Source organism: Bacillus sp. 05T21, assembly GCF_056396785.1.
In genome coordinates this window covers 634,387-692,057 of record NZ_JBFTMD010000002.1, presented here as the reverse complement: position 1 = coordinate 692,057, position 57,671 = coordinate 634,387, and the positions used below count along the sequence as shown (strand labels likewise).

The window sequence follows — 57,671 nt, the reverse complement described above, 5'->3', positions numbered from 1 at the left end:
GATTGGTACAAAGAGTAACAATCCATATAACTATGAAGCACTCACTTTTGGTGGCTATTATACACTCGAAGGAAATGGTGAAAGTGGTCCGGCTTTAATGGCGAAGGCACCCATTATTGTTCATAACGGAGACTACGATCAAGTCGTAGGCGTTGTGACAGTAGAGTTTTTAATAAAGGGTATTGAATCTAACATACTGAGCAGAACGAAAGAAATTATCCTCTTTTCCTTAGCGGTATTATTAGCCGGCATTGTTGGCGGCATTCTTTTAGCACGTAGCATTCGTAAAGATACACTCGGTTTAGAACCGAATGAAATTGCGGCGCTATACCGGGAACGAAGTGCGATACTACTATCCATAAAAGAAGGGATTATCGCTATTGATCAAAATGGTTTTATTACAATGATGAACACGTCGGCAGAAGAAATGTTGCATGTAAGTGATGACTATATGCAGCAGCACATTTCAAAAGTTTTGCCGGAATTTAATATGGAAAGAGTGCTAGAAAACGACCAAGAAATCGCGTTTCAAGATAAAGTGTTTATTTTAAATAGGACACCGATACTCGAAAATAACAGTACGGTAGGCGTTGTATGTAGTTTTAGAGATAAAACAGAACTGCAAAATCTAGTGAATACAATATCTGAAGTAAGAAAGTATTCAGAGGACTTACGCGCCCAAACACATGAATTTACAAATAAGCTTTTCGTCTTATCAGGATTACTTCAGTTAGGACATTACAAAGAAGCGATTGAATTTATCCAACAAGAATCGAACATTCATCAAAGCCAAAACCATATTTTATTCCATCAAATTCATGATGCGAAAGTACAAGCTATTTTATTAGGAAAAATCGGAACAGCATCTGAGAAGAAAATTGATTTTCATATTGAAGGAGATAGTGCGCTTCAACCGTTACCAGAACATATAAAAGTTTCGCACCTTATTACGATCCTTGGAAACATAATCGACAATGCGTTTGATGCGGTGAGTGGACAAGAGGAAAAGAGTGTTTCCTTCTTTGTTACGGATATTGGACACGATATTGTGTTTGAAGTGATAGATAGTGGAGCAGGGATACCGGCAGAAAAAATCACGACCATTTTTCAAAAAGGGTTTTCAACGAAAGGAAATGATCGTGGTTACGGGCTAGCAAACGTGAAAGAAATGGTAGATCTACTACAGGGAACAATTGAAATTCAAAACGAGAAAAATGGGGGAGCTATTTTTACAATTTACCTTCCGAAAACATTGAGAGAAAGTACATGACAAACAGGGGGATGGACATATGTTGAAGGTTGCAATTGCAGAAGATGATTTCCGCGTCGCGCAAATTCAAGAGGAGTTTTTATCAAAAATAAAGGACGTAAAAGTGATCGGAAAAGCATTGAACGCAAAAGAAACGATGGAACTACTACAAAAGGAAGAAATCGATTTACTTCTATTAGATAATTATTTACCAGATGGAATTGGTACAGACTTATTGCCGAAAATCCATGCTGACTTTCCAAACGTTGACGTCATTATGGTTACAGCGGCGAATGAAAACCATATGTTAGAAAAGGCAATTCGAAACGGTGTAAGCAACTACCTTATAAAACCGGTCACGTTAGATAAATTTGTTCGAATAATTGAAGACTATAAAAGAAAGAAGCAACTGTTACATAGTAACAATGAAGTAAATCAAGCACTAATCGATAATTTTTTCGGCACTTCGCAAATACAAGACATGAAAAACTTACCGACAGGTGTTGATCCACTAACACTGCAAAAAGTGAAAGGAATTATAAAAGGATTCGAAGAGGGAATTACAATAGAAGAAATGGGAGAACAAATGGGGGCCTCCAGAACAACCGCAAGAAGATATTTAGAATACTTAGTAGCGACAAACGAATGCACAGTAGAGTACACATACGGCATTATCGGACGACCAGAACGAAAATATCGCATAGGACGAGGGCTATGAAAAAACGATTATTACTATGTATATGGATCATGACAGGAGTAATAGCTGGTTGTTCCGTAGAAAAAACGCACAAGAATAAAGTGAGCATAGAAGAAGTTGAAATTGTTGCGCCAAACGTTCAAGGAGCAGGATGGGACTTAACAGCACGGGCGATGCAAAAAACACTAACAGAAGAAAAAATCTTCACAAAACCAATCACTGTCACAAACAAAGTAGGTGGCAGTGGTGACGTCGGATGGAAATATACGAAACAAAAAGGCGGTCACGTACTGGCGATTAACTCAAGCTTACTCATAACGAACAACCTACTAGGCCACAGTAAACTAACATATAAAGACTTCACACCGCTCGCAACATTAGCGTCGGACTGGGAAGTCGTTGTCGTATCAAAAGAATCAAACATAGAAACTGCAAAACAACTAATGGAACAACTAAAACAAGACAAGAAAAACTTCAAAATCGGCGTTGCCCCAGGCCTAGGAAACGACGATCACCTATCATTCGTACAAGTAAGCAAAGCATTCGGCATAAATCCTGCCGAACTACAATTCTTCGTCTACGAAAACAAAGAAAAAATCATAAACGCCCTAATGAACAAACAAATAGGCGCCGCAACAATGACCCTATCCGAAGCCGAAAAACAATACAAAGCCGGCAAAATAAAAATACTAGCCGTATCCGCACCAAAACGGCTAGACCGACTACCAGAAATCCCAACGTGGAAAGAACAAGGAATCGACGTTGTCTTCCAGCACTGGAAAGGAATTATGGGTCCGAAAGATATGACGGAGGAAGAGGTTGCTTATTGGGATAGTATTATTAAGCGGATGGTGGAGAGTGATAGTTGGAAGGGGATTTTGAGGGAGCGGGGTTGGAATTCTTTTTATAAGAATAGTGGAGAGAGTAGGATATTTCTTGAGGAGAGTAGTCAGGAGTATGGGAAGCTAGTGGCGAATAATAGAAATTATTAAATCATACGGTATGGCGTATGATTTTTCTTTTATACATAGTTTGGTAAAATAGTAGTAATTGTAATTTATTGTAACGGTGGGGATGAAAATGTTAGAGCAACTCATAATTAAATTGGCTAAATCAACGAAGCAGGTTGAAGATATAAAAGGTAATAAACCTTATTTGGTTATAAACAAGGATGATGAAGGATTATACGTTGAAACTAAACTTTCACTTGAGCAATATGAAAAGGGCGAGACAGCAATATCTTATTTTAAAGTGAGTTTTGAAATTCTTAAGAATGCTTGGGAAAAACTTATTGATGTTCGTAAGGTAAAGCATGAGGATTTTGGGCAAGCGGGAGAATGTAATGCTTTCTTGGTAGCTTTTTTTTCTCAGTTTCCATTTGTGAATGTGACTGGATCGCGAGCTATTACATTTAAAGAATTCCAAACCGATAACCTACCAAGCGAAAAATACGATAAAGTCATGCTCTTTTTAGAAGAGATAATGAATGGTACATATAATCCAAGTACGTTACGTGAACAAACGGATGAAAATTTATATAGAGTGAAATCTAATGCGCGCCAAGATTTAAGATTGTTGGGCTTTTTCAATGAATCGCATGAAATGAATAAGCTTCTATTAAATGAATATGTTCAATCGGAAGATAAAAAGGTCTACATTGTTAAGTTAGTTTTAAAGCAGGAATATTTCCGACATGCTTTATTTGTTCTTGGATTGTTTGAGATGTATTCAAAAGATGAAAAGAAAGAAGCTCTAGTTGATTTGGGAATGACGATTGTCCGAAATGCATTAGGGGATAATTTGATGGTTGAATCAGTGGCGAAGAGGCGAACAAATAACTTACTGGATTGGCTGGAACAAGTAGGGCTAATTAATGATGAATGGATTCCTGTTGAACGATATGTAAAAGATGATGTAGAAAAGGGCGGTAGTATGAACAGTAATTTACGTGAAAAGTTTTTAACGGTAATGAATGAGTATTTACAGGCAAGGACAGAAAGATTTGCGGGCCATAAAATGGGATCGGTTGTTAGGAATGAGATGACAACGGAAATAACGAGGTTACCATTTATTGATCATAATCAGTATGTTGTCACAGGATCAATTGGACAAGGAAACTGGGCTGCTGTTCCATGGCTTGCAATTATGAATAAAGATATTACGACATCTACGCAGCGAGGATATTATATCGTTTATTTATTTAGTGAAGATATGGAGCGATTATATTTAACGTTGGCACAAGGTGTGACGGAAACGTCTAAAGAAGAGATGCAAAAGATTAAAGAAGAGATTCGTGAACAAATACATATGTCCCCAAAGGTAAAAAAAGATGATGAGATTTTTCTAGGAACAAGTCCAAAAGCGAAAGGATATGCGAATTCAACAGCGGCTTATATTGCGTACGATGCTAATAAAATGCCAAGTGAAAAAGAGTTAGTAGAAGATCTAGAAGAAATGCTTCGTTATTATGAGGGATTTATTGCTTACAAAGAGGAAGGGACGAAATATGAAATGATTTATGAGAGGAAAGAAGTGTATTTAGATCAACAATCCATTATCGATCATGTGTCTTCTTATATTCAAAGTAAAGGTTTCTTTTATGAGAAAAAGGATCTTATTAATTTCTTCCTTTCATTAAAGACGAAGCCGTTTGTGATTTTATCAGGTATTTCAGGTACAGGGAAAACGAAAATTGTTCAGTGGTTTGCGGAGAGCTTAGGAGCAACGGAAGAGAATGGACAATTTACGCTTATTCCGGTTCGACCTGATTGGAGTGATAGTTCTGATTTGCTTGGGTATGTGAACCTTCAAGGGGAGTTTCAAGAAAGACCGTTAATTAAGGTTCTTGAAAATGCAGATGCAAATCCAAACAGACCTTATTTTGTAGTGTTGGATGAAATGAATTTAGCTCGAGTGGAATACTACTTTAGTGATTTTTTAAGTGTAATTGAAAGTCGTAAATGGAAAGATGGAAAAATTGTTACGTCACCAGTACTTCCAGAATCAATTACGAATAAGCATCTTACGATTCCATCAAATGTATATATTATTGGAACTGTAAATATGGATGAAACGACACATCCGTTAAGTAAAAAAGTATTAGATCGTGCGAATACAATTGAATTTAATACCGTTAACTTAGATTATTTTAATTTTTTAATGGATATAGAAGAGAAAGAGGCTGAAATTGTTTCTAATGGCTCTTTAGAAACGAAGTATCTTCATTTAAAAGAATGTTTTAAAGAAAACGAAGATCTTGTGAGAAACATATCAAATATTCTAATAGAAATAAATAAAACCCTTGAATCAGTTGGAGCCCAAGTTGGATATCGTATACGAGATGAAATTTGCTTCTATATGGCATACAACGAAAAAGGAAAGTTATTGTCATTCGATGAAGCACTTGATTATCAAATATATCAAAAGATTTTACCGCGTCTTGCAGGTAGTGATGGAAGAACAGAAGAGGTATTAAAGCAGTTGTATGTATTATGTGCAAATGAAGAATATGATAGCGGCAATAATGATGCTTCATATGCTAAGTATCATCGATCAGCTAACAAGCTCTCTCATATGTTAAGGAGGTTCGAGTATGATGGTTTCACCTCTTTCTGGATCTAATAATGAGATAGAGCTAGTTAAGATTGAAACAGAGGAGCTATCATTGACGATTAAAGGAAATCCTTATCATGAAAAATATGAGAGTTTAAAAGAATATCACACTATGAACGCAGATGAGATGATGTATTTTCATGTAGAGGGGAAGGCAGAATCTGTTTCTGTATTTGATGCGAGATTGCAGAGGCTAGACGAATGGAACGAACACCCGCCAATCTTTTTTGAGAATAGAAGTTATCAGCTTGTTGTTGTTCCGAAAAATAATAGGCAGTTTTCTTTTTATCATGAACATCCGGGTTTTCGAAAACAAGTTAGTTCTATTCAAATGGGGTCACTTCATGTGTTAATGGGGAATCTTTCATTTCCGAATGAAGTAGGAAATACAACGTTTGAAATTAAAGATGATAAAGATACTTTATTAACTGTTACATTTGAAGTTTTCCCGGCAAAGCTTGATTATAAGGATGATTACAGAGCTTTATTAGATGAGGTAAATGATGAAATTTATAATTTAGCGTTTCATTTACTAAAGAGAACTTACTTAGGAGCATCTGTAATTTACGCTACAAATCCATCGAAGAGTGAATTTTATCGTATTTTAAATGATTCCTTTGAGCGATTTATGAAGTCGATCTCTCACATTAAAAGACAACCGCATCATACGCTTATGACTAGGCATCAACTAGTACGAGGAGAAAAAATTCGTAAATTGGATTCTGTCGGAATGAACTATTTGCGAAAACGACCACACTTGTTGCAAGGTGAAAACGGTATACCAACTAAAGGTATTACAGCTTATAAGGAAGTGTCTTATGATACGCTGGAAAATCGATTTGTTAAATGGATGATTCAAAGAGTCGTACATAAAATAGATGATTTACTTAAGGCATTAGAGCAAAGATCTAGATTTGGGCGTGATGTAATTGATGAGGATTTGCTAGAACGTGTAAAGAATATGAAGTATCGAATGAAAAATGAATTGAACGATCCATTTTGGAGAGGAATTGGAAAATTAGATCGCTCAGTTTTTTCACTCGTTATTCAAATGGCGGCAGGCTATAGAGATGCGTATCAAATCTTCTTAATGCTATCGCGTGGTTTAACATTACGAGGACAAATTTTCAAAATGTCGGTAAAAGATGTTGCTAGGTTATATGAATACTGGACATATTTAAAACTCGGACAAATTCTATCGAAAAAGTATATACCGCTCCATCAAGATGTTATTCAAGTTAAGCAAGATGGTTTATATGTAACGCTAGATGAAAGTAAAACTGCGAAAAGAACGTTCAAACATCCGGACACAGATGAAGTAATCGAACTTTACTTCCAGAAAAGAAATGGCGGACTACCAACAGTTACACAAAAGCCAGATACGATGCTCGCTATTGAGAAAAAGGGAAAAAGCTATCAATATCAATACATTTTTGATGCGAAATATCGAATTGATTTTGCTGAAAAAACTCATTACAAAAGGAAGTATGGTACGCCTGGTCCGATGGAAGAAGACATTAACACAATGCACCGTTACAGAGATGCACTAGTAGTAGAACAAGAAGGACCATTTGAACGAACAGCTTACGGAGCGTACGTACTATTCCCGTGGAACCAAGAGGAAGCATATGAGAATCATCCATTTTATAAAAGTATTGAAAAAGTAAATATCGGCGGCTTCCCGTTCTTACCAAACGCAACAAGACTAGTCGAACAATTTTTAGATCACCTTATTGAAAAGAGCCCAGAAGAAATTATAAGAGAAGGTATTCTTCCAAGAGGAACAAAAGAAGAATGGCACTCCTCATTAGAAGAACAAGTATTAGTGGGCAGCGTGAAAACTGAAAGTGACTATGAAACATATAGAAAAAATGGCTTATATCAGCTACCGGTCACACAACTAAAACCAGGATGGCAAGAGGCGAAGTACATAGCATTATATGCACCGAAAAAATGGCACGGAGAAAAAGGTGGCATTCAATACGTAGCGAAAATCAAACACATTCAAATGCAACAAAACGATGACTATGTACATTTCGAACTAGAGCCATGGAAAAAACTAGACCACCTCATCTGCCCAGTAGGATACGGCATTCAAACATACACAATAACAACTATGTCGTTATTAAAAGAAGTACAAGAACTCCCGGAACTCTTCATGAAATCAAAGGAAGAACGAATTCTTTGGAAAACACTACGCCGTTTTACGAAGCAGGTTAAAGTTGAGTTGGATCATCGCAATTTAGATGAGGCTTCTGCTATTAAGAGTTATTATGTGCAGGATGTTCAGATTTGGGTTGATTATGAGAATGGGGTTGTTATGGTGGGGAGAGATGGGCGAGTTAAGGAAGTTCCTTTGGAGTTGGTTGTTGGTAGGAGTTCGGTGTTGTTTAGGGAGGTTTTAGAAGTGCTAAATGTTAAGGAATAGCACTTAGATACAAAGGTGATTAAGTCATGGATAAAGGCCAAATTTATTTTTGCATGGAACTAATGATTTTAGGTGAAGTGGAGAAACATTTAAATATTATAGATAAATATTAGTTGAATAAAGTGTATTGTTAGCTATGGGAAGAAGAGCATATGAGGTATATGCTCTTCTTTTTATTTGTAAATAAAGTGGATGTAAAATTAAAATGATGACCTCCACCCTGTCAAGGTAAAGGTCATATTTTATTTATATTGGTGTTACTAAATTTAATCTATATAATCCTCTTGCACCTCCCCCAACGTCACCCCCTAACCTAAAGAAGACAAATCAAAAAGGGGGGACCAAACCAATCATGAAAACCACCACAAAAGAAAAAAGAAATACCATCATCATGTTACTACTATCAGCCGCAATAGGAATTTTTTCACCACTATTCATGTACATCACACTGGCACGTAAAAATGAAGTGTACAAATACCATTGCCGAAAGGCGTTCAACTTTCATTTTTTAATCTTTCTTCTATTTAATATAAGTTCGCGTATTAGTGATGTTTTATTTTGGATTGTATTTGCCTTAGAGGTCGTTCAAGTGATCATTGTTGCGTGGAAAGTAATACGCGACGAGCCATATCGTTATTTCATTCGAGTTCCTTTATTTAAAGAAGATAAGTATATAGTGGAAGGAGAATAGGTGATGAAACAAGAAGTGGAGATAAGGGGAAAGCGAATTTTTATTATGGCCGCAGTGTTGTTTATTGCGATTTATATTATTTTACGAAAAAGAAAGTATGAGTACTTTTATGACGGTATTAGTGAGTATGAACATCGTTATAGAAGGAATGTTCCTTTTGTATTGCTTGTTGTAGGTTTGTTTCAATATTGTAGGCGGAATGAGATGAGCTTTTCTTATATGCTTCAGTATGTGAAAGAGAAGTTCGCGGAGTAGGTGATGATATGGCGTGGATGATTAGTGAGTTTGCAAGTGTTGGGGATGTTACGGTGCGGACGCTTCGTTATTATGACAAGATTAATTTATTAAAACCGAGCGATTATACTGAGGGTGGGCATCGGTTATATACGAAAGATGATTTGTATGTGCTGCAGCAAATTCAATCGTTTAAGCATCTCGGTTTTTCGCTTGGGGAAATTCAAAATATTATATTGCAGCGTGATATTGAGGCGGAAGATTTTTTAAGACAAATGCATTTTCAAAGAGGATTGCTTTTGGCAGAGCAAGAAAGAATTGCGAAGGTGCTTTCGCATATGGATGAGATGACGAAGAAATTTCAAAAGGAAGAGCGAGTGGATGTTGCTTTGTTTTCTTCTTTTCTGCAAACTTTTATATGGGAGAAAGAAAATAAAGAATGGTTAGAGGAACACTTTTCAAAGGATAGTGTTCAAGCGTTTTATAATGATAAGAAATTAAAAGAAAATTTTGATCGACGTTTTATGGATGTGATAGGGAAGTTGAAAAAGTATAAGGAAGAGGAGAAGAATCCGAGTCATCATGACGTTCAAGTTGCCTTGAAGGAATTTTTCAATGTAATAGAAGAGGTAACGAACTATCTTGATACACCTCAAAGTGATATAGAGGATATAATCCAAAAATCAAACCTTCCACTATCCGAATTCCCAACCCTCTTCACAATCGAAGAAGAAAACTATATAAAAGAAGCAACAAAGCAGTTTAACACCTAGTTAAACTGCTTTTCCATTATAATAGAAGAAAAACCTAACGGAGGAAAATCCCATGCCAACCTACAACAAACTAATCCGAAACAAAATCCCACAAATAATAAAATCCAACGGAAAAACACCCACAACAAGAATCCTACCTGAAGATGAATACATAAAAGAAATCTGCAAAAAAACAGAAGAAGAACTAACCGAATACTTAGAAGCAACAACAAAATCCCATAAACTCGAAGAACTATCCGACCTACTAGAACTAATAAACGCCCTAGCCGAACACGAAGGCACAACACTAGAAGAAATCAACAACATCCGAAAAAAGAAAGCAAAAGAACGAGGCGGCTTCTCAGATCGAGTGTTTCTAATCGAAGTAACCGATAACTAACCCCTCATAAGCCCCTTGCAAGCCCCTACCAAGTAATAAATCACTAAGAAAAAACACAACAAAACAAAAACACCAACAAACACCGTAGTAGGAGTCGAAAAAAATTTGAAATAACACGCCAAAAACCCGGCCCTCCTCCCATATATATTATGAAGAGGTTTTCACTTTTGAACGGAGACGGGAGGAATTAGGATGGCGGTGTATCGTAATGTGCAGGTGAATTTTTGGCAGGATGATTTTGTTTTAGATTTGACGCCGGAGGAGCGGTATTTTTATGTGTATTTGTTAACTTGTTCGAAGACGACGCAGTGTGGGATTTTTCCTTTTCCGAAGCGGTTAGCTGAGATGGAGACTGGTTATAATCGGGAGACTGTTGATAAGCTTGTGCAGCGCTTTATTGATTATGGAAAGATTCTTTATGATGCGGAGACGAGGGAGTTATTTATTCTAAATTGGCTTCGTTATAACCCGGTGACGAATACGAATGTGGAGAAGTGTGTGCTTCGTGAGCTGAAGGGTGTGAAGAATAAGGAGTATGTACATATGTTTCTTCAGAAGTGTGTAGAGGAGGAGCTGAATGTTCCTATGCTTTTAGCACATTTCGGTATGCCGAGTGATTTGACTGTGGATGATGTAGAGCCAGTTTGCGAGGAGACAGAGGAAGAAGAGGTTATAGAGGAAGAGACGGGAAGCCGTGTGTTTTCTTTTTATGAGCAACATTTCGGTAGTTTGTCTCCGCATACTGTGGAGGAACTGAGTGCGTGGATGGAAGATTTGTCAGAGGAGCTTGTGCTGAAGGCTCTTCAAATTGCGTTTGAGAATAATAAGCGGACGGTTGCTTATGTGAAGGGGATTTTGAGGGGCTGGCACGGGAAAGGGTTTACGAAAGTCTGTGAGGTTGAGGCGGATACGACTCAGTTTAGGAAGAAGGAGTCGTCTGTTAGTACTGGGGAGACGGAGGAGTTTTTGACGAGGTGCGAGGAGTGGGAGAAGAATGTACCGTCTGAGGAAGAGTTGCAGCGCTTTTTAGCGGAACGAGGGTGGCGTCCATGAGTATTCAAAATGTGGAGGCGGAGAAGACGGTGTTAGGTTCTCTATTACTTGATGGAGAGCTTATTAAGGAGTGCCGTTTGACGGAGCAGTATTTTTCGATGCCAGTGCACAAGTCTATATTTCAGCTGATGCGAAAAATGGAAGAAGAGGGGCAACCGATTGATCTTGTTACGTTCATTTCTAGGGTAGATCCGAACTTTTTGAAGGGGATCGGGGGAATGGAGTATTTTATAGCATTAATAGAGGGTGTGCCTACAACTGCCAACTTCTCTTATTATGAGGGGCTTGTTCGAGGTGCATGGAAAATGTATCAGGCTGGCGTTCTCGGGCACAAGATGGGAGAGCGTCTTATTGCGGAGAAGAATGAGAAAATTATCGGTGAGACGATTACGGAACTTTGTGAGTTAGAGGAAAAGGATTATGTATGTGAGTTTGATTTGAAGGATGCGTTAGTTGGTTTGTATGAGGAGCTTCATCAAGATACGAAAGAGAATACTGGTATTGAGACTGGTTATACATCGTTAAATAAGATGACGTGCGGATTGCAGGAAGGGGATTTTGTCGTTCTTGGAGCGCGTCCTTCTATGGGGAAGACGGCGTTTGCGTTAAATATCGCGCTGCATGCGGCGAAGTCTGGAGCGGCGGTTGGGTTATTTTCGTTAGAGATGAGTAGTAAGCAACTGTTAAAAAGGATGGCGTCTTGCGCGGGCGAAGTGTCAGGAGGTAGGCTGAAAAATCCGAAGCATCGTTTTACGATAGAAGACTGGGAAAAGGTGAGTAAGGCGTTCGCGGAGATTGGTGAGTTGCCACTTGAGATTTATGATAAAGCCGGTGTTACAATGCAGGATATTTGGATGCAGACTCGTAAGTTAAAGCGGAAGCATGGCGATAAAAAGTTGTTAGTTATTGTAGATTATTTGCAGCTTATTACGGGTGATCCAAAGCATAAGGGTAATCGATTTCAAGAGATTAGTGAGATTTCTCGTAAGCTTAAGTTGTTAGCGCGTGATTTAAATGTTTGTATAGTAGCATTGTCGCAATTGTCTCGTTCCGTAGAGTCACGTCAAGATAAGCGACGACTTTTATCTGATTTAAGAGAGACAGGGCAAATTGAGCAAGATGCGGATGTCATTATGCTTATGTATCGTGAAGATTATTATGATAAGGAAACGATGCAGAAAGAGATGACGGAGATCCATGTGGCGAAGCATCGGAATGGGCCTGTGGGTAGTTTTAAGCTGAGATTTTTGAAGGAGTTTGGGCGGTTTGTGGAGAGTGGATGATAAAATAGAAGAAGGCATATAAAAAGGTAAAGGAGTGGTTATGGTTGACAAAAGTAGGTCGTTTATATGAGCAAGAGAAGCAAGAAGAAATAGATAAAGCTCTTTCTTCAGCTGGAATGCTCTTTAAGGGAATGAGTATAGAGGAAGTGGCTAAGAAATTAGATGTAACAATTGAGACGGTGAAAGAGTGGGAGAAGCGTTTATCTCATTAATCGCTGGGTTAATGGGAATATTCCACAAAGGGAAAATGGCAGCGTCTGTATAAATTTATATAAAAATAGCCGACTATTTACTATATAATAGTCAGCTATTTTTGTACGGAGAAGTTGTTAGGTTTAATACGCAAATTTTTTGATTTGCTCTTGAATATGTTTCTTATTTTTCCATAAAGAAGGATTTTCTCTCTGTAGTAATCCATTGCTCCAAATCATCTTGGCTACGTTGTACAAGTCGATTCACTAAAACATCATGCCATACATAATCCTCTAATAGGTATATATGAACGGGATCATCTGTATAAAAAGCAATATTACGCTCCTCAAGTGATGGTCCATAAATCATCTCTTTAGAATCTATCGATAAAATAAACCAATGTTCTGTAGACAGGGTTTCTGTATAAGGTGTTATACGATGGGCTTCTAGATTTTTAATGGGATTTTCAACATGCAGGGTAATACCTTGTACTGTAACTTTATCAGCTACCTCAGATAGTTCCTCTTTTAACGCTTCATACATCTCATCCCACATTGAAATGACAATACGTTTTTGGGCTTTTTTTATTAATGCCTGACAGTAGCTAATTATTGTTTTATTGTCTTTTAAAGTAATCACTCGATTATCTGTTTTTTCCTCGAAAGTTTCTAGTTTTTTTAATGAATCACTGATTACTTCATAAGTAGACTGCCATTCTGATTGCGCCTTTTGTAAAAAGATTTCAACAGGTAGAGGTGAATAGCGAGTGGTGTCATTTATTTCTTCCTTCATGACAATTCCTTTTTCTACAAGGTTACCCAAAATCTCGTAAATTCGCGCTCTTGGGATACCCGAATCCTTACTCACTTGGTAGGCTGTGACAGGCCCCTGTTTAACAAGAGATACATAAGATTTAGCTTCATATTCATTAAAACCAATTTTTTTAAGCTGTTGCACTATGTAGTCCACTTTTTTCGTCCTCCGATGTTTGCTTTTATATTTCAACGTTACAATAACTGTTTACATTTAGCAAATTATTAGTTACTATTTTGATAGTGACTAAAGGGGAGGTTAATAGTATGGATTTTTATTTAGACCCATCAGTATTAATTATTTTGATTGCTTTTGGATTTTTAGCTGCATTTATTGATTCAGTTGTAGGTGGTGGAGGACTCATTGCCTTACCCGCTTTATTATTTACAGGACTGAATCCAGCAAGTGCAGTAGCTACGAATAAACTAGCGTCGACAATGGGGTGTGCAACTAGTAATATTGTGTTTTATCGTTCTGGTAATCTTGATTTGAAATCGGCGTTTAAATTAGTTCCACTCACTTTCGTAGGTTCCATAATAGGGGCATGGACCGTTCATTTAATGAACCCAGAAGTACTGAAGCCATTGATGCTGATTATGCTTGGTGCGGTTGCTATTTATACGATATTCAAAAAGGATTGGGGTAGTATTTCCACTCATAAGAAATTGTCTGGTCGACACGTCATTATTTTTACTTTTTTTGTTTTTACTATTGGTTTTTATGATGGATTTTTAGGTCCTGGCACAGGTTCGTTTTTAATGTTTTCTCTTTTATTTATTGGGTATGATTTTTTAAAAGCAGCAGGTAATGCGAAGCTTCTTAATTTAGGAAGTAATGTTGGTGCATTGTTGATGTTTATGTATGTAGGGCAAGTAAACTATGTGTATGGTTTTATAATGGGGATTGCTCAAATTGCTGGAGGGATTGTTGGCTCCAAATTTGCTATAAAAAAAGGAAGCGGGTATGTTCGTGCTCTTTTCATTACAGTAACTTGTTTATTGTTAGCGAAAAATCTGTATGACTATATTCAGTAAGTAATTTTGAACATCTTTACTTCAAAGAACGTAGAAAAGGTCAAATATGAAGGCTACATAAAATATAAGAAGATACTAGGGGCAAATTTATTTTAACATTTTTTAGATGCTACCTTATTCGAAGATAGCATCTAAAAAAGTCTCATTTAAAAGAAAATCTAAGTGAAGAGAATGAAAATAATATAAACTCATATTTTTTCTGGGGTATGTTTATTGATCATAGTGAAATGTTTACTCTATATTCTTCTTATAATTAGGCCTCAACAACCCCTTAAAATCCACCTCAGCAATCAACACACTTACTAATATAAGCGTCGCCCCTAAGTATCCTTTCCCTGTGAGCGTTTCGCCTGTGAAAACAAAGGCAAACCCTGCCGAAAAGACAGGTTCTAATGAAAAGATAAGTCCCGTATGTGTTGGCGTCGTGTATTGCTGGGCGATAACTTGCACGATGAATGCGACTGCGGTACAAAATATGCTTAAGGCTAATATGATTAGCCATGAGTTGATCGTGCTAGGAAGTTTTGGGGTTTCCATCACTAATGAAAAAATAAGACTAAATAGGCCGACGAAACCGAGTTGTATGACCCCGAGCGCAATCGAGTTCACATGTTTTGTTACGTTTCCAGTAATGATGACATGAATGGCATAAAATAAAGCAGACAATATGCAAAATATATCGCCGTTACCGATCTTGAATTCACTAGTTAATGTTAATAAGCCAATTCCTATTATCGTTAACACAATTCCTAATATAACTTTCTTTTCAGGAATGTGTTTTAAAAATATAGCTGATAATATCGGAATGAAAATGACTGTGAGACATAGTAAGAAACCAGCATTAGACACACTTGTATACTTTGTACCGAATGTCGCGAAAATGTAAACGATAAATAAAACGGAAGCTAGTATAAAAGCATATTTTACAGTTTTAAAATCGACTTTGAATAAGTGTTTGTAAAATATTAAACCTGATAAAAGAAAGGCAATAATAAATCGTAATGCGATTAAATTATATTCTTCTATGCCATCAAGTCCAAGCTTTGTAAGTAGGATGGATGCACCCCAAAAAAATGTAACTAGTAGTAGCATTAAATCAGCTTTTAATTGAATTTTCATTTCTATTCCCTCGTTATGTATAATTTATGATTCCATACCCCTATCCCTATCGTTTATTTTAATATCAATTCTGAATATTTGGAACAAAAATTTATCGACGCTTTTTTCTCTTCATAATAAAGAGGCTATTTTATAATCCGGTTCAATCGGTTTATAAAATAGCCTCTTTCCATTTAAAAATTTTGTTTCGTAAAGTACTTCTATCAACCTTGGAGCTAGTTCAAGATTGGATCTTATGACGTAAACTACCAATCTCTCAGAGAAGCTTGGCTAATAATTAGCATGAACTGAAAGGTTTAACGAGTCCACCAATCAATGGCACATTGGAATGGTAAAATCTAAAATGTGGCATCTTGATAGGGTAAAAGTATGGTCCATTACCAGCAAAAAAACTTTGAATTGTACTACATCGATGATAAGGAATCAAAGGTTACGTTCTAAGTTTGTGGTTAGGATCTCCAAACCCTTTCTTGTTAGATTAATTCCTGCCCTACCTCTTTTTATTTGCAAATACCCTCTAATTTTCAGGAAGTTCAACCGGTGTCTAACCTGTGCCTCAGATAATTTCATTTCGACTTTTTGGCTCTTTTCAGAAATAATCCTTCTTCCGATTGCCTTTCCTTTTTCTTCATAATTCATGATGAGGTTAAGGATGAAAAGTGATTCTTCATCAAGAGCGGTTGAACTTGAATAAAAGGGTGGTATGCTCTCGATCGGGTCGCTATCTGTTTTCTTATGTGGAGGCTTTTGAAAATAATGCTGATTAGGCAAATCATTTTTTGTTATTTGGTTTCCGGTACGGACAGCAAGCATATAATCTATGGTATTTTTAAGTTCTCTTACATTTCCATACCATGGATATCCTTGAAGTTCTTCAATTAATTCTTGTTCAATTTTGACTTTAGGGTCCGATAGCGCAACAAAATGTTTAGCTAATAATTCAATGTCATTTCGACGAGCCCTTAATTCGGGAAGGTGTATAAAGAGTACCTTAAGCCTATGGTATAAGTCCTCTCTAAACACATTTTCTCGAATCATTTTCAGTAGATCCTTATTGGTTGCTGCAATAATCCGAACGTCTATAGGGATGATTTGGCTTCCACCGACACGCATGATCTCTTTTTCCTGTAATACTCGAAGTAGTCGTGCTTGAAGTTTAAGACTAATATCTCCAATCTCATCTAAAAAAATAGTGCCACCATTTGCTTGTTCAAATAATCCCATTTTTCCGCCCTTTTTTGCCCCGGTAAACGCTCCGTCCTCATAACCGAATAATTCACTCTCGACTAAATCATCCGATAAAGCGCTAAAGTTAACGGCAAGAAAAGGACCGCTATTTCGAAGGGAAGCATTATGAGTGGCACTTGCAAACAACTCTTTTCCGGTACCACTTTCACCTTCAATTAAAACAGCTAAATCAGTTTTAGCTAACCTTTTGGCAATTTGTTTCGTTTCTTGGATAGGAGAGCTAATCCCAACGATGTCATGAAAGTTGTATTTTGCTACGTATCCTTTTTTGACAAATTCTTTTCTCAATTTACGTTCAAATCCAATGGTCTTAAGGGCATTTCTAAAAGTAACAATAATCGATTGATCATTTATATGCAGACGTTCCACTATCACATCCAAGCCATTTACAACAAATATACCGCTTTCTTGTTGCTTATTTGAAAGGATGAAATTTACCAAATCAATATTATTAATAGTGGTATCGATAGGATGACCAATAACATTTTTGCTTTTTATTTTAAGCATGTTTTCCAGGAATTCATTAAAGACAACAATCCTTCCTTTATAATCAATAGCTAGTATTCCATCACCAACACCATCAATAACTTGATGAAGTTGTCGATGAGCTTTAGCTAGATTCTTCGTTAAATCTACTATTTTTCGATAGTATCTCTCAGAAACATGGTTACCTGACTCCTCCATTAAATGAAATCGATCTAGAATGGACATGATTGTAGTAATATCTATTAATCTATGACCAATATTAATCACTTTTTCTACAAAGTCGGGGATGATTTCAAGTTCGCCAGGTGTGATTGCAAGCTTAATCATTTGTATATTCGTTTTTCCAGGATAGTATGGGATATATTCAATATGATTCAGTCCCAATTGACGCATAGTTTCAATCGATTCATATACTGTTTCAGGATTATCATTCACATATAGTGCTTGTGTTCCTTCCGGCAAAAATAAAAGTTGATCCACGCTTTCATAATTTAATGTTCGTTTTGCTATTATTACTTCGCAGTTTTCCCCAATAAAGTCTTTGACCGTTTCTATAGTAAATTTATTAGGTAACACGATTAATGTGGAATGAAATACTTTTGGAATACTTTCTTCTACAGAAAAACTTTCTATATCTATGAGATCACCTACCATCTCCGTTAGTTGTTGATGTAGGGCTTTTCGTGTTTCTTTTAAGACGGTAATCAATACAATGTGGTTGTTTTCAAATTCATTCATAGAACACCTCTTAGTTGAATTTAATTGGTCTAAAGTTGGTTATTAATTGGTCATTATATAACCAATTAATAACCAATTATAATACATATCAACATAGCAAGTGTCGATAAAACGACAAATTATTTAAAATTATGTAAATAATTATTCGAATTTAAATATTGGCACGATATTTGCTTGTATAAATGGTGTGTAAAGAAATAATGAAATTAGTAGAGTAGTAATTTACATATTCGATTCTTTACCATTTGCTAGAAAAGGGAGGTTCAGAATATAAAATTTCAACAGAGAAAGACAACGAAACCATTTAAATTATGAGGTGAGAGGAAATGAAACCACTAATTGGTGTTACTGGGTATTATATTGATCATAGTGAAATAGGAAAGGAGGGCTTACGAGGGTTACCAGGTCAAGATATGGCTATCTTTTCTTATGACTACATCCGTTCACTTCAACGAGCAGGTGCAACGGTTGTTCTACTTCCAATTGAGGAAGCTGATCAAATCGATTCCACACTTAACCAATTAGATGGATTGTTATTGGCTGGTGGAGCGGACATCAATCCATTTTATTACGGTGATATTCCAAAAGCGTATATAGGCACTGTAGAGGAAGAACGAGATAATTTTGAATTAAATCTGGCAAAGCAGGCTTTAGAAAAAGATATTCCTATTCTAGGAATTTGTCGAGGATTACAAGTGTTAAACGTTGCAGCTGGTGGATCTCTTTATCAAGACTTAGAGCATGAGATGGGACCAGAATATTTCCATGTTCGGGAACAGTTTCGTAAATGGCAAGGCTCTCATTCCATAGATCTTCTTGAAGAGGGGAAAATTTATGAGGCAATTGGCCAAAAATCCTTAATGGTTAATTCTTTTCATCATCAAGCAGTGAAAACGCTGGGGAAAGATTTTGAGGCGAGCGCATGGTCCTTTGATGGTGTGATAGAGGCTATTGAATCGAAAGCTCATCGTTATGTAGCAGCGGTTCAATGGCATCCAGAAATGATGTCGGAAAGGGATGCTCTACAGCAGCGTTTATTTAACCAATTTGTAAATGAAATTAGTAAAAAGGTAGTTAAATCCTAGAGTGTTATAAATAAAAGAATTGATGGATAGCTTGGTACGTCATGGTAGTGGGGAAACCAGACTGCCGGCTACTAATTGGTGTGGGCTAATAATCATTGGGGGATGAACAAAGCCTCCAATGATTAAAGTTTCATTTTATTGCAAAGGGGATTGGTATATGAGTCAAGTATCAGAAAAGGCAGTTTCATTCGAGCCGGAAGAAAAAAAGGAAAAAAGAGAACGGAAAATAAACGTATTTGCAATGTTACTTGTCCTCTTAGTCATTGCAACCGTGATTACACATATATTGCCAGCTGGAGAATATGCACATATTGAAAAAAATGGGTATACAACAGTAGATCCAAATTCATTCAAATGGATTGCATCAGCGCCACTTGGATTCTTTGATATGATAAAAACTATTCCTACAGGGCTGGTAGAAGCGGCTAATATTATCTTTTTTATTCTTATTATCGGAGGGTTTTTTGGTGTATTAAAGGCATCAGGTACGGTTGAGGCTCTTGTTTCAACGATGGCAAAAAAACTCGCAAATCGTGAAAAGTTAATGATTCCTCTTATAATGTTGTTCTTTGCACTTGGCGGATCATTAATGGGGATGGCTGAGGAAACTTTGGTTTATGTACCTCTGTTTATTCCACTGGCTCTTGCGATTGGATTTGATACTATAACAGGAACTGCGATGGTATTGGTAGGGGCGTCCGTCGGATTTACAACCGCAATTATGAATCCGTTTACAGTGGGGCTTGCGCAAGGGATAGCGGGTCTACCAATGTATTCGGGTATGGGGTTCCGCCTAGTTTTATTCGTAGTCATATATGTAATTGCTGTTACATTCGTCTATCGTCATGCTATGAAAGTAAAGAGAGATCCGTCAATGGGGATTTACGGAAAATTCGATACAAACGAGTCAGACAGCCTATTAACAGCGAAAGTAGAGTTAACAAAAAGACATAAATGGATATTAACGGCATTTTTAATCAATTATATTATTCTTGTATTCGGTGTTATTAAGTACAAATGGTATATAACAGAAATTGCATCCTTATTTATTATCTTAACTATAATAATTGCAATCATTGGCAAGATGTCTATTGATGATACTGTAGAATCTTTTACACAGGGATCGTCATCTTTAATCAGCGGAGCTTTAATCATTGGTGTATCGCGCGCCATTCTGGTCGTATTGAATCAAGGACATATTATAGACCCTCTACTTCACCAAGTATCGGAAGAAATGAAACATATTTCTCCTTTTTTAAGTGTTGTTGGAATGTACAACTTCCAAGTGGCTATTCATTTTATTTTAGCATCAGGTAGTGGCCATGCGATGTTGACAATGCCTATAATGGCACCACTTGCAGATTTATTGCACATTACACGCCAAACAGCAGTATTATCTTTTTCATTCGCGGATGGTATTGGAAATATTATTTTTCCGACAGGTGGTACGCTAATGGCTGGTTTGGCAATTGCAGGAATTTCCTGGACAAAGTGGGCAAGATGGATTCTCCCTTTAATTCTAATTGAATACTCAATCGGTTTAATAGCAGTTATAATTGCTCATCTTATCGGTTATGGTCCATCCTAATAAGATAAAGGATGTATATAAATATAAAATTGAAGAGATTCGGCAGTGTTATAACTTCTGAGCAATTGGGAAGAGCTATGGTGCGAGTTGGGAAAGATGGGTATACCCATTCAATTATTGAAAGTTCAAATCTGAAGAAGATTAGTATGTGAGTTTCTAAAGTGAATAGAAATAATGAAAAAGAACCCAATTTCTCTATTTGATATGGAGAAGTTGGGTTCTTTCGTTTTGGAATAATTATGAGAAAATTTTTAGATATTTCTCATATATTCATCATGTTTCTTTCATCCTCTTCTCACGTCCAAGTTTTACACTCATATGTATCAAAGGTAAAGGGAGGTAATACATTTTTTGCTTATCTCAAAACAAATGATAGATGGTGGTGAACAGATGAAAAAGAATAAACGTAAAAAATTACGTTGGTTAAAATGGATTTTGATCCTGCCGTTACTTCTGGCATTACTATTGTTTGGATTACATAGTATGAGGTTTGAAAGGTGGGATCATGAGAAGCATAAGCAAGCGGCATATACTGTTTCTCACGATAAAGAAAGGGAAGCTTTCGTTACACAAAAAGAAAAGTTTAATAACTTTGAGCGAAATCAGCATCATGAAAAACACCATGAAAAAGAGTTTGAAGGTTTATTCTTTATACCATTCCTGTTAGCGTTTGGATTTGTTCTTTTCGGCTGGTTAATCCTTCGTAAGTCTGAAGGGAATATGGTTAAAAAATGGACAGGCATATTGCTCCTAGTTATTGGTTTATTACCAGTTCTTCCGATGATTGCATTTGTTGCAGCGATTGTTTGGGCATATAAAAAATTAAAAGAGAAAAGAATGGCAACTGATATAGATGTATACAGCGATTTTCAAGTACAAAAACAAGTAGATATTTTAGATCAATGGGAACGTAACATTCGTAAGGAGGAGAAGTAATAATGGGTATTTTAAAACGTATTAAAAATATTGTAGTGGCGGATGTGCATCAAACGTTAGATAAGATAGAAAAACCTGTTAGCATGTTGAAGCAATATCTTCGCGAAACAGAACAGCAAATTACGAAGGCTGAAAAAGCACTTTCTCATCAATATTATTTAGAAAAAAAATATGAAGCATTAATTTCAGAAACGGTTGCTCTTATTGCAAAGAGAACTCGCCAAGCTGAGCTTGCCGTATCACGCGAAGAAGATCAAATGGCGCAGTTAGCCCTGCAAGAAAAAATTGTGAATGAGAAAAGAGCGGAACTATATCGTAAGCAGTACGAAATAACAAAAGAGCAAACAGCAACGATTTATGAACAAATTGACAAATTGCAAAAGAAGTATGGAGAGTTGCAATATAAAGAGCTAGTTCTTGTTTCACGGTTAAATGCGGCGCAAGCGATAAAAGAAAGCAACAGAGCGATCGACTCGTTCCATACAGAAAGTACAGCGAAAGGATTTGCACGCATTGAATCGTATGTGCAAAAGTTAGAAGCAGAAACAGCTGCTAGTAACTATTTTTCTAATTTAAAGTCTCCGAATCAACAAGAAGTGTTAGATCAAAATTTACAAGAAGAAGTACAGCGGGAGTTAGAGAAGTTAAAAGAGAATAAATAGTATGCAAAAAGCCCATTTTCATATGGGTTTTTTTCTATGTAAAATTTCATTTGTTTTGTTTACATAATATCTTTACAATCGTTTGGTAAAATATATTTAACTGCATATTGAGAGGGTGGATGGTTATCCCTTCTTTCTATTTGGAAGGAAAGGAGGTGATAATATGGAGTTTTTGTTCGATCTTGTAAAAGAATTTGTGAAAGCAACTTCTGGATAAGGACAACAAAAAACCCACTCCGCGCCGTAGCAAGCAAAAGGGTGGGTTTCGTAAAAAGAAATAACTTATAATAACTACCACCCTATACGGTAGCAGTTAAGGAAGAGATGTTAGCGCATCTCTTCTTTTTATTATATGCCATTTTATTCGATGTCACACTTATATAGTATTCTACGGAAAATATATCATATTCCTATTTTGTGGTCAATTTGATTACATGAGCGAAAATTTGTAAAACTATTCCTTTTCAAACTGAAAAATATCCCGGTTAATGAGTTGATGGAAGTGCCTATCCATTTCTGCCGCAGAAACTTTTCTTTCATTTTGAAACCACCACGCACTTAATGATGTGATTACCCCTGAATAAAATTCAATGATTAAATCATTTGGCATCGTATGATTTTTGCACAGCTGATTTAACGCTTCCGTTTCTTGTTTTCTCGTTTCATGACTTAAATAATGTATACGGCTAATAAATTGTTCATCAGACATTTGCGCCTCTAATATTTTACCGATTTCTTCATGGTGTAGGAATTGTTCCATCACTTGAAATGGTTTACTTAATCGATCTAAAAGCGGTATTTCAGCAATCATCTCCCCATAGCATTTAAATCCAAATGCTAATAAAGCATCTTTATCTTCAAAATGTTTATAAAAGGTTGTTCGGTGTACCATCGCAAGGTCGCATATTTGGTTAATCGTGATGGAACTATATTTTTGTTTTGATTGCGTCATTAATTCAAATAAAGAATCCCAAAGTAATTTATGTGTACGTCTAATACGTAAATCAAGCTGTTTTTCATTATCGTTCATCTACAATTCTCCTTTTTTGTAGATTAAATATACAATGACTTTAAATTGATTCTCCCTTTTTAATCTACATATGTATATTATATTACATGTGTTCCGGTGTATTTAAAGATTTTTAAGTGAAAAACAGGAGGAGAATCAATACATGAATATAACAACTAAGAGCCCCGCAAGTGGCAAAGTTGATACTTCTAATATGAAACATACCCCGATTTTAATTGCATTACTTTTAGGGGCAATGGTTGCATTATTAAACGAAACATTACTTGGTAATGCGTTAACTGTATTAATGAAAGAATTTGACGTAACAGCTTCAACTATTCAATGGCTTTCTACAGCTTACATGTTAGTAGTGGGTGTGCTGGTACCGATTACAGCGTTACTTCAGCAATGGCTCACAACGAGACAAATGTTTTTGATCGCTATGGTAACGTTTTTAGTCGGTACATTAATTGCGGGATTTGCACCGAAATTTTCCGTTTTATTAGTCGGCCGTATCGTCCAAGCAGTAGCGACGGGGTTAATTTCACCGTTATTAATGAATACGATTTTAATTATTTGTCCACCTGAAAAGCGCGGTGCCACGATGGGATTAATCGCACTTGTGATGATGTCAGCTCCAGCAATTGGTCCTACATTATCTGGAGTAATTGTTGATTCATTAAATTGGCGCTGGTTATTCTACATTGTTATTCCTATCGTGATCATTTCAATTGTAATTGGAATGAAATACATTAAAAATGTTACAGAGTTAACAAGGCCAAAAGTAGATTATCCATCTATTCTTTTATCGACATTAGGATTTGGCGGGCTTGTGTATAGCTTTAGTGCATCGGGTGATGTAGGATGGTCTGATGTGAAAGTGTATGGTACTTTAATTGTTGGGCTTATATCATTATGTATTTTTGTCGTTCGACAATTAAAAATTGAGAATCCAATTTTAGAATTACGTGCATTTAAAGTTCCGATGTTTACAATATCAGTTGGATTAATCGTCATTGTGATGATGTCGTTATTTTCAACGATGACTTTATTACCGATGTTCTTGCAAACAGTTTTACTCGTTACAGCATTTAAATCAGGACTAATAATGCTTCCGGGAAGTATTATTAGCGCCATAATGGGACCAATCGCAGGTAAACTATTTGATAAACTTAGTCCGAAAGTTGTTATCGTTCCCGGCATTGTGTTAGTAGGGATTGCAATGTTCTTATTTAAAGGCATTACTCCTGACACATCAATGGTACAAATTATTGTCATGCATAGCGTATTAATGGTCGGACTCATGTTTGTAATGACAGCACAAACATATGGATTAAATCAATTAACACCAGATTTATATCCGCACGGAACAGCACTGTTTAATACGTTACAGCAAGTAGCTGGCGCAATTGGTACAGCTATCTTTATTTCGAAAATGTCTTCAGGAACAACTAAGTATATGGAAAGCTCAGCAAATCCAATGGATCCAGTAGAGAAGTTAAACGGTTTAACATCGGGATTCCAAGGTGCATTTACACTTGGATTAATCTTTATCGTTATTGCTTTTATCGTATCGTTGTTCTTAAAAGAAGAGAAAAAGGAAGTAAAGGCAACGCAGGTTTTACAGAATGAGAATTAAGCTTCATATAAAAAAGACATCTTTACGATTAAAGATGTCTTTTTACATTTCTTTCGTAATATCATATCGCAACAACTGCCGTTGATCATAAAACCTCTCAAAAATAAGCCCCATTACATAAAAGAACACTAAACCGAAACAAATATGAATGAGCGTAAAAGTAGCGCCAAATGAAGAAAATTCATACACCATAATCGGTAATTTCGCAGTTGTCCAAACGCCTAGGAAAAATACGATGTACCTAATGCTGGCGCCTTTTTTTAATAGTAGTGCTGCAATCGGAAAGGCAACATAGAGGGGACCAGCTGCAATTCCGCCTAATAATAGAGAGAATAATATTCCATATATGCCGGACTTTTCGCCCATATATTTCATTAGTGTTTCTTTCTTCACCCACTGATCGAGTAACCCTACAAATATTAGGACAGGGGGGAGTAGAAATAGCATATCTAAAATGCTATTCCCCGTTAATTGTAATGCGCTCCATCCTAAAGATTGGTTTATAAAAGTTAGTATGATAAGTCCAATCAGCAAAATGAAAAAGAAGCGATATCTTTTTAGTTCATTCATACCATCACCACCCAAATGATATATGAGAATAGGAGTGACATGAGTAATGCAGATGCATTACGAGCGTAAGCAAAGCTTTGTCCGAATATCTTTTGTTCCATCGGCAGGGTTGTGATCCCTACTGACATTAGTGTAGACATGAGTGCCGCAACTTGAGGAAGACCTGCGCCGTGCTGTACTAACGTATTACCAAGAGGAAACACGACAAAGCTTGGGATAAGTGCCACAGATCCGAGTAGTGCTGAATAAATAATACCTAAAAATCCAGACTGTTCTCCAATGATGGAAGAGATGAAGGACGGCGTTAAGATAGAAAGTGATAGTCCAACGAAAAGCATAATGGAGAGCATGGCAGGGAGGAGGTTTCGAAATATTTTCCATGATTTTAATAGGGCAGCTTTCGTTTTATTCCGATCCTTCATAAAAGAAATCCCAGTAAGAATAATGGCCAAAGTGTAAAGGATAGCACCATTAATCATGATTAGATTCCTTTAAGGCTTTATATTTGTCTAAGAAAAATGATAAGTTTTTCATTTTTTCCTCAATATCCATTTGAAAATCCGCTAATTGTTCTTTTCCGGCTATAGTAATTTTGTACATCTTTCTCGGCTTATCTGGAACGGATGTACTTACATAAGATTCAATCGCACCTTCGTTTTCTAATTTCTTCAGCGTGCGGTAAAGGATGGCACTATCGATTGGATTGACCGGAAGTTCTTCGTCACATTTCTGAAGTAGCTGCCCGCCATAGTTATCGCCTTCTGCTAAAAATAACAAAAGAAATGCACCTGTATGTCTTCCTGTATGCTTCATAAGTATACCTCCTAGAATATATACTGTTAATGACAGTATACTGTTGTTAACAGTATATGGTGCATGAAGTGCTATGTCAATTTTAAAATGGTACTGAGGGGAAATGGCAATTCCTGTTTTAATCTTGTTAAATAACAAAATAAAAGCCTACTGTTTTCTTGTGACAGTGGCTTTCATAGTTGGTAAACTACTATATTACGCTTAGGGAATCTCGCACTTTGATAGTAACACATATATGTTAGTTACATATTGAGAAATAAAAAAAAGACACTCTCAAGAGTGCCTCTTATTAGCAGCCGAATCCGCCGCCCCAACAGCTAGCTCCAACGATGATTAATAAGATAAAGAGCACAACAAGTAAGGCGAATCCACCGCCAAAACCACAGCCTCCACCACAACTACCACCATAGCCTCCACAACTACCACCATAGCCCATATTAACTCCTCCTTCCATAAAGTCCATATATTAATGGATTTATATCACTTTATGTTTTTACGGATAAACTTGAGCAGGTCCCTTTGAAAAATAAAAGTACTCGGTATTTTAAAAGAGTTGACGAGCGTATTTTTGTCACGAGTATTCCGCTTATTACATATGGTATTTTATTCTGTGCATTGGGGGAAAGGAGATCGTTATGGCTAATTCTGAGATGATATTACGTTTACTTACGGATTTAAAGATTGAGCAGCAAGCTTTAAAAGAACAGCTGGAGAAAATGCAAACAGCTTTGAGTATTCTTGAAGAAAAACCAACTATTCTTGAAGAGAAATCAACTACTCTTCAAGAGAAACCAGTTGTTACAAAGCAACGTGGACATTCTGGGTTTCCAACATCTTTTCGTGATTGGAGAGCATCTTCTCAAAAGAACTAAGGAATCCTATTATAGTGAGTTATACAAAATCACAAATGAAAAAGTACAGTCTACTGTAGTTAATACAGAGGCTGTACTTTTTGTTATGCTAGTAAAAGTGGTTTATCTATTTTATATTTTCTTTGACTATTCCACTTTTAACTCGATACCTTTACCCAACATATCGCCACTCACTTTTAAAGTTAATCCTTGCGTGTTTTTCGGAACATCGAATACAATGTTCCCTTCCGAATTTTCATTAGGATTAAGAACACCAAATTTAAATGTAGCAGTATTTGCAGCTTTAAGTACTAATTGAGATTCATTAGAAATGTGATATTCTCTTCCGGCTCCGTCAATTAATTTAAAGTTATTGCTATTTAGTGTAATGGGTTCCTCTTGACGATTATAAACTGCGACGTCTAATACTTTAAATACACCTTGTGCTTTAACTTCTCCATTACCTATAACATCTAATGAATCGGCAGAGCGTATTGATATGTATACATCAGAAGAATCTCCCTGGGTGGGAAGTTCTTTTTGAGGATCCTTGTTGCTAAGTTCATCATTTTTTGTTTCTTTAGAAGTCTCCTGTTCGTTTTTCGTGTTACTGCTAGATGTATCATGTGAACTGCAAGCTGATAATCCAAATAAGAATGTGCTACATAATAATGATGTTACTAACTTTTTGTTCATAGTTTGTTCCTCCAAAATAAAAGTACTTTCATGGGTGCCATAATGATTTAATAAATCTGTATTTTTCTTTATATGTATTAAATGTTACATTTTATTATATTTATTTTGGGATAAAAAGGAAACTTGATACAAATAAACAAGACACTTTGCAGTGTCTTGTTTATTTAAGTTATGCGCATTACTTAATAAGACGCTAGTTTCTCATCCTGAACATGAGTAACTATGTAGGGTGTTTTAATTATAACATTTTAACCAGTAATGGGTCTATATGGAATTTGTATAATGGGTACGTTTTATTATTTGGAATGACAGATGTAGTATATTATGTTGGGATTTGATCTATTAAAAGCAGTAGACAAGGTAAAGGATCATACCATATTTCATAATTTACACAAATTGTGTAGAAAAGTATGGAGCTATATTTCCCTTTACACGAACATAAAGGTATGATATAGTTTAGTTAAGTTAACTAAACTATATAACGAAACGAAATAAAATAACAGCATGACTGGAGGAAGAATGCTATGACTAGATCGTATAAAGAAGTAATTAATGAAATGAATCGAGCCTACAATGACTTCTACATTTTACTATTTCAGGAGTTAAAGGATGAGTTCGGTCTTACAGGGCAGCAAGAGAGCATGCTATTTTATATCAATTTAAATGAAAACACGACAGCAAATAACATTGCGAGTACTTTTAATATATCGAAAAGTGCTGTGAGCCAAGTTTTATCGAAATTGGAAAAACAGAAGATGATTTCGAAACAAGTAAACCCTAATAATAAACGGGAGTATTTCCTTACACTTGGTCCAAACGGTAGTAAGTATATAGAGCGGTTGTCTGAGTTAGATGACGTATTAATTGAGAAATACTTTTCTAAAATCGATATAAATGCTTTAGAGCAAATAACTGATACGTTAACGAAAATAAATAAAGTTATATTGGAAGAAAAACAGAAGGCTATTGATTCTAATGAGTAAGAAAGTCTACATGAAGGGATTATTAGAAAGGAGGAAAATCCTGTTATGAGTTACATACCAAATATGATCACGATAGCAAATTTTGTATGTGGGCTTTTGGCTATTTATGCTGTTTTCGTTCACGATATGTATTTGGGGGCAGTTTTTATTATTACAGGAATGTTATTTGATTTTTTTGATGGCATGGTCGCTCGGAAACTTGATGCTGTTTCGGAAATAGGTGGAGAGTTAGACTCATTTGCGGATTTAGTTACTTTTGGTGTAGCACCGTCTATTCTTGCATATAGTGTCGCTTTAAAAGATTTGCAGTCCATCGGGATGTTATGTGCGCTTGCTTACAGTGTTTGTGGCATGCTTCGACTTGCGAGATTTAACACGCAACAAAGCAAACTTCCGACATTTATCGGAATGCCCATTCCATTTGCGGCAATGTGTCTTCTCATTTTATGCTTTTTGAATAATCCAGTTTCCGTGGCGTTTGGCACATGCATACTCGCTTATTTAATGGTGAGTAAAATAAAATTCCCTCATTTTAAAAAAGATATATCGGAAAGCCTGAAGTCCGAAAGATGGGATTAATGAGAAAGATAAGGAGCATAACATGATTCGTATGGCATTAAGATCATTCAACATACAAATATATTGTTTGCTAGGCGTGATGTTACTGGGATGGTTGATGACACCTTTTCGAGCCCAGTTTGTAGGGATAAGCATCGGCCTTTTAGTTAGTATGTACTGCGCCTGGATTTTAGGAAGGCGTATTGAAAAGTTCGGAAATAGCATCGTAAAAAAAGAAAAAGCACCAATGCTTGGAATGATGAATCGGTTTGGAGCAGCGATACTCGGTGCGATTATTATGTATGAAATTGAACACCATGATTTCATGTGGACATTTGCTGCTGGAATTATGGGTGGGTATTTCTTAATTATTTTTAATTTAGGATATTACAGCATGAAAGATGCGAAGACATAAAGTGAAACTTTAATCAACACACTAATCGGCTTTTTTAACTATATAAGTTTTGAACTTAAGGAATTAAAGTTAGTTGAGCAACTTTGTGTAGTGGAAGGATTATTTGTATTTCACACTAAAGACCGAAAGTGATAAAGTGTTGTGTAAATAACTAACTTGGATGACTTGAATGTATAAACCTAAAAACCTTCCTTTATAGAGAGCTTTTTAGTACAAAGAAAAGACACCCATATAAGAGTGTCTTTTCCGATAGTTTTTTAGCAGAAGCAAGAAGCTCCAACAATGATCAATAAAATAAACAATACAACTAGTAAAGCAAAGCCGCCGCCACAACTACTACAACTACCACCAAATCCCATAATAGTTCCTCCTTTAATAAGAGGGGAAACAAGGGGTCACTCATGTATTTTAACGGATTCAATTTACTTTATGTTTTTTACGCAATAATTGAGCAGGTCCTTTTGAAAAATAAAGAAAAGACACCCTAAGGTGCCTTTCTCCGACTTGAACCATCTTAATTTTAATAATATTGGACTCCCGTCCAAATATTATTTTACCATGTTAATTTGTTTTTGGAAATATTCCATATCGATAATTACAATACACGTTTTAGTTTTTGAATTATTTATCTTTCTAAAAGTTGAAATTAATAAGAACCCCATAAATGATAAACCATTCCACTAACGAAAAACACTAATCCTAAAAACAAAACAATTAAAGCAAGTACTCCATTTTGATTATGTTCCATAAAACTAGCTCCTTTTAGATTTATAGTTGTTTATTCTTTCATACAAAAAAGCCTTTAGTCGTAATTATGGCTAAAGGCTTTGATCATTATACTTTTCACATTATAAAATCTTATGAGAAGAATTTATAATGTTTTTTTATCAAATTTGAAACTGAAAATGTACTAGCTTGATAATGAAGCTTGGCTATTAGAATTGAAAAATTTTAGTTTTATTATAATTAATAGAAATGAGAGTAGTGTGAAAATGAATCCGCTCCAAATAAGTTGGTGAATACCTAAGTTTGAAATGAACCAGCCTCCAATAGTTGTTCCTAGAGTAATTCCGAGATTGGAGAACGAAACGAATAGACTATTACCAAATTCAGGCGCTTCTTTAGCTTCACTTATTAACCATGTTTGACCAACAATTAATCCGCCAGCATGTACGATTCCCCAAATGAATACGATAAAAATCATTGGAACAAGGTAGGAACCTAAATAATAAACCAATATGTAAACAATAGAATATAGGATAGGGAATAATATTACTGTATTTACTATACTTTTTTGCAGGAGACTACCAAATAAATGATTACCTAAAATCATAACTATACCAAATATGAATAGCATGATACTGATGAGAGATCCATTCATGGAAGTTACTTTTGCAAGGTATTCAGCGAAGTAGCTGTATACGGAAAACATGGCTGCAAAAAGGAATGTGACGGTTAAAATATTTAACCATAATCCTGGTTTGCCGAGTATACGAATTTGTTTGCCGAATGACATTTTTTCTTTAACAGGCATAGAAGGAAGTAGGATTAGTATTCCAATGAATGCAAGAGTGTTAACAAGCGCTCCGAATAAGAAAGCAATTTCGAGTGAAAATTGGTCTGCAAGGTAAGAGGTTAATGGTACACCTAGAGCAAAGCCAACAGTAATTCCCATGAAAACTTTTGTAACCGCTTGACCGCTCTTTTCTGGAGGGACAAGTTTAGCAGCTGTTACAAGAGCGATTGAAAAGAAGAGTGGATGAAGTGCTGCCGGTAAAATACGAAAAATAAGCATGATTTCAAATTGTGTTGTATAAGCGTAGATTATATTTGAAATAACAAATGCAAAAATTGCTGATAATAAAATTATTTTACGATTAATACTAGAGACGAGCAGAATTAAAAACGGACCAGAAATAGCAACAACTAGTGCAAATATACTTACTAAAAATCCAGCTTGTGTAGTTGAAATTCCGAATTTTTCAGTGATTTGTGGTAATACGCCGACAATCCCCATCTCGGTAGTAATAATTCCGAACACACCTATTGCGAGTGTCAGAATAAGTAAAGGATTTACTTTTTTCATTTATAAAACTCTCCATTCGTATCAGTATTTTGAAAGTAAATTCATTAACAAAGAAGCATTATTACAAGTATGATTGGATGCCAATTTTATCAGGACTATGTAATTTAAAATACAATAACAGATATCTAAATAACTAGATATGATATATTAAAAAAATTTCTCCTTTCTATGTTTCTTGCTTTTATAGGTAGTGCAATCTTATAAAAAAATAATTGGATGCCTGTAAAAAAGCAGAATGTGTGAAAGCTAATAATCAATTGATATGTAGATTGATTATTAGCTTTCATTTTATAATTCGTTTTGAACGTATTCAGAAAACTCTCGTATTGTTTTTTCATTTCGGCGATAGTATGTCCATTTTCCAATTCGGTCAGATTGTAGTAAGCCTGCTTTTTTCATAGTTAATAAATAACTAGAAATAACCGATTGGGCTAAGCCAGTTTTAAGCTGGATATCTCCTACGCACACTCCAACTTGAAAGCTAAGGCCTTGCTCTAGATAAGGTTTTTCATCGAAATGGTTTTCTGGATTTTTCAACCATGATAAAATTTGACATCTTGTTTCATTTGACAATGCTTTATAAATTAATAAAGGTTCCATAAGGATATTATATCTACTTTTATAGATTTGTAAATGGGTTTTGGTGATTTTAAGGGGAGAAGGTATACGTGAGCCCCTTAAATAGGAATGAGGTGCTCTTGATCTGTACCCTTTGTAAAGGACATTCTAAAAAAAGTTAGGCAACCTAAAAAAGATGATTTCTGTATGCAAACAGGAGTCATCTTCTTTAAATTCTATTGATAGCAAGAGTGATTATAGTACGTCATATATTTCTTAATTTCATGTTTTAACTGAACAAACGATTCACATGATTTTATATATGCTTCATCGGTTAAAGTACTACGAGGATTACGTGCAAAAATGATAATATTGTTAGGTTTAAGCATGTTGTTGCCTAGCTATCAATGGCGGATTCCTAAGAAGAGTAATAATAAAACCCAACTGAAGATTTAAGAAAAATTTTATGTTTACCCCACTTTTTATTTTAAAAGTTTTCCCTATCCTATAAACAAGTTACATCAAGAAAGAGACTAAAAATGAAAAAGTCATAGATGAAAATGTAAAGTTAGGGGATTCTACATGCATACAGGAGTTTTGATGAGTTATTTGTATACTTATTTTTTTACTATTATTTTTTGTGTAGTGTTTCAAATTGGATTGTATTCTAAAGCGAAAGGAAATGTATCTATTCGGCATTTTCTATGGGTATATATTTTTCTGTTCTATCTTTCGCTAGTGTATAAGGTGACTCAGATCGCGACTGTATGGGATATAAGTCGATATGAAACGTGGATTCGTGTAAATCAAATTAATTTGACTCTATTTGATACGGCAGGTAGTACGACGTATCTTTTGAATATTGTACTGTTTATGCCGTTCGGTTTTTTATTACCTACTATTTGGCCGCAGTTTAGAAAAATGAAAAACACCGTATGTGCGGGATTCTTTTTTTCATTGGCAATTGAGTTAAATCAATTACTAAATAATAGAATTACAGATATTGATGATTTATTTACGAATACCCTCGGGGCGATTGTTGGGTATGTATTATATAAAGTATTATATACAGCATTATTTAAAATGATATTAAAAAGAGAGGAAAAAAAGCTGGATACGAACTCTCCTTTAGTCATAAAATACGAGGCTGTTTTTTGTCTAGTATGTTCATTTGTAGGTGCGATGTTAATTTATTATCCTGGTGACCTGTAAGCTACGATATCATTTATAAAATGATTCTAGTTCTCTTCGCTTAAACACAGTAAAATGTGAATTATTCATCCTTTTTTCTAACTTAATAGATACAGTGTATGTATGAAATGATAGGTAGGTGTAAATGTGTTACATGTTCAATTATCTCAATACTTACTAAAAGAATCTAAACCAGTTCTTCATACAGCTGGAAAAAGAGTGTATATGTTAAAAGATGAAGGGGTATCACCTTATCCTATCTATTCCAATTCTCCTATTATGATAGGAGTGGGAACGAATTGGGATCAGCATACAGGATTTGAAGAAATTATTAAAGGATTTATAGGTGCAAATAACAAATTTCCTATGTATATGTTATTTGAAACTTATTTGCGCGGTGACTTTATTGAAGGATTTTTAGAAGAGAATAAATTCACGTTTGAGCTAGTTTTTACTAATAAGAAAAGAGATACGAACTTTTTTAATGTGTTCATTACTAGTAGTGATGATATAACCACACTTATGAAGTATTTCTTCCAATCAGCACAAGATTCTCTCTATACGTTATTAAGCTATTCAGCAGACTGTAAGATGATCAGTAATCGTACTGGTGAGATTGAAATAAAGGCTGACAGTTTCTATCCAAGCTTTTCATTTATGTATGATGCGCAAGAATTATTTATTATTGGCGGGGAAGAAAAGTGGTCAGATATCCATTATATAAAAAGATTTTTCCATCTTGAGCAGATTACAGATGAGCTAACTATTGATGTAAGGAAATGAATTTAATGGTGATGTGTGTTTTAATTATATAAGTTTTGGATCTAAGGAATTAAAGTTAGTTGAGCAACTTTGTGTAGGGGAAGGATTATTTGTATGTCACACTAAAGACCGAAAGTGATAAGGTGCTGTATAAATAACTAATTTGGATGACTTGAATGTATAAACTTAAAAACTTTCCTTTATGGAGAGTTTTTTATTACAAAGAAAAGACACCCATATAAGAGTGTCTTTTCCGATAGTTTGTTTAGCAGAAGCAAGAAGCTCCAACTATGATTAATAAAATAAACAATACTACTAATAAAGCAAAGCCGCCAGAAAATCCACAGCCGCCACAACTACCACCAAATCCCATAATAGTTCCTCCTTTAATAAGAGGGGAAAACAAGGGGTCACTCATGTATTTTAACGGATTCAATTTACTTTATGTTTTTTACGCAATAATTGAGCAGGTCCTTTTGAAAATAAAAAAAAGACACATTAAGGTGCCTTTCTCCGACTGGATAACCGCATTTCGAAACTGGTGGATAACTTGCAAATAGTATGTATGCTTCGATTTATTTACAGATACCTAAGATTTATACATTCTTCCATATAAGTCAGTACTTTTGATTACTAAACGTTCAATCATCATAATGTTTAGTTTATTGTTACCAACCACTCGCTCCAACATCCGTCTTCAACCACTTCACCCAATCCGAATCTTCTATTTTAAGCAAACTGAGCGAAACACCTTTCATATCTAAAGAAGTGAGAAGGGTACCAACCTTTACGAACTTCACATGTAAGCTTTCCAGCTCACATAAACGGCGAATATCGTTTGCGAAAATGTATTGTTCCATTAATGGTGTCGCACCGAGTCCGTTAATGAGGATGGCGAAGTTGTCACCTTTTCTCCAGCGGTAAATGCTTTTTAGTTTGTTCATAAGTTCGATCGCTAATATTTCAGAAGAGGATAGCGCTTCTTTGCGGTAACCTTTTTCGCCATGAATGCCGACGCCGTAAAAGACTTCATCGTCGTTTAATGTGAATGAAGCTTTTCCTTTCACTGGATCGTTTGCAGATGAAAGGGCGACGCCTAATGTGTGTAAGTTTTCGGTGATAGAATGGCCGAGTGTTGTTAGTTCATCTAAAGAGTGACCTGCAAGAGCGGCCGCACCAAGTATTTTTTGAACGAAAACAGTACCAGCGACGCCGCGTCTTCTTTTATTAAACGAAGCATCATCTTCAATTGAAACGTCGTCATTTACGATGATGTGGTCAATTTGTCTTCCTTCTTCTTTTGCGATTTGTTCTGCTGCGAGAAAATTCGCTACGTCATCTTTAAAGTTTTTAATGATGAATAAAATACTTTTATCTTTTGGCATGAGACGGGTTGCCGCAATAATTTGTTCCACTGTAGGCGGGGTAAAAATACTGCCGTTTACGGCCGCAGTAAGCATTCCTTTTCCTACATAACCTATATCAGCAGGTTCATGTCCGCTACCACCGCCGCTTATAATGACAACGTTTTGCTTCATTTTTTCGATATCTTTTACATAAATGATGTTATGTGTTTCGTCGTAATTTACTTTGTCGTTATGTTCAAAATAAAAGCCGTGCAGCATATCTTGAACAATATTTTCTACATCATTCATAATCTTTTTCATTGCTTTTGCCACCCTTTGATTACTTTGCTGATTGCTCAAGTAAAAGTAGTAATTGATTGTTTATCATGTTTTTCATGAGTGAAGACATAATGGATGGATCTACTTCACACTTACTTTCAATCCAATCTTTGATCGTTCCAACGAAGCCGTGACTATAAAAGGAGGCAATCGTATTTTTTGTCTCATTCGAAAGGCTGAATCTACAGCTCATCGATAGTTCATCAATAATCTTCATATATAAGTTTTTCGTATGCTCAAATAAATAGTGATTAAACGAGTTTTGCTCAATGACTTTAAAAGCATTTCGGTAAAATTTTTGATTTTCATAAAAGTAATCAAATAATAAATCGAAAATGTTTTCCCATGTTTCATAGTCGAGAAAGTCTATAATATTTTCCTTCGTTTCTTCTCTATAAATCCAGCTTAATAGTTCAAATTTATCTTTAAAATGATAATAAAAAGTTTGTCTGCGCATTTGACAGTGTAACATAATATCGCTCACTGATATTTTATGAAACGATTCCGTTTCCATTAAATGTTTCAATGAGTTCGCGATTATCTTTTTAGAAATTATAGAAGAGGTCATCTTAATCATCCCTAGAATGTAGTAATATGAAAATCCTATCTATAAATGAGAGCGGTGTCTTTAGACAGATTGTCCATTTTGTCCGTTTACTATAAAACGCTTTCATTTTATCATGAGTAGTAAGAAGAAGATTTCAAATATATCACAATATATTAAAGGAATTGAGGGAGAATCACAATGAAAAAGATTATAAACAAACCAGAAACATTAGTAATGGAAATGTGTAACGGAATGGTTATGGCTCACCCAGAGCTTGAGCTTTTGAAAAAATATAAAGTTATTAAGAAGAAAGAAATGAATGAAAATAAAGTAACGTTAATTAGTGGCGGCGGTAGTGGTCATGAGCCAGCGCATGCAGGACTAGTTGGAAAAGGAATGTTAGATGCGGCAGTGTGCGGAGATGTGTTTGCTTCTCCTTCGCAAATTCAGGTCTATCAAGCAATTAAAGAAACAGCTAGTAAAAAAGGTACGTTATTAATTATTAAAAATTATAGCGGCGATATTATGAATTTCAAAAACGGTGCACATTTAGCGACTGAAGATGGAATTGAAGTCGACTACGTAAAAGTAGACGATGATATTGCGGTAGAAGATAGCCTGTATACAGTAGGACGCCGCGGTGTTGCGGGAGTTATTTTAGTGCATAAAATTGCCGGCGCAGCAGCGGAAGCAGGAATGGATTTAGGAGCGGTGAAAGCTATCGCAGAAAAAGCAGCGGCTAACGTGCGTACAATCGGTTTAGCGTTAACTTCTTGTACAGTTCCAGCGAGCGGATCACCTACTTTTACACTTGCGGAAGATGAAATGGAATACGGCGTAGGTATTCACGGTGAACCAGGTATTAAACGTGAAAAAACGCTGTCAGCAGATGAATTAGCTAACCGTATGACAAATGATTTAATAAAAGATTTAGGAGTAAAAGATGGCGAGGAAATTGCGCTTCTTGTAAATGGTTTTGGCGGCACACCACTGCAAGAACTTTATCTATTTAATAATGCAGTTACGAGAGAATTAGCTGCTAGAAACATTAAAATTAATAGAGTATTCGTCGGTAACTATATGACGAGTATCGATATGGCTGGTATGTCTTTAACAGTAATGAAGTTAGATGACGAGTTAAAAACGTTGTTATCGAAAGAGTGTAATACACTAGCGTTTAAAGTAGATGGACCAGTTGAGAGTGTAGAGTACGTGAATGTGCTTGAAGATGTAGAAGAGAAGGAAGTTTCCTTTGAAATAGAAACAGCGGAAGAGCACGCTGTTATGAAAGATAATGTCATTACATTAAATAACATGATCTATCTAGTTGATAAAATGAGCGACATTATTATTAAAAATGAAGTACCGTTCTGCGAGTTGGATACACATGCAGGTGACGGCGACTTCGGAATGAGTGTGGCAAAAGGATTTAAGCAATTAAAACGGGAGTGGCATTCTATTGTAGATCAAGAGAACGTAACGATCGGATCATTCCTTAACGGTTGTTCAATGATTATTATGGAACATTGCGGCGGTGCTTCTGGTCCAATTTGGGGCGGTGCATTCCGTGCAGCTAGTAAAGAAGCAGGCGAAAAACGTGAGCTAACAGTAAAAGAGTTTGCTGAAATGTTACAAGCAGCACTTCAAGGCATACAATCTATCGGTGAAAGATCATTCGGCAGAGGAGCAGTAGTTGGTGATAAAACACTTGTTGATGCACTTGCTCCATGTGTAGACTCTTGGTTAGCTAGCGCTTCAAACGAAGAAGACATGAAAACTGCCTTTGAAAAAGGAGCAGAAGCAGCGGTTAAAGGCGCAGAGTATACGAAAGAAATCGTAGCTCGCATGGGCCGCGCTGGTACAGTTGGTGAAAGAAGCTTAGGCTATCCAGATGCAGGTGCACATGCACTTGGAGTTATCTTTACGGAGATTGCGGGTAGTTTGAAATAGGAATTAGAAAGTCCCTCTGCCTTAAGGTGGAGGGACTTTTATATAGTTAGTTGATTATATGTAGAAGACTTCTTTCAGTGCTTTTTGCTTATTTGAGACTTAGTTTTTTTGTGATTGCAGCTTATCAATTTTCCAGTTTGTTTCTAGAGGGTCTAAAGAGCTTTCAATATAAAACATATATTCATCTGTGGTACCTGGTACTTCAAAAGCTATTTTCAATTCTACTGTTTCATTTGGTTTAACTTGTATATCAGAAGGATTTTGGTCAATCACCTTGCCTTCATAGGCCTTTCCGTCTTTTTCATCTTTTAAGTTATATTTTAATTCTGATAGTCCAATCATTTGACCTCGTACATTTTTTACAGAGACATTAACAACGACGGAATCGTTGTTAGCATTTAAATATGCACTTTGAACGGTGGCCAAGTAATAGCCTCCTTTAGCACTCTCACCAACTAATAAAATACCTTGTTCCAAGCGACTAATATCTTCTTTCTCTTCTTCTTCAAAATTTATTAATTCTTCATTTACATTTTTTGCGGCTGGTTCTTCTATTGGACCATTTTCAACGGCACTATCTTGTTTATCTTGTGTGCAAGCAGCCGTAACACTGACTAATACTAGAATTAAAGTAAGTAATATGGATGGTTTTCTCATAAAATTGATCTGTCTCCTTAAGTTTCTCAATTCTGTGCAACTATACAAATTATAAAGCGATTCTATTAAGATTAACATAATGTCTCATTATTGGCTCAAAATAGGGGGTATTTTAGACACCTTATTCTTGTTTTTTATTAATATGATTGGTGTATTTACTCTAGTTGTAGCGAAATCGTCCGTTGTTATCATTCCTACTGTAAATATGTAATTAGTATTATTTTATTCTTTAAATATCTCCGGTCTTTCAACTCTAAATGATTGCACCTCACCGCACTCTAAACAAAATGTGGTTAATAGTTTGGAACGTTTCCGCCCTGAAAAGAACCTACTAGGTTCATCTTCACAAACATATGCATGATAAGCAGATCCAACCCTTCCTTCTTTAAATGTAGTAGAACCACAATTCTCGCATCGTTTATTTTTCATGTTACTAACACCTCATTTGATTGATATTTATTTTTCTGTTTTTTTAAGATAGAAGTAAAGCAACTTGGTTATAAATGATGTTTTCGACATGATACAACATACCCCTTTATATATCCGCAAGTAAAACAACACCCTATAAATCTCTATAACAATATGATGTTTCATATATCATTTAATGTTTATCGGAAAAATAAGTATTAAAGTATTGAGTTTTATTATTCTGATGATTATAATAAAAAAAAACAAACAATTCTTATGTTGAGAAGTGGAGGGACGGGCCCTATGAAACTTCGGCAACCTCGTTTTAGACGAAAGGTGCCAAATCCTGCAGGTGAAAAAACACCTGAAAGATAAGAGCGGTTCACTTAGTCAAGAAGGCTACTCTTATTTCGATAAGAGTAGCTTTTTTTGTGGCTAAAAGATAAAGGGGGAAGATGTAGTGGAGTATGGTTTTTGGTTACCGATTTTTGGGGGATGGCTTCGAAATGTAGATGATGAATCTATGCCGCCTACGTTTGAATATGCAAAACAAACAGCGCAAGCGGCAGAACAATTAGGTTTTTCAACAACACTTATTGCAGAATTAAATTTAAATGATATAAAAGGTGTTTCAGCACCAAGTTTAGAGGCGTGGACAACTGCGGCAGCACTTGCAGCAGTAACTGATCGATTAGAGATTATGACAGCTGTAAGACCTGGTTTCCACAATCCAGCAGTTACAGCGAAAATGGCAGCGAATATAGATCAATTAAGTAATGGTCGTTTTACATTGAATGTAGTTTCAGCATGGTGGGAAGAAGAAGCGAGACAGTATGGCGGAGTATTTACCGCACATGATGAACGGTATGATCGCACAGAGGAATTTGTAACAGTTTTGAAAGAGCTTTGGAAAGAAGAAGAGTTTTCTTATAAAGGGAACTTTTATGAGCTTCATAATACACATTTAAGTCCAAAACCTGTGCAGAAACAAGGCATTAAGATTTATGCAGGTGGTGAGAGTGAGCGAGGAAAAGAAGTAATTGTAAATCACGCGGATGCATATGTAATGCACGGGGGAACAGTGGAAGAAGTATCTGTGAAAATAGAAGATATGAAGAATCGTAGAAAGAAAGTCACAGAGGAGCTATTGCAGTCATTCGGGCTCGCGGCTTACGTCATTTGTCGTGATACAGAAGAAGAGGCGTTAGAGGAATGGAGACGCATAACGGATGTGAAAGACGATGCTTTAGGTTACGCGGGTTACCAAGATTTTATTAGTAAATCGCATTTGGAACAGCAAGTGAAGCTAAATGATTATTCCGTATCTAATCGCGGGTTACGTCCTAATTTAATCGGAACACCAGAACAAATTGCAGAAAGGATACTTGCTTTTGAAAAAGTGGGTGTTACGTTATTACTTTTACAATTTTCTCCACAGCTTGAAGAGATGAAACGATTTTCTGAAAAGGTGATGCCATTAGTTGAAGCAAAAAGAAAGGAATTGATTACAAATGAGTAAAATTTACATATTACATGAGAATAAGGAATGGACAAATCATTTAGTGAAAAGGTTGGAAGAACTGGAGTTACCGTATGAGGAATGGTTTTTAGATGCAGGAACGATTTCGTTAGAAAAAGAACCTCCCCAAGGTGTTTTTTATAGCCGCATGAGTGCCTCTTCACATACGAGAGGGCATCGATATGCACCTGAATTGACTGAAGGGGTTCTTGCTTGGCTAGAGAGATACGGACGAACAGTATTTAATGGGTCTCGAGCATTACGCCTTGAAGTGAGTAAATTGAATCAATATGCAGCATTAAGAAATTTTGGGATACAAGTGCCGAAAACAATTGGTGCTGTTGGCCGTGATCATATAGTAAAAGCAGCAAAGGAGTTAGGGGAAGTACCGTTCATTACAAAGCATAACCGTGCAGGTAAAGGCCTTGGTGTTCAACTTTTTCATTCTATTGATGCTTTGGAACAATATTTGGATGGTCCGACGTTTGAAGAGCCCATTGATGGAATTACTTTAATCCAGCAGTATATTGAAGCGCCAGAACCATATATTACACGTTGTGAGTTTGTAGGCGGTCAGTTTGTATATGCAGTTAAAGTAGATACATCAGAAGGATTTGAGCTTTGTCCAGCAGATGCCTGCTCTATTCACGATGCTTTTTGCCCAGTAGGAGAAGAGAGTAAGAAAGAGTCGTCAACAAAATTTGAAATTATATCGGACTTCCAAGAGCCAATTATTGAACAATACAAAGAATTTTTGAAAGAAAATGAAATTACCGTTGCTGGTATTGAATTTATTCGTAGTGCGGATGGAACAATTTATACGTATGATATTAATACAAACACAAACTATAATTCTGACGCAGAGTCTGTAGCGAATCAATTTGGTATGCTTGAGCTTGCTAAATTCCTTGGAATAGAATTAGAAAAACAAGTAGAGTCAGTTAAATAATATTGATTAAAAAATAAGGTTCTGGTGCAAATATAAGAAAAAAGAAGAGATAGCACATTTTATCGGTGAAAGATCGTTCGGAAGAGGAGCTGTAGTTGCTGGGAAAAGTTTAGGATACCCTGATGCAGGTTGGGGTTATCTTTACGGAGATTTCGGTGCGGAGTTTAAGGTTAAATGGGCTGAAGTTAATAAGTAGTCTGCTATATGATGTTTAAGAAAGGGCACTCCATTGAGGGAGTGCCCTTTTCGTAATTCATGATATAGAATCTCTTTATATTACCAGGAGTCACCGTGGCTAGATTGCATGTACATAATTGTACTAGATTTAGTCGAATTAACCTGTTCTTTAGAATCTGATTGTGAAGGGAATGCTAACCCTATAGATAAAGCAGCTGAAAGTGCTAAGCCTAAAATCGTTCCAAAAAGTTTTTTCATTATTTTAACGCTCCTTTTTCGAAAGTTTTTTCTTTAGCTTGATGACTAATATAAAAGTATTTACTAGCTTTTACAGTGTCGTTTTCTTCGTAAAACTTGATTGCTAATTTTTCAGTGTATTCTTGTGTGTAATTAAATAGTTTTTGCTTATCAAAAAATGAGATAGCTTCCCAAGATAATTCTTCGAGAATAGTAGCTGGAACACCTTTATTCATACAATCTAAAATTTTGAAATGATATAGGTATTCTTTATTGTCTAATTGCTCACAAATCGCCAACCCTCGTTCGATCAACTCGGCCGATTGATTAACTTCACCGAGTTTGAAATGTTCTCTAGCTTCAAGGAAAAGGGCTTTAAAATGCTCCGGAGTTTTAGTTGTTACTTCTGATAAGTGTCGAATTGCTAAAGTGGATAAGTTTTGGTTACTATATAAAAAACCTAAATTACTGCGGACTCTTAATATTAGGGAATCCTCATTATTTTTACGTAAAATATCTATTGCAGAATTAAATTTTTCTTCTGCTACAGGGAATTGTTTTATATCAATACATGCTAAACCGTATAAGTTCTCACAAGCGGCAACATTATTTTCATAACCATTATGTTTAGAGAAAATCTCTTTAGCTTTAGTCACATGCTGAATTGCTAATAGAGGTTGATAGGTATGAAGATAGAAGTTAGCAAAACGATAGCTAAACTCGCCTATTTCAAGATTGTCATGAATATGTTGTAATAGCGTTTCGGCTTTTTCGTAGTATTCCCAGGCTTCATTGTTGTTTGAAATTAGTGTGGCGTGAATCCCTTTGAAAAAGTGATAATAATAAGACAACGATTCATTTTTGGGTATATCCAGTGAATCAATTGTCTGGAAGCTTGTTGGTGTAATGCTTAAATGATCAAGCAGAACTTTAAAGCGAAAAGTAAGAAGTGAGTAATGGAATAGTAAATTTGAATCTTCATTAATGCTATTTATGTATTTATCAATTTCGTCTTTTAAGTGTGTTGCTTCTTTTAGGTGCTGGGCACGTATCTCTTGATACCAATTATTTAAAAGTTGTGTGATCATATCTTTTGTTTTTAGGTGACTTACCATAATTCTCCCCACTTTCTACTATATTTATTTGTATATTGGTATGTATATACTAGCAAGAAATTAAGTGTGATAGAGTGATATATTGAAAGAAAAAAACTTTTTCAATAATTTTCTGATAATTTAAAAGGTAATTAGAATATAAATAGAAAAAGAATTCAATCGGATTCCTTAGGTGGTGATCATTTACTTATTGCAAAAAAGTAAGTGAATCGAGCGAATATGACTATTGCACTTAAAATAAATAACAGCCTTTTTGTAAAGTGAATCTACATAAACTGATTCAAAATTTTATAAGAATCCATATGGAAAGTATTCATTCAAATAACAAACAGCCCGAGTTCCAATGAGGAACTTGGGCTGTTTGTTATTTCCTTGCCTTTCCTAGCACTATTCTATCGCCATCAAAACAAAAGAACGAGTGACCCCACTTTATGGTTATGTGCAAAACATAAACTAGTAGAAGTTTTGTATTTTCTTATCCTACGCATTTCACCCTGCACAAAAAATATTTCTCAATATTTAATTGTTGAAAAACATTGAATATTCTCTATAAAGAGAATATTATGTTGCTATCGGCAAAAAAAACGATAATTCGCAGACACTGGGGAGGAAATGCATTGAAAAAGAATAAGAAGTTAAAACCATTATCAGTTTTAGCAACAGCGGCAGTACTAAGTAGTAGTTTTGCTTTTGGAAGTCATGCGGCGTATGCTGATTCGCCATCATCTCTACCAATAGATGAGCATTTAATACCGGAGGAGCGTTTGGCAGAAGCGCTAAAACAACGGGGCGTAATTGATCAATCTGCATCACAAGCTGAGACGTCAAAGGCTGTCGAAAAATATGTTGAGAAAAAGAAAGGGGAAAACCCTGGTAAAGAAATCTTGACAGGAGATAGTCTTACGCAAGAAGCTTCTGATTTTATGAAAAAAGTAAAAGATGCAAAAATGAAGGAAAATGAACAGGCGCAGCAGCCAACAGTAGGGCCAGTAGCTGGACCAGGTGCGGGATTGAATTCTAGTAAATTAAATGGAAAAGTCCCTACTGCACCAGCGAAGCAAGAAGAGTACAACGGTGCTGTTCGAAAAGATAAAGTGCTTGTTTTACTCGTAGAATTTAGCGATTTTAAGCATAACAATATTGATCAAGAGCCAGGATACATGTATTCTAAGGACTTTAATCGTGAACATTATCAAAAAATGTTATTTGGTGATGAACCATTTACGTTATTTGATGGATCGAAGATTAATACATTTAAACAATATTATGAAGAACAATCTGGCGGCAGCTACACAGTTGATGGAACTGTAACGGAATGGCTTACTGTTCCAGGGAAAGCTTCAGATTATGGTGCGGATGCGGGCACTGGTCATGATAACAAAGGTCCTTTAGGGCCGCGCGATCTTGTGAAAGAAGCATTAAAAGCAGCGGTAGCAAAAGGAATTAACTTAGCTGATTATGACCAATATGATCAATACGATCAAAATGGTGATGGAAATAAAAACGAGCCAGACGGCATTATTGATCATTTAATGGTTGTACATGCTGGCGTTGGTCAAGAAGCTGGCGGCGGTAAATTGAAAGATGATGCAATTTGGTCTCATCGTTCAAAACTTGGATCAAAACCATATGCGATTGATGGCACAAAATCTTCTGTTTCGAATTGGGGCGGAAAGATGGCTGCATACGATTATACAATCGAGCCTGAAGATGGAGCAGTTGGTGTGTTTGCGCATGAGTATGGTCATGATTTAGGCTTACCAGATGAGTACGATACGAAGTACTCAGGACAAGGTGAACCTATTGAGTCATGGTCTATTATGAGTGGTGGTAGCTGGGCTGGAAAAATTGCAGGAACAGAGCCAACAAGTTTCTCACCACAAAATAAAGAGTTTTTCCAAAAGAATATGAATGGCAACTGGGCGAATATCGTTGAGGTAGATTATGATAAACTTCGCACGGGAGTCGGTGTTGCAACATATTTAGATCAAAGTGTTACAAAATCAAAACGACCAGGAATCGTTCGTGTTAACTTGCCAGACAAAGATATTAAAAATATCGAGTCAGCATTTGGTAAGAAGTTTTATTACAGCACAAAAGGAAATGACATTCATACAACACTTGAGACACCAGTATTTGACTTAACAAATGCAAAGGATGCTAAGTTCGATTATAAGGCATTCTACGAACTTGAAGCGAAGTATGATTTCCTTGACGTATATGCGATTGCAGAAGATGGAACGAAGGTACGTATTGATAGAATGGGCGAAAAAGATGTAAAAGACGGCGTGGATACAACTAATGGTAAGTGGGTTGATAAATCATACGATTTAAGCCAATTTAAAGGGAAAAAAGTAAAACTGCAATTTGAGTATTTAACAGATATTGCAGTAGCTTATAAAGGATTTGCGTTAGATAATGCTGCATTAACTGTAGATGGAAAAGTTGTTTTCTCAGATGATGCAGAAGGTCAACCAGCAATGACATTAAAAGGATTTACTGTATCTAACGGATTGGAACAGAAAAAAAATAACTACTATGTAGAGTGGAGAAATTACGCTGGTTCTGACACGGCGTTACAACATGCGCGTGGTCCAGTCTTTAATACAGGAATGGTTGTATGGTATGCGGATCAAAGCTTTACAGATAACTGGGTAGGTGTTCATCCAGGTGAAGGATTCTTAGGAGTAGTAGATTCTCATCCAGAGGCAATCGTAGGTACATTAAACGGACAACCGACTGTGAAGAGCAGTACGCGTTATCAAATTGCCGATGCGGCATTCTCATTTGATCAAACGCCAGCATGGAGAGTAGATTCGCCAACTCGCGGTATCTTTGACTATAAAGGATTACCAGGCGTTGCAAAATTTGATGACTCTAAGCAGTACATCAACAGTGCAATTCCAGATGCAGGACGTAAGTTGCCGAAACTAGGATTGAAGTTTGAAGTAGTAGGTCAAGCTGAAGACAAATCTGCAGGTGCAGTTTGGATTCATCGATAGAATAAGGTGAAACTAAGAGGAGCTGTCCATAAGTTGGTGAAACTGACTTATGGACAGCTCTTTTCTTATTCTAGAAACGTGGCAGTTTAGTTTAGGAACCAGTTCATTGGAAAGGAAGATATAAAATTCATTTTCAATAAAAACGAGAAATGATATCGTCAGATAATTTCCTTTTCCTTCCACGTGAGAGATGTAAAACAAAGGGAGAAAGTCAGTAGTGGTCCTGTTATATTCTGCATAGCAGCGATTTATATGTCGAGAAATCAAAATAGATTTATGTAGCATGATTCAAATTAATTGAAATGCATGAGCAAAAATACATTTTCATACGAGATTTTTATTAAATTACAAAATACTTATCAGACTTGATTGTAAGAAATGATAAGTATAATTGTATTGTTATTATCCTTAAGACCATTTAAAGAAGAATTTGATAATTGATTTTTTATGATGTACAGAAAAAATTAATTATCACATCCTTTTATTTTCACACTAGAACCTAAAAAGAGGTTCTGTTACAAAGTTTTTTAACAAGAAAAAGTTATGTTGCAAAAAGGGTTGTGCCTATTAATTATATGAAGAGAGGCATGTAGTGTGTTACTAGACAAAAATACTTGATACACCAAGGTTACCTTCACATACCCTCCTCATTATTATAAGCTAATAATGGTTCGTACATCATTATAGCGTGATTCTCCGTTACATATTGGTCTTCTATAAACTGTTTCTGTTGATTATATACTTTACGTTGAATAACATTATGTCGTATATAACCACCCCAGTATGCAGATTGGATTGAGTGTTCTTTTTCATATACTTCATATTGATAAAGCTGCGGATGGGCAATTCTCCACTCACCGACTAAATGCTTATCTGTAATATAAAGGTGAAGTTGATACGATTGGTCCGTTTCATTTTTGATTTGTAAATCCAAATAATTATAAGAACAAGTCGCTCCACTTCCAAATGGTTGGGTCCGCTTGGAATCAGGAAAGACATCAAAACTATGACGATATCGCTCTGTTACTGTCAATGGTGTATGTAAGGTCATCCAATATATTAAATTTGAAAGCTGACAAAGCCCTCCTCCAATGCCTGCTTGAAAAGATCCATAGTGTAGTATCATGCCCTCTACATACCCTTTTCTCCTCGTAGGCTTACCTATTAAACGCCAGTAAGAGAATGTTTCTCCCGGTCTAATGACGATACCATTTAGTTGTTTAATAGCAATCTTCAAATTAACAACTTTATTCTGTTGATACCACATATCTACATCTTTGAGCTTACGAAGTAGTATCGTTCGGTGCTGAATCGCTGTATAGGGTAACTTTTCTTGTTGAAACGTTTTTGCATATGTTTTTCCATCTGCTAACCACTGAATGTACCTCTTTGTAGAGTAATACCATGTCCCTAGTAGAATGCGATACTTAGACCGCTGTTCAGGACGTAAGTTCACTAAATTCATTTTATTTCCTCTCTCCATCGTTTTCATATGTTACCATTTCCGTAATTACGATCCCAATCAATTGCCGTATTAATGCCTTTGAATTTACCCAAGTTTTCCCGCACAGAACTGTAATATTAATTGTCGCATTCTCTCGTTTTTTAACTACATTCTTATATGTATATCCATCAATGAATTGTACTTTTCTTAGCTGCATAGTAATTAATATAAATAGATAAAAGACGCAAAAAAACAGTATAATTAATCTAATGGGGACCTTGTTTTTTCCATTTTTCGAATTGCTTATAGTCATGTGAAACTCTGCCTCAATATGATAAATTCAAATAAACACATTATAAATATAAAGGATAACCTTAAATAAAGAATAATGAAAATTAAATAAATTCTAAAGAATTAATATATTTTTACTAAATATTGATTGATAATAAGTTATTTTTTGAGACTTTACTAGGTTCTGTTGCAAAGTTTCTTAGCAAATAAAAAGCTAAGTTAATTACAATGAATCATGTTAAAAGGTATGTTCTCAGGATTATATTGTGATTTTAATGGAGATAGCATTGTTTTTTAGGCTACATTTTAGCGAAGTAAAAGCTCAAAAAGAGATATGTATATTAACAATGTTACATTAGTGTTTTTCTTTTTATTTATCCCGCTATTTGTGGGCAGTAAAACTCCCACCTCAAAATTCAGGTGGAGCAAAGAAGTTAGGTGGGAGCCCTGCTGCCCGTAAACGCCCGATTGGTGAAGGCTAATAATCAGTGGGGGATGAACAAAACCCCCACTGATTAAAGTTTCACTTTATATATTCGCAAGTAAAATAGCATAATATCAGTATGAATCCCTATAGTGATATGAATTTTTGCATATTTTGAAATTCAGTATATCCTCCGAAAAGTTTTGATTGTATAATGTGTTTTGTCATATTATTTTAGATTTTTCGACAAAAAACAACAAAAAATAGAAGACGTATTGGGAGAAGGCATTATGTACACAAAACTATTAAAATCAATTACATCATTATCACTTATTGGTGGTGCGTTATTATATACAAATGGCAGTGATGTGAAAGCTGTGGAAGCGGGCGTTTTTTCTGATGTACCAACATCGCACTGGTCATATCCTGCGATTAAAGACTTAGCGAGCAAAAATATTATTTCAGGTTATGGAAATGGGATGTTTGGTTTTGGTGATGTTGCGACGAGGGAGCAAGTTGCAGCTTTAATTTATCGTGTGTTAGTACCGAATAAGCAAGGCGGTACGTTTAGTAATGATGGTGCTCGTTATGTATTACAAGATGGGTCTACTTTAAATAATCCGTATGGAGATATTCGCTCAGGTTCTACAATGTTTCCGGAAGAGGTTTTAACGTTAACGAAATTGGGGATTTTTAAAGGTGATGGAAATGGCGGTTTTAGACCGAAAGATTCTGTTAGCCGCGCAGAAATGGCGCAAATTATTAAAAATGCGTTCCAAGTTTCAGCTAAACAAAAACATACATTTAATGATGTTCCAAATGGATTTTGGGCAGAAAATGCGATTAGTGCCGTGCAGTCAAACGGGATTGCATCTGGTACAGGAGACGGGAAATTTGAACCAGCTAAAACGGTAACGCGTGAACAGTATGCACAGTTTTTATATAATGCATTGAAATATAAAAAGCCTGAGGTTGCGGTGCAAGATACAGGAGATGCGGCATTATTAGCAGCATTCAAAAATGAAGTGCAAACACGTATTAATACGTACGAAACAAATATTACACTTCCATATAAAACGAAAAATAGTAATACAGAAGAAGTGATGAATACACTTTTTAACGCGTATAAAGAAGTCGCAAGTAAAAATGAGTATACAAATTATAATAGGTCGAATGTTTCATATGGAATTTCTGGATCATCTGGAAATTATACGTTTACGTTAAAGATTACATATCGTGAAACGAAAGAACAAACGGAATATGTAATGAAGCAAGCAAAGGCAATCGTTTCTTCTATTACTCAAGTTGGAATGGATGATCACGAAAAAGTGAAGGCGATTCATGATTATGTAGTAAAACATGTTTCTTACGATACGTCTTATAAAGCGTATACAGCTTATGAGGCACTCGCGAATCGTTCTGCCGTTTGCCAAGGTTACACACTATTAACCTATCAATTATTAAAAGAAGCTGGAATTGAGAATCATTTTGTAGTAGGAACTGGAGACGGTCAGCCTCATGCTTGGAACTTGGTGAAAATCGAAAACAAATGGTATCACCTTGATACAACATTCGATGATCCGGTGCCAGATGAACAAGGCCGCGTAACATATTCTTATTTCAACTTATCAGATGAGCAAATTGCAAGAAATCATGAGTGGAACCGCGGGGACTATCCGCAAGCTACAACAAACTATTATAGTACATTAACAAATAAAATTGCGACAGGTGGTACGAAAACACCTGCATATCAGCAAATATTGAAAGATACAAAGTTAAATTATTTAGGAAATGAATATATCGCAAATAACTATAATGAATTCAAAAATAAAATGCATCAACGTTATAGCACAAAGTCAGCAAAGATTGAAATTCTTTATAAACAATCAATGGATGGCGCATTGCAAGATGTGAAAAAAGTAATTGGAGAAATCGGTTATCCGCAAGGAGCGAACCGTGTTTCTTATAAAGCTGAGCCGTATAATGCAAAAGAAGGATATTCTTTAGTGACGATTACGTTTACTTATTAAAAACAACCTAGATCCATGAAGGATCTAGGTTGTTTTTTTATACCTTAATTTGACATATACAGTCTAACTATATAGTTTGGCTATATATTTATCGTTACATTGGAGGTCTTTATGAATAGAGATAAAAATTTACCATTAACGGAAACGACGTATTACGTTCTTTTAGCTTTATTAGAGCCGGCTCATGGGTATTTAATTATGCAAAAGGTGGAGGAACTTAGTAATCATCAAGTGAAAATTGCGGCGGGTACATTGTATGGTGCGGTTGAAAATTTATTAAAGCAACAATTAATAGAATCCGTAAAAAGTGAAGATAAACGAAGAAAAGTGTATGTCATTACTGAGCGGGGGAAAGAAGTATTACATTTAGACTTTATGAGAATGCAGCACATTATTGGGGTTACAAAAAGCTTATTAAATGTATAGTTAGGGGGAAGCGAAGATGTGGAGATTGAAATTCTTTTTAGACTTTGAGAAAGAGGAAAAATGGTTAGAAGAGATGGCTTGGAAAGGCTATCAACTAAAAAGTAATACATTCGGTTATAAATTTAGAATCGCAGAACCGGAAGATACGACAATTAAAATAGATCATAGAATATTTAATAGAAGAAAAGATTTTATTAATTACTGTACATTATTTGAAGATAGTGGCTGGAAGCATATAGCCGGTAAATGGTGGTCTGGTACGCAATATTTTAAAAAGGTAGATGAGGAAAGTGAAGATGACATTTTCTCAGATCAAATGTCACGAGCAGGGAAGTACAAGCGTCTATCTAAGACATTTTTAGAATTGGCGATATGTTATTTGCCGCTGTTAATCCTATTTATGTTTAATAATACGGTTAATATAGGAGCGGTTATAAATCCAAGAGAACTGTACTTTACACCGGGGTTATGGGATAAGCAAGGCGCAGCATTTTTAGGATCATTCTTATTTGAAACACCATTTGCATTAATGAGGGGCATTTCATGGTTGTTTATCCCAGCTGCGATTGGTATGTTTTTCTTTTTTTCATATAAAGTAAATCGATTGTATGAAGAGAGAAAATACTAAGAGGACCCCCTTAAAGCCGATGCTTTGAGGGGGATTCTTTTGAATTTGTAAATGGTGTACTTGGTTAGCTTGATGGGCATGGGGTAGAGTCAGGAAAATGTGGATTTACAACACTAAGAAAGTTTCAATGGTCTTAGAGAATCTAATGAGACCACTTTTTCTGAATTAAAATGGTATTCTCCTAGTAAATTGATATGTTCCCAACCTAAAGATGACATATAATGCAATAAGTCCTCATTAAAACTACCTATCCGTCTTTGATATTTAACTGCTTTTGTTAGAAGTAAAGTATTCCAGATACTGATGGCATTGATAATTATGTTTAAGGCACTGGCCCTTTGCAATTGATGCTGTATGGTTTGTTCCCTAAGCTCACCTAGTTTTCCGAAGAAAATAGCTCTTGCAAGTCCATTCATGGCTTCTCCTTTAATTCGAATGGTGGCAGCACCTTTTATTAGAATTGTCCCCTTGGTGTAACAACTGCTTTTTTGTAAATAATATGTTTGTTAAACAATTAATTAAGGGGGACTTGTATGCCACAGGATCGAAAAGCAGAAGTTCAAAACGATGCATACGAAGGAAAAGAGATCATGCCAGATAATCCACAATATCTACCGCGTCACGTGCAAATGGAGCTGCCTCACGAATTTTCTGTAAATCCTTTGTTTGCCCGCGAAGGAGAATCAGTCGTTCCGCGCTTTCACATGCCTGATGAAGGCATGTTACCAGAAACAGCGTATCAAATCGTCCATGATGAAATTGCTCTTGATGGCAATGCTCGCTTGAATCTTGCAACATTCGTTAGCACATGGATGGAGCCTGCCGCAGAGCACTTATATGCCAAATCATTCGACAAGAACATGATTGACAAGGATGAATATCCACAGACAGCCGAAATTGAGGAGAGATGTGTCCGCATTTTAGCAAACCTCTGGCATTCGCCCACTCCCCTTACGACTATGGGCGTTTCAACAACTGGATCGTCGGAAGCATGTATGCTCGGGGGGCTTGCGTTAAAGAGACGCTGGCAAAATGCACGCAAAAGCGAAGGGAAGCCGGTGGATCGGCCCAATATTGTGTTTAGTTCTGCTGTTCAAGTCGTGTGGGAAAAATTCGCGAACTATTGGGAGGTTGAACCACGCTATGTGAAGGTTAGCCCAGAGCATCCCCGATTGGATCCTCAAGGGGTCCTCGCTGCCGTGGATGAAAATACGATTGGTGTGGTACCGATTCTCGGTGAGACTTATACCGGGATTTACGAACCGGTTGCCGCCATTGCGAAAGCGTTGGACGATTTGCAGGAGAGGACGGGCCTCGACATTCCCATGCATGTGGATGCAGCTTCGGGGGGATTTATAGCACCGTTTCTTCAACCAGATTTAGTCTGGGATTTTCAATTACCTAGGGTGAAGTCCATCAATGTATCCGGACATAAATATGGATTAGTCTACCCTGGGTTGGGTTGGATAATTTGGCGGGAAGCTGAAGATCTCCCTGAGGATCTAATCTTCCGCGTCTCCTATTTGGGCGGGAACATGCCGACTTTTGCCCTGAATTTCTCTCGTCCTGGCGCACAAGTACTCCTGCAATATTACAATTACCTGCGTTTGGGGAAAAGTGGGTACTATGATGTCCAAAGAGCTTCTCAGAAAGTCGCTCTTTTTCTTAGCAAGGCGATTCAGAATATGGAACCGTTCGAACTTTTGTCCGATGGTTCGGATATTCCGGTTTTCGCTTGGCGACTGAAAGATGGTTACACATTAAACTGGAATCTTTATGATTTATCTCGACAATTGCGTGTGTTTGGCTGGCAAGTACCCGCTTATCCATTGCCTCCAGATATGGAAGCGGTGACGATTATGCGCGTTGTGGTTCGAAATGGATTTTCCATGGATCTCGCGCATTTATTTTTGAGGAACCTCAAACAGACCGTTGCCTTTCTGGATTCCCTGGACGGGCCTATGCCACATGATACGAAATGTGATAATGGGTTTCATCACTAAATGAAAAAAGCCTAATTTCTTCACATTTAATTGAGAAATTAGGCTTTTTAATATTGAAATTTCCTTAACGTTGTAAATCAGCATTTTTCTGACGCTACCTCATAAAGAAAAGACACCCATATATGAGTGTCTTTTCTAATAGTTTGTTTAGCAGAAGCAGCTAGCTCCAACTATGATTAATAAAATAAATAATACAACTAATAAAGCAAAGCCGCCGCCACAACTACTACAACTACCACCAAAGCCCATAATAGTTCTTCCTCCTTTAGATAAGAGGGGAAAACAAGGTGTCACTCATGTATTTTAACGGATTCAATTTACTTTATGTTTTTACGCATGAATTGAGCAGGTCCTTTTGAAAATAAAAAAAAGACACTCTAAGGTGATCTTCTTATGTAGGGTGGGAAGACATCGGCCTTCCTTTCGGGTTGCCATCAAGGGATTCAGCCGATTTACGTATAAATTGCATCAAAAATGTAAATCAGCATTTTTCTGTTGTTGTCCTTTATTAAGACTTTGTCTTATAAATAATTCTGCAATGATTAAATTTGGCACCCACGCTAACCAAGCAATAACAGCATAGCTAAGTTCGAAATGCTTCAGTCCAAATAGCAATACAAATAAAGGTAGCCAAATTCTTAATGTAACTGCCGCAAAGGTTAAGGAATAATTTCTGATCATCCAATTCCGGTGGTCTTGAATTTTTTTATTCTTAACTCTGTTTAATGCTTGATATGCCGATGTTAGCCAAAATACGGATAACAAACCGAAACCAAGCTTTCCTACTAATCCTCCCGTAGCGTAAAAGGATAAATAAAGTCCTGAAACGCCGCCAAATAATACACCAATCATATAGATTTTTCCAATCATTCGATGGCGACTGATATTCTTTTCTCTAAATTTTGTGGATAATGTAAAAGGACCAATTACTAATGCTACTACACTAGTTGCAATATGTAGAAATAACATAATGTACCAAAACGCATTCATTTTAGATAGAAACATAAGCTTCATTTGGACAAACCCTGCTTGAAATCCATCCATAATAAAATATTGGAAAACAGCATAACCAGCTATTAAAATAGCTGAAAAAGTAAATATAAACCAAGTTTTTTTATTCATAATTTCACCACCTCCTTGCAACATTTAAGGGAGCTAGAACATATATTGCTGTTTATCTAGGGTTAAAAGAGAACTTAATTAACTTCTTTACTTCTTTTGGCAGGGCATCATGTTCAATCCAGTTTTCGACTAAGCTATTAAACAGTTCAGGATTTGCTAAAGAAATTCTGTGATTAATTTTAGAAATAATAACACTTAATTAATCATACAACAAAAAAGGAAGTTCTGGTGAATTTATCCATCTGCACCATATTTGTTATTAGCAATTATTTTCTCAATAATCAATTTAGGAGTAGGTGTCACGGTTCCAGTAATGACCGTAATAGTTATGCAAGCAGCAGGCCTATCTTATGCGAATATGGATGGGGCAACCTTAAATGTAAATTTACACTAGATAATTGCTCGTTTAGTAGGGGTACCACCTCATCGCCATCAAGTTAAAAAAATTAATTATCCCCCAAAACGAAAAAAAACGAGCTGAATTCACATAAATAATTGTAGAGAGATAAAAATTTCGTTCTGGGGGTACTATAAAATTTTAGCTTGATGGCGGATAGGGTACCACCAACAAAACGCGAATTTCGTACGCTAAGCAAAGTTTTTAAAAGAAAAAGCCATTTTTCTGAACATGTGAGAGTTATATAGTATTGTATGTGGAAAATATATCTAGATAATTCAAATCAGTTCAAATTAATGTAAACGTCAAATAACCCCAAAATAAACAATAAAAGTTGATTTTGGGGTTATTTTTTGTTGGCTTTACTTTTTTTCGGTACTTTGCATATCGATGGTAAATCCGTTGACCACGGTAGGACTTTATTTCAAACCCACACAAGAAAAATTAGATTACCTGCACACTAAAAAGTATAGCGAACAGGTAATCTAGGTATTTTGAGATTAATGAAAAACTAATTTGTTTTTTGAATTCTTCCATCAATAATAGGCTGAATTGGTTCTTTTGCTTGTTTTATATAATCTACTAATGCTTCAAAATCAGTTGGTCCTGTTTCAGCATCTTTCCCATTTTTAAAGGACACAAATCCATCTCCACCTGAAGCTAGAAATGCGTTCGCAACGACGCTGTAAGTTTTAGAAGGAATAATTTCTTCTCCATTTGTTAAGCGAATACTTGTGACTTTTTCTCCATTTGGCTTGTTCGCATCCCAAGTGTATTGGATCCCTGAAATTTGAAGCATTCTTGTTATGTCTTTTTGCCATTGTTGATTTAAAATATCACGAATGTCTTGACCCGTTAAATTAACTTTTATTAATTGATTTCCGAATGGTTGAATGCCATATACCTCTCCCCATGTAATATCACCAGCATCTAAGTCATTACGAATACCACCAGGGTTCATAAGAGCAATTTGGGATTGCATTGTTGCACGCTGAGCATCAGCGATTAAGTTGCCGAGAGTAGATTCACCAGCCGTATTTTGTTTTCGATCTAGTGGAGCTGTAGATTTACCAACAACCTCATTGACAAGAGGTGCGATTTTTTCTTGATATTTCTCCATCTTTTTCTTTATTTTTTTATCAGGCTCTATGCCTTCATGGTAGGTTGTAATAATTTCTGCTTTTTTCTCAACAATATCTTTTGTCTTACGATCAATCTTTACATCAACATCAGCAAAAGCCATTCCATAAGAATTTGCTTGTACGACAAGTTTATTATTAACAGTTCCATTTACATAGGTGTGGCTATGCCCCCCAAAAATAACATCGACTTCTGGATCAGTCTCATTTGCTAGTCGGACGAGATCACCATTTGTTACGCCGTTCTCATCTGTTGTACCTCCGTTATGTGCAAGAACAACGATAGATTTAACGCCAAGTTCTTTCAATTTCTTTACGGATTTGTTAATGGCTGCAACTTCATCTGTAATTTCTACATTCTTTAGCATAGTAGGCATAACAAGGTTAGGAACATCTGTTGTTACGACTCCGATAAAGCCAACAGGAACTCCTTGTACCTTTTTTATAGTAAATGGTGGTAAAAATAGACGACCGGTGGATTTATTATAGAAATTTGCGGCAACATATGGGAATTTTGCTCCTTTAAAATTGCCTGTTTTTTCATGGTATCCACCATAAATAAGGCGGTGCATTTCTTCAATACCTTCATCAAATTCATGATTTCCTATGGTTCCAACATCAAATTTTAAATCATTTAGAAATTCAATCGTGGGTTCGTCTTGTAATAATGCTGAAACAGGAGGACTTGCTCCAACAACATCGCCARCATGAACCTTTAATGTATTCGGATTTTGTTTTTCATGATGACGTAAATAAGCCGCTAAGTACTCGATTCCCCCTGCATCTTTATTGTTAATTTTCTTTACAGTGTCTAGTTGCCCATGAAAATCGTTAATACCGAGCATTTGTACATCTATGTAGCGGTTTGGTTCTGTAGTTACTTGAGCTGGAGGCGCAGCAAATACACTTGAAAAGGTAACTGTACTTAATGCTAAAGCAACTGGAATGATTTTTTTCAACATAAAATTTTCTCTCCCCTTATTACAATCTGACATCATATGATATAATCTGACATCATTCGATATAATTTTAATAGATTAAGAAGATTAATTCTATAAAAATTCTACTAATTATAAAAATTAATAAGATT

The 57,671-nt window shown here is 35.9% G+C and carries 55 protein-coding genes, 4 pseudogenes and 1 riboswitch (1 of these 60 running past the window's edge); of the genes and pseudogenes, 33 read left to right on the top strand and 26 right to left on the bottom strand.

What is annotated here, in order from left to right:
- From AC1DKZ_RS08565 to AC1DKZ_RS08510, 12 genes are all read left to right on the top strand, one after another.
- Positions 1-1,270, top strand: partial view of an ATP-binding protein gene (locus tag AC1DKZ_RS08565; RefSeq protein WP_476995987.1) — the 3' portion only. Its footprint begins 320 nt before the window's first position; the window shows 1,270 of its 1,590 coding nt (coding positions 321-1,590); the start codon falls outside the window, past its left edge; the stop codon is at positions 1,268-1,270.
- 19 nt (positions 1,271-1,289) lie between these two features.
- Positions 1,290-1,967: a response regulator gene (locus AC1DKZ_RS08560; protein WP_476995986.1), complete on the top strand. Its 678-nt coding sequence runs from the start codon at positions 1,290-1,292 to the stop codon at positions 1,965-1,967.
- On the top strand, positions 1,964-2,938 hold the full coding sequence (locus AC1DKZ_RS08555; protein WP_476995985.1) for a tripartite tricarboxylate transporter substrate binding protein: 975 nt from the start codon (positions 1,964-1,966) through the stop codon (positions 2,936-2,938). The genes AC1DKZ_RS08560 and AC1DKZ_RS08555 overlap by 4 nt, the downstream gene beginning before the upstream one ends.
- An 88-nt stretch (positions 2,939-3,026) precedes the next feature.
- On the top strand, positions 3,027-5,567 hold the full coding sequence (locus tag AC1DKZ_RS08550; RefSeq protein WP_476995984.1) for an MrcB family domain-containing protein: 2,541 nt from the start codon (positions 3,027-3,029) through the stop codon (positions 5,565-5,567).
- A complete protein-coding gene (locus AC1DKZ_RS08545) occupies positions 5,542-7,986 on the top strand; it encodes a DUF2357 domain-containing protein (RefSeq protein ID WP_476995993.1) in 2,445 nt (814 codons plus the stop codon). The genes AC1DKZ_RS08550 and AC1DKZ_RS08545 overlap by 26 nt, the downstream gene beginning before the upstream one ends.
- Before the next feature lie 352 nt (positions 7,987-8,338).
- The gene (locus tag AC1DKZ_RS08540; RefSeq protein ID WP_113733420.1) at positions 8,339-8,677 is read left to right on the top strand and encodes a magnetosome magnetite crystal formation protein family; all 339 of its coding nucleotides are present in this window, start codon (positions 8,339-8,341) and stop codon (positions 8,675-8,677) included.
- A 3-nt stretch (positions 8,678-8,680) separates the two neighbouring features.
- On the top strand, positions 8,681-8,932 hold the full coding sequence (locus tag AC1DKZ_RS08535) for a hypothetical protein (protein ID WP_113733421.1): 252 nt from the start codon (positions 8,681-8,683) through the stop codon (positions 8,930-8,932).
- A gap of 8 nt (positions 8,933-8,940) precedes the next feature.
- Positions 8,941-9,684, top strand: coding sequence for a MerR family transcriptional regulator (locus tag AC1DKZ_RS08530; RefSeq protein WP_242248145.1), 744 nt, complete (start codon positions 8,941-8,943; stop codon positions 9,682-9,684).
- Between the two features lie 52 nt (positions 9,685-9,736).
- Positions 9,737-10,063, top strand: coding sequence for a nucleoside triphosphate pyrophosphohydrolase (locus tag AC1DKZ_RS08525; protein ID WP_476995983.1), 327 nt, complete (start codon positions 9,737-9,739; stop codon positions 10,061-10,063).
- 192 nt (positions 10,064-10,255) lie between these two features.
- Positions 10,256-11,116, top strand: a complete 861-nt coding sequence (locus AC1DKZ_RS08520; RefSeq protein WP_476995982.1) for a DnaD domain-containing protein — start codon at positions 10,256-10,258, stop codon at positions 11,114-11,116.
- Positions 11,113-12,399 (top strand): replicative DNA helicase, encoded by a 1,287-nt coding sequence (gene dnaB / locus AC1DKZ_RS08515; RefSeq protein ID WP_476995981.1) that lies wholly within the window; start codon positions 11,113-11,115, stop codon positions 12,397-12,399. The genes AC1DKZ_RS08520 and dnaB overlap by 4 nt, the downstream gene beginning before the upstream one ends.
- Positions 12,400-12,443: 44 nt before the next feature.
- Positions 12,444-12,611, top strand: a complete 168-nt coding sequence (locus AC1DKZ_RS08510) for a MerR family transcriptional regulator (protein WP_476995980.1) — start codon at positions 12,444-12,446, stop codon at positions 12,609-12,611.
- 163 nt (positions 12,612-12,774) lie between these two features.
- Here the strand turns inward: AC1DKZ_RS08510 and AC1DKZ_RS08505 are convergent, their stop codons facing one another.
- Entirely contained in the window at positions 12,775-13,560 is a 786-nt protein-coding gene (locus AC1DKZ_RS08505) for a TrmB family transcriptional regulator (RefSeq protein WP_002087282.1), read from the bottom strand.
- A 110-nt stretch (positions 13,561-13,670) separates the two neighbouring features.
- Here AC1DKZ_RS08505 and AC1DKZ_RS08500 point away from each other — a divergent pair, with 110 nt between their 5' ends.
- Complete coding sequence (locus AC1DKZ_RS08500; protein WP_087996498.1) at positions 13,671-14,438, top strand: TSUP family transporter; 768 nt, start codon at positions 13,671-13,673, stop codon at positions 14,436-14,438.
- A gap of 231 nt (positions 14,439-14,669) precedes the next feature.
- Here AC1DKZ_RS08500 and AC1DKZ_RS08495 read toward each other — a convergent pair whose 3' ends face one another.
- The gene (locus AC1DKZ_RS08495; RefSeq protein WP_476995979.1) at positions 14,670-15,557 is read right to left on the bottom strand and encodes a DMT family transporter; all 888 of its coding nucleotides are present in this window, start codon (positions 15,555-15,557) and stop codon (positions 14,670-14,672) included.
- Between the two features lie 423 nt (positions 15,558-15,980).
- On the bottom strand, positions 15,981-18,029 hold the full coding sequence (locus tag AC1DKZ_RS08490; protein WP_476995978.1) for a sigma 54-interacting transcriptional regulator: 2,049 nt from the start codon (positions 18,027-18,029) through the stop codon (positions 15,981-15,983).
- Positions 18,030-18,355: 326 nt separating this feature from the next.
- Between AC1DKZ_RS08490 and AC1DKZ_RS08485 the strand changes: the two genes are divergently transcribed.
- The 5 genes and pseudogenes from AC1DKZ_RS08485 to AC1DKZ_RS08465 all read left to right on the top strand — a co-directional run bounded on the left by AC1DKZ_RS08485 (position 18,356) and on the right by AC1DKZ_RS08465 (position 22,300).
- Positions 18,356-19,114: a gamma-glutamyl-gamma-aminobutyrate hydrolase family protein gene (locus tag AC1DKZ_RS08485; protein ID WP_476995977.1), complete on the top strand. Its 759-nt coding sequence runs from the start codon at positions 18,356-18,358 to the stop codon at positions 19,112-19,114.
- Between the two features lie 157 nt (positions 19,115-19,271).
- Positions 19,272-20,702: a YfcC family protein gene (locus AC1DKZ_RS08480; protein ID WP_476995976.1), complete on the top strand. Its 1,431-nt coding sequence runs from the start codon at positions 19,272-19,274 to the stop codon at positions 20,700-20,702.
- A 20-nt stretch (positions 20,703-20,722) separates the two neighbouring features.
- Positions 20,723-20,854, top strand: a pseudogene (locus tag AC1DKZ_RS08475) (epimerase); the annotation flags it as partial.
- Positions 20,855-21,092: 238 nt separating this feature from the next.
- Positions 21,093-21,638 carry a hypothetical protein gene (locus tag AC1DKZ_RS08470; protein WP_476995992.1) on the top strand — a complete coding sequence of 182 codons (546 nt, stop codon included), beginning with the start codon at positions 21,093-21,095 and terminating at the stop codon, positions 21,636-21,638.
- Positions 21,639-21,640: 2 nt separating this feature from the next.
- Positions 21,641-22,300 (top strand): PspA/IM30 family protein, encoded by a 660-nt coding sequence (locus AC1DKZ_RS08465; RefSeq protein WP_476995975.1) that lies wholly within the window; start codon positions 21,641-21,643, stop codon positions 22,298-22,300.
- A 454-nt stretch (positions 22,301-22,754) separates the two neighbouring features.
- On the opposite strand, the gene AC1DKZ_RS08460 is transcribed toward AC1DKZ_RS08465, so the two are convergent.
- Positions 22,755-23,330: a TetR/AcrR family transcriptional regulator gene (locus AC1DKZ_RS08460; RefSeq protein ID WP_476995974.1), complete on the bottom strand. Its 576-nt coding sequence runs from the start codon at positions 23,328-23,330 to the stop codon at positions 22,755-22,757.
- A gap of 142 nt (positions 23,331-23,472) precedes the next feature.
- On the opposite strand from AC1DKZ_RS08460, the gene AC1DKZ_RS08455 reads away from it, so the two are divergent.
- A complete protein-coding gene (locus AC1DKZ_RS08455) occupies positions 23,473-24,948 on the top strand; it encodes an MDR family MFS transporter (RefSeq protein ID WP_476995973.1) in 1,476 nt (491 codons plus the stop codon).
- A 42-nt stretch (positions 24,949-24,990) separates the two neighbouring features.
- On the opposite strand, the gene AC1DKZ_RS08450 is transcribed toward AC1DKZ_RS08455, so the two are convergent.
- The 4 genes from AC1DKZ_RS08450 to AC1DKZ_RS08435 form a co-directional block, all read right to left on the bottom strand.
- Positions 24,991-25,518: a permease gene (locus AC1DKZ_RS08450; RefSeq protein WP_476995972.1), complete on the bottom strand. Its 528-nt coding sequence runs from the start codon at positions 25,516-25,518 to the stop codon at positions 24,991-24,993.
- Positions 25,515-25,997: a hypothetical protein gene (locus tag AC1DKZ_RS08445; protein ID WP_476995971.1), complete on the bottom strand. Its 483-nt coding sequence runs from the start codon at positions 25,995-25,997 to the stop codon at positions 25,515-25,517. Before AC1DKZ_RS08445 ends, AC1DKZ_RS08450 begins: the two co-directional genes overlap by 4 nt.
- Positions 25,990-26,331, bottom strand: a complete 342-nt coding sequence (locus tag AC1DKZ_RS08440; RefSeq protein ID WP_476995970.1) for a PadR family transcriptional regulator — start codon at positions 26,329-26,331, stop codon at positions 25,990-25,992. Before AC1DKZ_RS08440 ends, AC1DKZ_RS08445 begins: the two co-directional genes overlap by 8 nt.
- A 289-nt stretch (positions 26,332-26,620) precedes the next feature.
- Positions 26,621-26,767 (bottom strand): YjcZ family sporulation protein, encoded by a 147-nt coding sequence (locus tag AC1DKZ_RS08435; RefSeq protein WP_000540380.1) that lies wholly within the window; start codon positions 26,765-26,767, stop codon positions 26,621-26,623.
- Between the two features lie 199 nt (positions 26,768-26,966).
- Here AC1DKZ_RS08435 and AC1DKZ_RS08430 point away from each other — a divergent pair, with 199 nt between their 5' ends.
- Positions 26,967-27,203, top strand: a complete 237-nt coding sequence (locus tag AC1DKZ_RS08430) for a hypothetical protein (protein ID WP_002087264.1) — start codon at positions 26,967-26,969, stop codon at positions 27,201-27,203.
- A gap of 126 nt (positions 27,204-27,329) precedes the next feature.
- Here AC1DKZ_RS08430 and AC1DKZ_RS08425 read toward each other — a convergent pair whose 3' ends face one another.
- Positions 27,330-27,878 (bottom strand): DUF4352 domain-containing protein, encoded by a 549-nt coding sequence (locus tag AC1DKZ_RS08425; protein WP_476995969.1) that lies wholly within the window; start codon positions 27,876-27,878, stop codon positions 27,330-27,332.
- Between the two features lie 524 nt (positions 27,879-28,402).
- Here AC1DKZ_RS08425 and AC1DKZ_RS08420 point away from each other — a divergent pair.
- The 3 genes from AC1DKZ_RS08420 to AC1DKZ_RS08410 are packed head-to-tail and all read left to right on the top strand — an operon-like array spanning position 28,403 to position 29,834.
- On the top strand, positions 28,403-28,861 hold the full coding sequence (locus tag AC1DKZ_RS08420) for a MarR family winged helix-turn-helix transcriptional regulator (RefSeq protein ID WP_476995968.1): 459 nt from the start codon (positions 28,403-28,405) through the stop codon (positions 28,859-28,861).
- A 45-nt stretch (positions 28,862-28,906) separates the two neighbouring features.
- On the top strand, positions 28,907-29,440 hold the full coding sequence (gene pssA, locus AC1DKZ_RS08415; RefSeq protein WP_002125668.1) for a CDP-diacylglycerol--serine O-phosphatidyltransferase: 534 nt from the start codon (positions 28,907-28,909) through the stop codon (positions 29,438-29,440).
- A 22-nt stretch (positions 29,441-29,462) separates the two neighbouring features.
- Entirely contained in the window at positions 29,463-29,834 is a 372-nt protein-coding gene (locus tag AC1DKZ_RS08410) for an ATP synthase subunit I (protein WP_476995967.1), read from the top strand.
- Between the two features lie 257 nt (positions 29,835-30,091).
- Here the strand turns inward: AC1DKZ_RS08410 and AC1DKZ_RS08405 are convergent, their stop codons facing one another.
- The 4 genes and pseudogenes from AC1DKZ_RS08405 to AC1DKZ_RS08390 form a co-directional block, all read right to left on the bottom strand.
- On the bottom strand, positions 30,092-30,193 hold the full coding sequence (locus AC1DKZ_RS08405) for a YjcZ family sporulation protein (protein ID WP_000505688.1): 102 nt from the start codon (positions 30,191-30,193) through the stop codon (positions 30,092-30,094).
- Positions 30,194-30,744: 551 nt separating this feature from the next.
- Positions 30,745-31,920, bottom strand: a complete 1,176-nt coding sequence (locus tag AC1DKZ_RS08400; protein ID WP_476995966.1) for an MFS transporter — start codon at positions 31,918-31,920, stop codon at positions 30,745-30,747.
- 288 nt (positions 31,921-32,208) lie between these two features.
- Positions 32,209-32,520: an ArsR/SmtB family transcription factor gene (locus tag AC1DKZ_RS08395; RefSeq protein ID WP_000433541.1), complete on the bottom strand. Its 312-nt coding sequence runs from the start codon at positions 32,518-32,520 to the stop codon at positions 32,209-32,211.
- 194 nt (positions 32,521-32,714) lie between these two features.
- A pseudogene (locus AC1DKZ_RS08390) lies at positions 32,715-32,816 on the bottom strand (TetR family transcriptional regulator); the annotation flags it as partial.
- Positions 32,817-33,060: 244 nt separating this feature from the next.
- Here AC1DKZ_RS08390 and AC1DKZ_RS08385 point away from each other — a divergent pair.
- Together AC1DKZ_RS08385 and AC1DKZ_RS08380 are read left to right on the top strand one after the other, a co-directional pair.
- Positions 33,061-33,690, top strand: a complete 630-nt coding sequence (locus AC1DKZ_RS08385) for a VanZ family protein (RefSeq protein WP_476995965.1) — start codon at positions 33,061-33,063, stop codon at positions 33,688-33,690.
- Between the two features lie 126 nt (positions 33,691-33,816).
- Positions 33,817-34,452 (top strand): hypothetical protein, encoded by a 636-nt coding sequence (locus tag AC1DKZ_RS08380; RefSeq protein ID WP_476995964.1) that lies wholly within the window; start codon positions 33,817-33,819, stop codon positions 34,450-34,452.
- Positions 34,453-34,696: 244 nt separating this feature from the next.
- Here the strand turns inward: AC1DKZ_RS08380 and AC1DKZ_RS08375 are convergent, their stop codons facing one another.
- The 3 genes from AC1DKZ_RS08375 to dhaS all read right to left on the bottom strand — a co-directional run bounded on the left by AC1DKZ_RS08375 (position 34,697) and on the right by dhaS (position 36,684).
- Positions 34,697-34,804: a YjcZ family sporulation protein gene (locus AC1DKZ_RS08375; protein WP_000505673.1), complete on the bottom strand. Its 108-nt coding sequence runs from the start codon at positions 34,802-34,804 to the stop codon at positions 34,697-34,699.
- A gap of 295 nt (positions 34,805-35,099) precedes the next feature.
- Entirely contained in the window at positions 35,100-36,098 is a 999-nt protein-coding gene (gene dhaQ, locus AC1DKZ_RS08370; RefSeq protein ID WP_476995963.1) for a DhaKLM operon coactivator DhaQ, read from the bottom strand.
- Positions 36,099-36,117: 19 nt separating this feature from the next.
- Positions 36,118-36,684, bottom strand: coding sequence for a dihydroxyacetone kinase transcriptional activator DhaS (gene dhaS, locus AC1DKZ_RS08365; protein ID WP_212089433.1), 567 nt, complete (start codon positions 36,682-36,684; stop codon positions 36,118-36,120).
- Positions 36,685-36,861: 177 nt separating this feature from the next.
- On the opposite strand from dhaS, the gene dhaK reads away from it, so the two are divergent.
- Complete coding sequence (gene dhaK, locus AC1DKZ_RS08360) at positions 36,862-38,613, top strand: dihydroxyacetone kinase subunit DhaK (RefSeq protein ID WP_476995962.1); 1,752 nt, start codon at positions 36,862-36,864, stop codon at positions 38,611-38,613.
- A 99-nt stretch (positions 38,614-38,712) separates the two neighbouring features.
- On the opposite strand, the gene AC1DKZ_RS08355 is transcribed toward dhaK, so the two are convergent.
- A complete protein-coding gene (locus tag AC1DKZ_RS08355) occupies positions 38,713-39,270 on the bottom strand; it encodes a DUF4352 domain-containing protein (RefSeq protein WP_431181445.1) in 558 nt (185 codons plus the stop codon).
- Between the two features lie 222 nt (positions 39,271-39,492).
- Positions 39,493-39,699 (bottom strand): hypothetical protein, encoded by a 207-nt coding sequence (locus AC1DKZ_RS08350; RefSeq protein WP_476995961.1) that lies wholly within the window; start codon positions 39,697-39,699, stop codon positions 39,493-39,495.
- A 250-nt stretch (positions 39,700-39,949) separates the two neighbouring features.
- Positions 39,950-40,056, top strand: a riboswitch (SAM riboswitch).
- 82 nt (positions 40,057-40,138) lie between these two features.
- On the opposite strand from AC1DKZ_RS08350, the gene AC1DKZ_RS08345 reads away from it, so the two are divergent.
- Both AC1DKZ_RS08345 and AC1DKZ_RS08340 read left to right on the top strand, forming a co-directional pair.
- Positions 40,139-41,197: an LLM class flavin-dependent oxidoreductase gene (locus AC1DKZ_RS08345; RefSeq protein WP_476995960.1), complete on the top strand. Its 1,059-nt coding sequence runs from the start codon at positions 40,139-40,141 to the stop codon at positions 41,195-41,197.
- Complete coding sequence (locus AC1DKZ_RS08340; RefSeq protein WP_476995959.1) at positions 41,190-42,146, top strand: ATP-grasp domain-containing protein; 957 nt, start codon at positions 41,190-41,192, stop codon at positions 42,144-42,146. The genes AC1DKZ_RS08345 and AC1DKZ_RS08340 overlap by 8 nt, the downstream gene beginning before the upstream one ends.
- A 276-nt stretch (positions 42,147-42,422) precedes the next feature.
- Here AC1DKZ_RS08340 and AC1DKZ_RS08335 read toward each other — a convergent pair whose 3' ends face one another.
- The gene (locus tag AC1DKZ_RS08335) at positions 42,423-42,581 is read right to left on the bottom strand and encodes a hypothetical protein (protein ID WP_002087237.1); all 159 of its coding nucleotides are present in this window, start codon (positions 42,579-42,581) and stop codon (positions 42,423-42,425) included.
- Positions 42,581-43,675 carry a response regulator aspartate phosphatase gene (locus tag AC1DKZ_RS08330; RefSeq protein WP_476995958.1) on the bottom strand — a complete coding sequence of 365 codons (1,095 nt, stop codon included), beginning with the start codon at positions 43,673-43,675 and terminating at the stop codon, positions 42,581-42,583. Before AC1DKZ_RS08330 ends, AC1DKZ_RS08335 begins: the two co-directional genes overlap by 1 nt.
- Before the next feature lie 617 nt (positions 43,676-44,292).
- Between AC1DKZ_RS08330 and AC1DKZ_RS08325 the strand changes: the two genes are divergently transcribed.
- Positions 44,293-46,677, top strand: a complete 2,385-nt coding sequence (locus AC1DKZ_RS08325) for an immune inhibitor A domain-containing protein (protein WP_476995957.1) — start codon at positions 44,293-44,295, stop codon at positions 46,675-46,677.
- Between the two features lie 634 nt (positions 46,678-47,311).
- Here the strand turns inward: AC1DKZ_RS08325 and AC1DKZ_RS08320 are convergent.
- Entirely contained in the window at positions 47,312-48,142 is an 831-nt protein-coding gene (locus AC1DKZ_RS08320; RefSeq protein ID WP_476995956.1) for a VanW family protein, read from the bottom strand.
- 88 nt (positions 48,143-48,230) lie between these two features.
- A pseudogene (locus tag AC1DKZ_RS08315) lies at positions 48,231-48,434 on the bottom strand (hypothetical protein); the annotation flags it as partial.
- 692 nt (positions 48,435-49,126) lie between these two features.
- Between AC1DKZ_RS08315 and AC1DKZ_RS08310 the strand changes: the two are divergent.
- From AC1DKZ_RS08310 to AC1DKZ_RS08300, 3 genes are all read left to right on the top strand, one after another.
- A complete protein-coding gene (locus tag AC1DKZ_RS08310; protein WP_476995955.1) occupies positions 49,127-50,866 on the top strand; it encodes an S-layer homology domain-containing protein in 1,740 nt (579 codons plus the stop codon).
- Between the two features lie 111 nt (positions 50,867-50,977).
- Positions 50,978-51,292 (top strand): PadR family transcriptional regulator, encoded by a 315-nt coding sequence (locus AC1DKZ_RS08305; protein WP_001078071.1) that lies wholly within the window; start codon positions 50,978-50,980, stop codon positions 51,290-51,292.
- A gap of 16 nt (positions 51,293-51,308) precedes the next feature.
- Complete coding sequence (locus AC1DKZ_RS08300) at positions 51,309-51,920, top strand: DUF2812 domain-containing protein (RefSeq protein ID WP_476995954.1); 612 nt, start codon at positions 51,309-51,311, stop codon at positions 51,918-51,920.
- 113 nt (positions 51,921-52,033) lie between these two features.
- On the opposite strand, the pseudogene AC1DKZ_RS08295 reads toward AC1DKZ_RS08300, so the two are convergent.
- A pseudogene (locus AC1DKZ_RS08295) lies at positions 52,034-52,348 on the bottom strand (Tn3 family transposase); the annotation flags it as partial.
- Positions 52,349-52,453: 105 nt separating this feature from the next.
- Here AC1DKZ_RS08295 and gad point away from each other — a divergent pair.
- Positions 52,454-53,923, top strand: a complete 1,470-nt coding sequence (gad, locus tag AC1DKZ_RS08290; protein ID WP_016093168.1) for a glutamate decarboxylase — start codon at positions 52,454-52,456, stop codon at positions 53,921-53,923.
- A gap of 147 nt (positions 53,924-54,070) precedes the next feature.
- On the opposite strand, the gene AC1DKZ_RS08285 is transcribed toward gad, so the two are convergent.
- The 3 genes from AC1DKZ_RS08285 to AC1DKZ_RS08275 all read right to left on the bottom strand — a co-directional run bounded on the left by AC1DKZ_RS08285 (position 54,071) and on the right by AC1DKZ_RS08275 (position 57,543).
- Positions 54,071-54,172, bottom strand: a complete 102-nt coding sequence (locus AC1DKZ_RS08285) for a YjcZ family sporulation protein (protein WP_000505688.1) — start codon at positions 54,170-54,172, stop codon at positions 54,071-54,073.
- 219 nt (positions 54,173-54,391) lie between these two features.
- Positions 54,392-55,045, bottom strand: a complete 654-nt coding sequence (locus tag AC1DKZ_RS08280) for a DUF2306 domain-containing protein (RefSeq protein ID WP_476995953.1) — start codon at positions 55,043-55,045, stop codon at positions 54,392-54,394.
- Between the two features lie 908 nt (positions 55,046-55,953).
- The gene (locus tag AC1DKZ_RS08275; protein WP_476995952.1) at positions 55,954-57,543 is read right to left on the bottom strand and encodes a bifunctional metallophosphatase/5'-nucleotidase; all 1,590 of its coding nucleotides are present in this window, start codon (positions 57,541-57,543) and stop codon (positions 55,954-55,956) included.
- Positions 57,544-57,671 lie beyond the last annotated feature (128 nt).

Excerpts from the sequence above, each read along its gene's own strand:
- AC1DKZ_RS08285 (WP_000505688.1), bottom strand. The coding sequence starts at position 54,172 with ATGGGCTTTGGTGGTAGTTGTAGTAGTTGTGGCGGCGGCTTTGCTTTA.
- AC1DKZ_RS08355 (WP_431181445.1), bottom strand. The coding sequence starts at position 39,270 with ATGAGAAAACCATCCATATTACTTACTTTAATTCTAGTATTAGTCAGT.
- pssA (WP_002125668.1), top strand. The coding sequence starts at position 28,907 with ATGAGTTACATACCAAATATGATCACGATAGCAAATTTTGTATGTGGG.
- AC1DKZ_RS08555 (WP_476995985.1), top strand. The coding sequence starts at position 1,964 with ATGAAAAAACGATTATTACTATGTATATGGATCATGACAGGAGTAATA.
- AC1DKZ_RS08490 (WP_476995978.1), bottom strand. The coding sequence starts at position 18,029 with ATGAATGAATTTGAAAACAACCACATTGTATTGATTACCGTCTTAAAA.
- AC1DKZ_RS08460 (WP_476995974.1), bottom strand. The coding sequence starts at position 23,330 with ATGAACGATAATGAAAAACAGCTTGATTTACGTATTAGACGTACACAT.
- AC1DKZ_RS08495 (WP_476995979.1), bottom strand. The coding sequence starts at position 15,557 with ATGAAAATTCAATTAAAAGCTGATTTAATGCTACTACTAGTTACATTT.
- AC1DKZ_RS08520 (WP_476995982.1), top strand. The coding sequence starts at position 10,256 with ATGGCGGTGTATCGTAATGTGCAGGTGAATTTTTGGCAGGATGATTTT.
- dhaS (WP_212089433.1), bottom strand. The coding sequence starts at position 36,684 with ATGACCTCTTCTATAATTTCTAAAAAGATAATCGCGAACTCATTGAAA.
- AC1DKZ_RS08525 (WP_476995983.1), top strand. The coding sequence starts at position 9,737 with ATGCCAACCTACAACAAACTAATCCGAAACAAAATCCCACAAATAATA.
- AC1DKZ_RS08440 (WP_476995970.1), bottom strand. The coding sequence starts at position 26,331 with ATGAAGCATACAGGAAGACATACAGGTGCATTTCTTTTGTTATTTTTA.
- AC1DKZ_RS08350 (WP_476995961.1), bottom strand. The coding sequence starts at position 39,699 with ATGAAAAATAAACGATGCGAGAATTGTGGTTCTACTACATTTAAAGAA.
- AC1DKZ_RS08480 (WP_476995976.1), top strand. The coding sequence starts at position 19,272 with ATGAGTCAAGTATCAGAAAAGGCAGTTTCATTCGAGCCGGAAGAAAAA.
- AC1DKZ_RS08530 (WP_242248145.1), top strand. The coding sequence starts at position 8,941 with ATGGCGTGGATGATTAGTGAGTTTGCAAGTGTTGGGGATGTTACGGTG.
- AC1DKZ_RS08405 (WP_000505688.1), bottom strand. The coding sequence starts at position 30,193 with ATGGGATTTGGTGGTAGTTGTAGTAGTTGTGGCGGCGGCTTTGCTTTA.
- AC1DKZ_RS08280 (WP_476995953.1), bottom strand. The coding sequence starts at position 55,045 with ATGAATAAAAAAACTTGGTTTATATTTACTTTTTCAGCTATTTTAATA.
- AC1DKZ_RS08400 (WP_476995966.1), bottom strand. The coding sequence starts at position 31,920 with ATGAAAAAAGTAAATCCTTTACTTATTCTGACACTCGCAATAGGTGTG.
- AC1DKZ_RS08410 (WP_476995967.1), top strand. The coding sequence starts at position 29,463 with ATGATTCGTATGGCATTAAGATCATTCAACATACAAATATATTGTTTG.
- AC1DKZ_RS08300 (WP_476995954.1), top strand. The coding sequence starts at position 51,309 with ATGTGGAGATTGAAATTCTTTTTAGACTTTGAGAAAGAGGAAAAATGG.
- AC1DKZ_RS08465 (WP_476995975.1), top strand. The coding sequence starts at position 21,641 with ATGGGTATTTTAAAACGTATTAAAAATATTGTAGTGGCGGATGTGCAT.
- AC1DKZ_RS08500 (WP_087996498.1), top strand. The coding sequence starts at position 13,671 with ATGGATTTTTATTTAGACCCATCAGTATTAATTATTTTGATTGCTTTT.
- AC1DKZ_RS08550 (WP_476995984.1), top strand. The coding sequence starts at position 3,027 with ATGTTAGAGCAACTCATAATTAAATTGGCTAAATCAACGAAGCAGGTT.
- AC1DKZ_RS08435 (WP_000540380.1), bottom strand. The coding sequence starts at position 26,767 with ATGGGCTATGGTGGTAGTTGTGGAGGCTATGGTGGTAGTTGTGGTGGA.
- AC1DKZ_RS08385 (WP_476995965.1), top strand. The coding sequence starts at position 33,061 with ATGCATACAGGAGTTTTGATGAGTTATTTGTATACTTATTTTTTTACT.
- AC1DKZ_RS08540 (WP_113733420.1), top strand. The coding sequence starts at position 8,339 with ATGAAAACCACCACAAAAGAAAAAAGAAATACCATCATCATGTTACTA.
- AC1DKZ_RS08305 (WP_001078071.1), top strand. The coding sequence starts at position 50,978 with ATGAATAGAGATAAAAATTTACCATTAACGGAAACGACGTATTACGTT.
- AC1DKZ_RS08455 (WP_476995973.1), top strand. The coding sequence starts at position 23,473 with ATGAATATAACAACTAAGAGCCCCGCAAGTGGCAAAGTTGATACTTCT.
- AC1DKZ_RS08535 (WP_113733421.1), top strand. The coding sequence starts at position 8,681 with ATGAAACAAGAAGTGGAGATAAGGGGAAAGCGAATTTTTATTATGGCC.
- AC1DKZ_RS08335 (WP_002087237.1), bottom strand. The coding sequence starts at position 42,581 with ATGAAAAAACTTTTTGGAACGATTTTAGGCTTAGCACTTTCAGCTGCT.
- AC1DKZ_RS08420 (WP_476995968.1), top strand. The coding sequence starts at position 28,403 with ATGACTAGATCGTATAAAGAAGTAATTAATGAAATGAATCGAGCCTAC.
- AC1DKZ_RS08445 (WP_476995971.1), bottom strand. The coding sequence starts at position 25,997 with ATGATTAATGGTGCTATCCTTTACACTTTGGCCATTATTCTTACTGGG.
- AC1DKZ_RS08545 (WP_476995993.1), top strand. The coding sequence starts at position 5,542 with ATGGTTTCACCTCTTTCTGGATCTAATAATGAGATAGAGCTAGTTAAG.
- AC1DKZ_RS08470 (WP_476995992.1), top strand. The coding sequence starts at position 21,093 with ATGAAAAAGAATAAACGTAAAAAATTACGTTGGTTAAAATGGATTTTG.
- gad (WP_016093168.1), top strand. The coding sequence starts at position 52,454 with ATGCCACAGGATCGAAAAGCAGAAGTTCAAAACGATGCATACGAAGGA.
- dnaB (WP_476995981.1), top strand. The coding sequence starts at position 11,113 with ATGAGTATTCAAAATGTGGAGGCGGAGAAGACGGTGTTAGGTTCTCTA.
- AC1DKZ_RS08560 (WP_476995986.1), top strand. The coding sequence starts at position 1,290 with ATGTTGAAGGTTGCAATTGCAGAAGATGATTTCCGCGTCGCGCAAATT.
- AC1DKZ_RS08430 (WP_002087264.1), top strand. The coding sequence starts at position 26,967 with ATGGCTAATTCTGAGATGATATTACGTTTACTTACGGATTTAAAGATT.
- dhaK (WP_476995962.1), top strand. The coding sequence starts at position 36,862 with ATGAAAAAGATTATAAACAAACCAGAAACATTAGTAATGGAAATGTGT.
- AC1DKZ_RS08320 (WP_476995956.1), bottom strand. The coding sequence starts at position 48,142 with ATGAATTTAGTGAACTTACGTCCTGAACAGCGGTCTAAGTATCGCATT.
- AC1DKZ_RS08375 (WP_000505673.1), bottom strand. The coding sequence starts at position 34,804 with ATGGGATTTGGTGGTAGTTGTGGCGGCTGTGGATTTTCTGGCGGCTTT.
- AC1DKZ_RS08425 (WP_476995969.1), bottom strand. The coding sequence starts at position 27,878 with ATGAACAAAAAGTTAGTAACATCATTATTATGTAGCACATTCTTATTT.
- AC1DKZ_RS08340 (WP_476995959.1), top strand. The coding sequence starts at position 41,190 with ATGAGTAAAATTTACATATTACATGAGAATAAGGAATGGACAAATCAT.
- AC1DKZ_RS08330 (WP_476995958.1), bottom strand. The coding sequence starts at position 43,675 with ATGGTAAGTCACCTAAAAACAAAAGATATGATCACACAACTTTTAAAT.
- AC1DKZ_RS08310 (WP_476995955.1), top strand. The coding sequence starts at position 49,127 with ATGTACACAAAACTATTAAAATCAATTACATCATTATCACTTATTGGT.
- AC1DKZ_RS08485 (WP_476995977.1), top strand. The coding sequence starts at position 18,356 with ATGAAACCACTAATTGGTGTTACTGGGTATTATATTGATCATAGTGAA.
- AC1DKZ_RS08450 (WP_476995972.1), bottom strand. The coding sequence starts at position 25,518 with ATGAATGAACTAAAAAGATATCGCTTCTTTTTCATTTTGCTGATTGGA.
- AC1DKZ_RS08395 (WP_000433541.1), bottom strand. The coding sequence starts at position 32,520 with ATGGAACCTTTATTAATTTATAAAGCATTGTCAAATGAAACAAGATGT.
- dhaQ (WP_476995963.1), bottom strand. The coding sequence starts at position 36,098 with ATGAAAAAGATTATGAATGATGTAGAAAATATTGTTCAAGATATGCTG.